Consider the following 54,711-nt stretch of genomic DNA (forward strand, 5'->3'; position numbering starts at 1 on the left):
GCCAAGATAACCTCCGCAAAAGCTATCTTGAATCACATCTCGCAGCGATTGTGAATCCAGTTTGTCAACAGGGCCTAGTTACGACAAGCTCCTAAGAAAGGTTGTGGGTGGCTACTTCGCAGATTTTGACGAAAACCAAAAAAGCTTCATGCCAGCCTTTCTGTTCAACGACATACTTCGGATGTGGAGAACCTTTTGCGTCAATTATGAGTATTTTCGGAAAAAGGGTGGTGGAGATTGGCGGATCAAAAATCTCAAACTAAAATACTTTCGTATTTTGACTTGCTTCTCCGCTATTGCGCATATTTTAGCCAAGTTCAGCGAGTATAAAACTGTATCTCCCGACGATGTGGTTGAGACTTCTCGTTTGACGCCGGTCCAGCGCCTTACCGATCTTCGAGATGGCAAGACCTTCTCGACGGCGCTAAACTTGGCGCAAATCACAGACCAAGCGGGTGCGTTGCTTGAAGACTACTCGGCGTTTCTTGAATTGAATCATAAAGATAAGGCTACGGCGCTGATGGATTTTGAGGCCAATGAGGATCAGTGGCGCCGAAAGTCGCATGAGTTTGGAGCACGGTTCGCTGCGCTGCTCGAACTCATTGCTGGAAAGGAACCGCTACAAAATCCACTCTACCGGTCAATCGTCGTTTAGCCGCCGTTGACGAAACGATCATGACCTTCGGCGTTTTTATGCACAAAGATGGGTCGATCTACGACGACATCCCCGAGGTGCATTACCAGTTTCCGAAAAGCTATCTCAGTCGCGCCGAGCAGATGGTCGGGGACTGGATCGTCTATCGCGAGCCAGTCAAAATTCCGAACTCTAAAGGTTTCTTTGCAGTGGCGAAGGTCGGGGAAATCATACCCGACCCAACAGAGCCTGACCGCTACCGCGCGATCATCGAGAAAGGTAGCTATCTGCCTTTCGAGCCGACCGTGCCGCATATTGTGAATGGCGAGCAGGTTGAGCGCGGTGTTCTCAATGACGAAGGCAAAGTATCTGGCCGCGCCCAAGCCGCCGTCCGCCCGCTTTCGCAATCCGACTTTGCACGGATTATTTCGCTCGGCCTGCCGGATGAGGACTTTTTGCCTCGCAGCGATGACGAAGTGGTCGACGATAACCGTGTTCGCGAACATCAAACACCGTTCGAAATCGAGCGGCCCATTGTCCAGTCACTCGTCTCCAAGCCGTTCCGCGACCGCGCTTTCCGCCGTGCGGTGATGCACGCCTATGATGGCCGTTGTGCGGTGACAGGCTGGAAGCTGGTCAATGGCGGTGGCCGGTTGGAAGCGCAGGCCGCACATATCCGCCCGGTCGAGCATGGCGGCCCTGACAGCGTGCGTAACGGCCTTGCTTTATCTGGCACCGCGCATTGGATGTTCGACCGAGGATTGATCGGTTTCAGGGATGATCTTGAGATTATCGTGCATCGAAAGGTCAATGACCGTGAGGGTGTCGAGGCGATCATCAATTCGACGGGCAAGCTAAAGGCGCCGGAGATTGAGTCCTATCGACCGCACCCGAAGTTCTTGTCGTGGCACCGCGGGTTCCACGGCTTCTAGCACTAAATATGTTGGCACGGAGCCGGTTCGATGAGCGACGAGAATGAGATGTTTGACTATCACCGTGAAATGACTGGGGCGGTGTCGGGAATTTCCGGCGAAGCCGATGAATGGGTCTGGGTGATGAATGAGGAACATCGTCGACGGTATCGCTACTTTCTCGAACATGTGATGGGTCTGTACCCGGACGATAGCGAAAGTTTCGGGATCGGAATTATGACCGGTGAGCCTTCGAACGGCCAACCATTTGAGCTTATTCGGAAGCACTGGGAGGGTTACGACTGAAGCTTATCGCCTGCGCCGTCACGCGCCGTTCCACGATTGCTAACTAAAGAGTAGGTTCTTTGTTTACGCCCTCAAACGCCGGGCGCGATGCATCCGCATCGCTTGGCTTCCTCGCATAAGCTCGGGCGGCCGGTCGGCCTTGCGGTCCGCTGATCGCGGACCGGACTAGTGCACAACGGAAGTCGCGTCACTGCTTCCTCACCCCCTCCCCGGATTGGCCCGCCAGTGGTCTTCATCCTCGTTCCACTCTTCCAGTTCGTCCTCGACCTCGATCAGGTCTTCCAGCTCGCCCATTGCTTTCCAGTCCTTCCCGTGGCCGAGCTGGAGGAAGGACGCATCCTCATTATGCTCGGGCGAGCCGTCTGCCTCGGCGCGCTTGCGCTGCGCGATCTCGGCGAGCTGGGTCTGCATGGCCTCGATCTCGTCCAGGCTCATGTCCACCGGATCGAAATGTTCGACGATCGCGGCGTTCATGTCGTCCTTCTCGGCCCGGGTGAGGGCGGGAGTAGTGAATGAGGCGGGGTGGTTTGTTTGTGAGTCGAAGTAACTCGCGGAGAGGCGTTTGCCGCGTTCGTCGCGGGCGTTCATCCGCAGGCAGAACATCAGCAGCCGGTCGTTGCGGATGCGGCGGAAGCCTTTCAGCTTGCCGCCGATGAAGACGGGGCTGAGCTGGCCCTCGATCGCGCGTTCGAAGGCGATGTCCTTCAGCCGCTGCACGCCGAGGTCCAGCGCGGCCTCCCACGCGCGGCGGAAGCTTTCGGAGCCCGGGCGGCGGCGCAGGTAATAGGCGCCCTCGGGGCTCATGTTCACATAACGCGCGGCGCGGGTGACGCAGCCCGTATCGGCAAGCGCTCCGATAAAGGCGCGCTGGCGGGCGTCCACCCGTCGTGCCGGTATTTGACGGGGACGGTGTCGAACGAAGGGAGGTCCTCTGCGGCGACGGGGGTGCGGGTTTCGGCGGGGTCCTTGCGGCGGGTCATGCGGGCGCTCCTGTAGGAAAAGCGCCGAAATGGGCGGTGCGGCAGCGCGTAGGAAAGCGGAATAGGATCGCCCGCAGGCGAAACCCTACAGCCCCGCGCTCAGGCAGCGGGGCCGTAGCGCGTTATGGACGCGTCTGGCCCTGGCCGTGGACGAGGTATTTGAAGCTGCACAGCTGCTCCAGCCCGACCGGGCCGCGGGCGTGCATCTTGCCGGTGGCGATGCCGATTTCCGCGCCCATGCCGAATTCGCCGCCATCGGCGAACTGCGTGCTGGCGTTGCGCATGACAATGGCGCTGTCGATGCTGGTCATGAAACGGCGTGCCGCCTCGTCATCCTCGGTCATGATTGCGTCGGTGTGATGGGAAGAGTGAGTGTCGACCCAATCGATCGCTTCGTCGAGTCCGCCGACCACCTTCACCGAGGCGATGGGATCGAGATATTCGGTGTTCCAGTCGGCCTCGGTTGCGGGCTTGATGCTGGAATCGATGGCAACGGCTTCCTCGTCGCCCCGCAATTCGCAATCGCCGCCCATGATCTTGGTGAGCCGCGGGATGAAGTCCTTCGCCACCGAACGGTCGACCACGATGCTCTCCGTGGCCCCGCACACGCCGGTGCGGCGCAGCTTGGCATTGCGGATGACTTCGGCTGCCTTGTCGAGATCGGCCGCCTCGTGGACATAGCTGTGGCAATTGCCGTCGAGGTGGAGGAGGGTGGGGACGCTGGCCTGGTCGCGCACCAGTTCGACAAGGCCCCGGCCACCGCGCGGGATGACGAGATCGATGAATTCATCTGCCTTGAGCAACTCGGCAACGGCGGCGCGGTCGGTCGTGCCGACCGTTTGGACGGCGTCCTCGGGCAGGCTTGCGGCTTTGAGTCCCTTGCGCATGCACTCCACGATCACGCGGGTGGAGTGACGGCTTTCGCTGCCGCCCCGCAGGATTACGGCGTTACCGCTCTTGAGGCACAGCGCGCTGGCATCGGCGCCCACGTTGGGGCGGCTTTCGTAGATCATGCCGATCACGCCGATGGGCACCGCCACCCGCTGGATAGAAAGGCCGTTGGGCCGCTCGAAGGTAGCCAGTTCGCGGCCGACGGGATCGGGCAGTTCGGCGATTTCTTCCAGCGCCGAGGCCATGCCTTCGATGCGGTCTTCGGTCAGCTTGAGGCGGTCGATGAAGCTGTCGGGTTTCTTGTCTTCGACGCTCTTCACGTCTTCGGCATTGGCTTCGAGCAGTTCGGGCGTTGCCGCACGCAATGCCTTGGCCGCTTCGCGCAGAGCGGTGTTCTTGGCCTCGGTGCTGGCGGAAAGCAGGCCGCGCGCCGCCTTGCGTGCGTTCTGGCCGAGCGTGGTAATGTGGATCTGCGGGTCTAGGGTCTGGTCGTTCATGGGTTCTCTCTTCGTCTCGTGGTGGGCTGGAGGCGCTTCGGTTTCAGCGCAACTCGACTGCCCGGTCGTAGGCTGCCTGCAGTGTAGCATGCAGGCGGTCGGATAGGCCATTGTCGCCGTTTAGCGCATTCAGGCCGGCAGCTGTGGTGCCACCCTTGCTGGTCACCGAATTGCGCAGATCCTCGAGGCTTGCTGCACCGGGTTCGCTGGCCATGGCAATCGCGCCGCCGATGGTGCCGAGCACCATTTCGCGTGCTTCTTCCTCGTCGAACCCCTGCGCCATCGCAGCTTCCGCATAGGCACGTGCGATTTCGAATACATAGCCGGGGCCCGAGCCTGCGACTGCGGTAACACGGTCGAGCTTCTCTTCGCTGTCGACGGTTATGGTAGTGCCCGCACGGCCCATGAATTCTTGCGCGTGCTTCATGTGATCGTCCGTCGCATGGGGGCCGGGGCAGAGGCCGCTCACGCCGCGGCCGATCGCAGCGGGAAGATTGGGCATTGTCCGGACCACGGGGGCATCGCCCATCAGTTTCGACAGGCGAGATGCGGAATAACCCGCCGCTATGGACAGGACATACCCGCCTTCCGCCAGGTTTTCGGCATAGTCGGGCAATACTTCGTCAATCAGCTGCGGCTTGACGGCGGCGACAATGCAGTCGAAACTTTCGGACGAGATTTCGCTGCGTTCGCGGACGAGTTTAACGCCGTCCGGAAGGTCGCCCGCCATGGGGTCGACGACGGTAATGGACTCGTCCCCGTGGACCCATTGCGAAAGTAAAGCGGAGCCCATTTTTCCGCAGCCGATAATAAGAATAGAGTTTACGATTTTAGAATTCCGTTTCCGCGCTCCGGGCGCTTTGTGTAATTCTTGCTTTTGGTTCAATCTACAATAAAGAACGTTGAAGTCTTAAACGTTTCTTGGCTCATTTCTATAAAGTTCTTGCGAGTTCGATAATTTGAAAAATCCGGTTGTGCACTGCACCATCTCTATCTACGTAGTATAGCAGAAATTTCAAGGTAGGCACATTTTCATTATATGACCCAGAAACGTAATATTGTTGTCAAAATCGGTTCGGCGCTCCTCGCCAACCAGGAAATGCTGACTCCGCGTTACGGTTTCCTCCAGCGCCTCCTCGAAGACGTTGCGAATTTGCGCGCGCAGGGAAATGACGTGATCCTGTGTTCGTCCGGATCGGTCGCGCTCGGCCTGCGCATTATCGGGGAAACGCCCGAAAGCGCAGGAATATCCGACAAGCAGGCGGCCGCTGCCTGCGGGATGCCGCTGTTGCTCAATGCTTACAAGCAGGTAGGCCACGAATTCGGCTTCGAAATTGCGCAGGTCTTGCTGACCCTCGGCGATTTCGAGGATCACCGCCGCTTCCTCAACACGCGCAACACCGTTCACCGTCTGCTCGAAGCCAACGTGATGCCGATCGTGAACGAAAACGATACGATTACAACGGAGGAAATCCGCGTCGGCGATAACGATCGACTGGCTGCCAAAGTCGCCCAGATGGTCGGCGCGACGGACCTCATCATCCTGACCGGCGTCGACGGCCTTTACGACCGCAATCCCGATGACCCCGAAGCCAAGTTCATCCCCGAAGTGACCGAGGTGGCCCCCTTTATGGCGGCGACCAAGGGCAAGAGCACGCTGGGCACGGGCGGGATGGAAACCAAGCTTCAGGCCGCCAACATGGCGCAGGAAGCCGGCGTCACCACCTGGATCGCGCAGGGGGAGGTCGATCGTCCGCTATCGACCGTGCTTGATGGAAGCCGCCGGGCCACCAAGGTCCTGCCACATCCCAATCCCCTATCGGGCTGGGACAGCTGGATTGCCAACCGCCTGCAAATGGCAGGCAGCCTTGTCGTCGCGGAAGCGGTGGCGGACGCCCTCGCCGAGGGCAAGCGGCCGATCCGGCGGGGCGACATAATTTCGATGGATGGGGATTTCACCCGCGGTGATGTCCTCCACATTTACGACAGCAAGGGGATCGAGCGCGCTCGCGGCCTGTCCGATTTCACCTCTGAAGAACTGCGCGTCCTGACCCATAATCCGGATACGGAAGCGGAGCAGTTGCTTGGCTACAAGACCCGTGGGGAAATCGTCCGCAGCAACAATCTCGTCCTGCTGGAGACGCGTCATCTCCTGTGGGACGCCCCCGAGACGATCAACGAGTTATGAACCGGCGGGGAAAGCGGGCACAACTTCACTTGGCGTTCAGCGGAGCCGTGGCTATAGGCTCGGCCCTATGACGACCCATTCGCGTATCAGCCGCACGCTCGCCCTCGGTGCACTCGCCGCAGCCACTGCATTCACTGCCGCTTGCGGCGGCGGGACCAATCAGCCGGAAGATACCGCCTATGTCGCGCGCGATGTGGAAACGCTGTATTCGGAAGCGAAGCGGCAACTGGATCGCGGAAGGCCGCAACTGGCGGCTGCCCTGTTCGACGAAGTCGAGCGTCAGCATCCCTATTCGCCCTGGGCGCGCCGCGCGCAGCTGATGAGCGCATTCAGCTATTATGTCGCCGCCGATTACAACAAGGCGACCGCTTCGGCGCAGCGTTTCCTCTCGATCCATCCCGGCAACCAGGACGCGCCTTACGCCTATTACCTTATCGCGCTCAGCTATTACGAGCAGATCAGCGACGTCCATCGCGACCAGAAAGTGACCGAGCAGGCGCTGACTGCACTGCGTGAAGTCAATCGCCGTTTCCCGCAGACCGAATATGCTTCGGATGCCCGCCTCAAGATCGATCTCGTCGAAGATCACCTCGCGGGCAAGGAAATGGAGATCGGGCGTTACTACCAGCGGTCGGGCAAGTGGATTGCCGCGCAGATCCGTTTCCAGAACGTGATCGATACATACCAGACGACCAGCCATGCGCCCGAGGCTCTTTATCGCCTCGTGGAAAGCAGCCTGGCGCTGGGTATCCGCCCCGAAGCCGTGAAATACGCTGCCGTGTTGGGCGCAAACTATCCCGGCAACGAATGGTACGAGAAAGCTTACGAACTGATCGAGGACCACGCTGCTGGCGTGGCAGCAAGCTAGGTCACGTAGGGCGGTCCCGCCGTCAAAAAATTCCTCGCCAAGACTTGAAACCGGAGTGATCCTGGCGCATTTAGGAAATGCGGACCGGGCCCCTCTGGCGTGCGCTTTCCAGCTCACGTGATGTCGGACCGCATCGGACAACCGATGCGTGCTGGCAGGCCCCTCTTCCTCCCCTCCCAGCCTGATGGCCCATCGGTTGTCCGATCGATTTCATCTCGATCATGGAGACCGAAAATGACGGCCCGAACCTTCAGACTGACGCAGATTCACCAGCGGATCGACGAGCGGCTGCGCATGGAATTGCGCAAGATGCTGCCCGATCCCGGCGAGATATCCCGCCTGAAACACATGAAGCTGCGTGTCAAAGAAGCGCTTCATCGACTTGCGAAACACGGCAAACCTGCCTGACACGGCAGGCCACGGGGGCCGTCGCCGCGCAAGTTCCCCATAGCGCAGGCGGCGGCTGCCCATCGCCGTATTTCCAATCAAGGATCGGGGTGGTCGATGCCGCCTGCCGGAATTGTCTTTTCCGGGTGCACCATGCTGCCGCTCGATACCAGCTTCCAAGGGTAATGTAGTATGATCGAATTCCTCACGCAGGACTGGCTCGGGACCCCCGTGTGGTTCTGGGCCGCCTTCCTGGCCATCGTCATCATCCTGACCGCGTTCGATCTCGGCGTGCTCCACAAGGAGGACAAGGAACTCGGCATATCCGAGAGCCTCAAGCTGTCGGCCTTTTATATCGGCGTCGCCATGCTGTTCGGCGCGTGGGTCTGGTTTGAGCGAGGGCCGGATGCCGGGATGCAATATTACACCGGCTTCTTCATCGAAAAGGCGCTGTCGATCGACAATGTCTTCGTGATCAGCCTGATCTTCACCTATTTCGCCATCCCCGCCAAATATCAGTACCGCGCGCTGCTGTGGGGTATCATGGCGGTGATCGTTCTGCGCGGACTGATGATCGCGGGCGGCGCGGCATTGCTGGCCGAGGCCTATTGGGTGCTCTACCTCTTTGCCGCCTTCCTGATCGTGACCGGGATCAAGATGTTCTTCGCCGGAGACGAGCCGATGGATGTCGGCAACAACCCTGCGGTGCGGTGGATCAGCAATCACATGCGCGTGACGAAGGAACTGCATGCACAGCATTTCTTCGTGAAGGTCCCGGATGAGAAGACCGGCAAGATGGTGCGCGCGGCAACTCCGCTGTTCCTGGCGCTGGTGGTCATCAATCTCGCCGACCTCGTTTTCGCGGTCGACAGCGTGCCGGCGATCTTCGCCATCACGACCGATACCTTCATCGTCTATACTTCGAACATCTTCGCCATCCTCGGCCTGCGCGCGCTCTACTTTGCGCTCGCTGCGATGGTGCACCGGTTCCACTACCTCAAATATGCGCTGGCAGCGGTGCTGGTATTCATCGGGTCCAAAATCTTTGTCGCCGACTTCCTGCTGGGCGGCGAGAAATTCCCGGCGTGGATCAGCCTTGGTGTCACTTTTGCGCTGATTGCTGCGGGCGTTCTTTACTCTTTGTGGAAGACAGGGACCGGGGAAGAGAAAGACTGGCCTGCCGAACCGGCGGAAGGGGTAGAGCGCCCGCCTGTTTGAAACTGCACGGGAAAGGATGACGGGCGGGTGCGGCTAGGCTAGGAAATGCCGGAAATGCTGACCCGCCTCTCCATCCGCAATATCGTGTTGATCGAGGCGCTCGATCTCGATTTCGGGCGCGGGCTTGGGGTGCTGACCGGCGAAACCGGGGCGGGCAAGTCGATCCTGCTCGATTCGCTGGGTCTGGTGCTGGGCAACCGCGCCGATAGCGGGCTGGTCCGCGCGGGCGAGGACAAGGCGAGCGTTTCGGCCAGTTTCGAATTCGCTGCCTTGCCCGATGCCATCGCAGAAACGCTCGACGATGCAGATATCGAGATCGAAAAGGGCGAACCGCTGATCATCCGGCGCCAGCTGAAGGCGGATGGAGGCAGCAAGGCTTTCATCAACGACCAGAGCGTGGGCGTGGCCCTGCTGCGCGACATCGCCGGTGCTCTGGTGGAACTCCACGGACAGCATGACGATCGCGGGCTGGTCAATCCGCGCGGCCACCGTGCCTTGCTCGACCGGTTTGCCGGGGCGGAAACGGCGCGCGTGGAGCAGGCGTGGTCGAAATGGCGCGCCACCGAAAGCCAGCTTGCCGAAGCTCGCGGGGCGCTGGAACAGGCCAAGCTCGACCAGGATCTGCTGCTGGCGCATCTGGCCGAACTGACCACGCTCGAGCCGCAGGCCGGCGAGGAGGCGCGCCTCGCCGAAACGCGTGCTGATATGCAGAAGGGCGAGCGGCTGGCCGGCGATCTCGAGGAGCTTCGGCATCTTTGGGAAGGTTCGGAATCGCCGCTTGCGTCACTGCGGGTAGCGGCGCGCAAACTTGACCGGATAGCGCCCGAACACGCTCTGCTTGCCGAGGCGCTCGGCGCGCTCGACCGTGCCGTGATCGAGGCGGGCGAGGCAGAAGAAAAGCTGCAAGCCGCGGCCGAAGCGCTGGTGCATGATCCAGCGGCGCTGGAGGAGGCCGAGACCCGCCTGTTCGAACTGCGCGCATTGGCCCGCAAGCACCGCTGCGAAGTGGACGAACTGCCCGAAGTCATGCGCAGGATGCGCGGCCAGCTCGATTCCATCGAAAGCGGGGAAGCCGAGCTTGATGCGCTGGAAGCAGCGGCGGCGGAGGCGGGCAAGCGCTATCGCACAGAGGCCCAGGCCCTCCATGCGAACCGCGTGGCGGCGGCATTACGGCTCGACGAAGCGGTGGCGCGCGAACTTGCCCCGCTCAAGCTCGATGCGGCACGCTTTAGGACGGCGGTGGCCGAACTGCCCGAAGAACGCTGGGGGCCGCAGGGCATGGACAGCGTGGAATTTCTCATCGCCACCAACCCCGGGGCGGATTTTGCGCCGCTCAACAAGATCGCCAGCGGCGGCGAACTTTCGCGCTTCATCCTCGCACTGAAAGTCGCGCTTGCAGAGCAGGGCGGGGCGGCGACGGTGATCTTCGACGAGATCGACCGCGGCGTGGGTGGTGCGGTGGCGAGCGCCATCGGCGAGCGGCTCGCAAGACTGGCCTCGGGTGGTCAACTGCTCGCCGTGACGCACAGCCCGCAGGTTGCCGCGCGCGGCCGCACGCATTACATGATTGCCAAGACCTCCGACGGTACCGTCACGCGCACAAGCGTTGCGTTGCTGGATGATGCGGGGCGCCAGGAAGAGATCGCGCGTATGCTGAGCGGCGCAGAAGTTACGCCAGAGGCGAGGGCGCAGGCTGATCGGTTGCTGGAGGGGGTTTAGGTCGCGCTCTCCCTCTGCCCGACATATAGCAGCACCAGCAATGCCCAGACGCTGAATTTGAAGGCATCGCCCATTGAGCCTGCACCGATTTCGTGTTGCCACATCTGGTAGCCAGCACCGCCAAAGGTGCCGAAAAGGCCGAACCAGGTGACCACTCCAAGGCCGAGCCCCAGTTTCGCCATGCCTTTGGCGCCTTCGAATCCTTCCGCGTCGCTGCCGCGTGCGCTCCAGAGTTTCCATGCGCCCCACAGGCAAATCAGGCCGGTCGCGATCTCGAACAGGAAGATGATCCAGGCGAAGATTGGAACAGCGCCCGTGTCGATTGCGGGCAGAAGGCTGTTCGTGAAAACGGCGTTGTTCTCAAGTCCGAGGACATAGCCGACGGCGCCGTAGGCAGCGTCGAGATTGATGATGTTATGGATCACGTATAGCAGTGCCATCAGGCCGAAAATGGCGACAAACAGCGGTTTTAATGCACGGTCGATCATGGTTTCCCCCACCGGTTGAACTACGACCCGTTTGCGGCACTTTTCCCGTTGCGCTGGCTCATGCATAGCGAGGGAAAGGGGAATCGACCAAATGCCCGCGAGCAAGCCTGTGGACATCACCGAAGCCGATGCAGCCAATGAGCTGATGCGGCTCGCGCGTGAGATCGCGAAGCACAACAAGCTTTATCACGCCAAGGACGCGCCCGAGATCACCGACCCCGAGTTCGACGCTCTGGTGCGGCGCAATGCGGAGCTGGAGGCGGCTTTCCCGCATCTGGTTCGCGCGGATTCGCCTTCGAAAGTGGTGGGGCACGAAATCGCCGCCTCGCCGCTGTCCAAGGTTCGCCACGAGGTTCGCATGATGAGCCTCGACAATGCCTTCTCTGCGGAGGAGGTCGAGGAATGGGTGGCGCGCGTGCGGCGGTTTCTTGCGCTGGATGACAGCGAGCGGGTGGCGATCACCGCCGAGGACAAGATCGACGGGCTATCCTGCTCGCTCCGCTACGAGGGCGGCAGGCTGGTCCGTGCAGCCACGCGCGGGGATGGGCAGGTCGGCGAGGATGTAACGCCCAATGTCGCGCATATTGCCGACATTCCGCAGCAGCTCGACGGCGATGTGCCGGATGTCTTCGAGATCCGCGGCGAGGTCTATATGTCCAAGGCGGACTTTCTCGCGCTTAATGCTGCGCAGGAGGAGGCGGGAGGCAAGCTCTTTGCCAATCCCCGTAACGCCGCCGCAGGCTCGCTGCGCCAGAAGGATGCCAGCGTGACGGCAAAGCGTCCGCTCAAATTCTGGGCGCATGGCTGGGGTGCTGCAAGCGAGGTGCCAGGGGCGACACAGGAAGAAATGGTGCGCAGGATTGAAAGCTGGGGCGTTCCGGTGTCGCCGCTGTTCGCGCGCGTGCATGACATCGACGGAATGCTCGCCCATTACGATAAGATTGCGGCAGAACGACCTGATCTTCCGTATGAAATCGACGGTGTCGTCTACAAGGTTGACCGGCTCGACTGGCAGCAGCGCCTCGGCTTCGTCGCCAAGGCGCCGCGCTGGGCGCTGGCGCACAAGTTTCCCGCGGAGCAGGCCGAGACGACGCTGGAGGCGATCGATATCCAGGTCGGGCGGACAGGCAAGCTCACCCCGGTGGGGCGTCTGGCGCCTGTGCTGGTGGGCGGGGTGACTGTGACCAATGTCACGCTACACAATCGTGACGAGATCGCGCGGCTCGGCGTGCGCCCGGGCGACCGGGTGGTGGTCCAGCGTGCGGGTGACGTTATTCCACAGCTTGTGGATAACCTCACTCGCGAGGCCGAAAGAGAGCCGTTCAACTTCCCCGATCATTGCCCGGAATGCGGCAGCGAGGCCGTGGCGGAAGAGGGCGAGGTCGATGTGCGCTGCACAGGCGGTCTCATATGTCCTGCTCAACGTACGGAAAGGCTTAAACATTTCGTCAGTCGCGGTGCGCTCGATATAGACGGCCTGGGCGAGAAGACGATCGACCAGTTTTTCGCGCTCGGATGGCTGGAAAGCCCTGCCGATATCTTCCGCCTCCACCAGCGCCGTGACGCCATTCTGGCACTCGACGGGTGGAAGGAGCGGTCTGTGGACAACCTTGTGGATAGCATAGAAGCGCGGCGTGAGCCCGATGCTGCGCGGTTGCTCTTCGGCCTCGGCATTCGCCACGTCGGTACAGTAACCGCACGGGACCTCATGAAGAACTTCCATACGCTGCCGGCCTTGCGCGAAGCCGCGGAAGCGGCGCGGGCGGGTGACGAGGAGGCTGCGGCGTCACTGATCTCGATCGACGGCATCGGCGGCGCAGTCGTCGAGGCGCTGGGTGATTTCTTCCACGAAGATCACAACAAGCAGGTGTGGGACGATATCCTCTCCGAAGTCTCGCCCCCGCCATATGTGGTGGAGACAAGGGAAAGCCCCGTCAGCGGCAAAACGGTGGTGTTCACCGGCAAGCTGGAGACCATGAGCCGTGACGAAGCTAAGGCGCAGGCCGAACGACTGGGCGCCAAGGCCAGCGGCTCTGTCAGTGCGAAGACCGACCTGCTCGTCGCGGGGCCGGGCGCGGGTAGCAAGCTCAAGAAGGCGGCAGAGCTTGGCATCGAAGTGATCGACGAGGCGGGCTGGGCGGAAATCGTGGCCGCGGCGGGGTGACAGGATGAACGCACAAGGTATCTCACTTGGGCTTGTCTTCGGTGTGATGTTCTGGGTGGTTTTCGATTCGATTGCCCTCGGCATGGCGCTGGGTGTCGCCTTGGGTGCGGCTTTCAGTGTCACTGCTTCCCGGAGCGGCGACGACGAAGACGAGGGCTCCGAGCCCGACAGCAAGGACTAGAATAATTTGTCGGAAACCATTGTTTTACTGGTCGTTGGGGCCTTGTGAGGCGCTCTCCTGTCCTAGTCTTTACCGTCCTGATCGTGGGTGCGTTTCTCGCGCTGGCGACAGCCGTCAGCACGCCGGGTGAATCGCCGCAGGACTATCAGAAGCGCGTGTTGCTCGCCGAACAGAAGGAGACGCCTCCCCCCGAGCCGGAATTGACTGCCGCGCAGAAGCAGCTCGAAGCCGAACTTCGCGCGATTGGCGAAAGCTTCGCAGGAAAGGTCGGCATTGCCGTGAGCGAGGCCGACAGTCTTGCAACCATGTCCTTTAAAGGGAAAACACCCTTTCCGCAGCAGAGTGTCAGCAAGCTATGGGTTACGCTGACCGCCCTGGATCTGGCGGATCAAGGCGCGCTCGACCTTACCGAGTCCGTCACGCTCCGTGCCGGGGATCTGACGGTCTTCCACCAGCCCATCCGCAATATCGTCAGGGCGCGCGGTTCATTTACAACCGATTACGCGGACCTGATCCACCGCGCGATCACCGAAAGCGACAACACGGCTAATGACCGTATCCTGCGCCGTATAGGCGGGCCGCCAGCGGTCGAGGCATTCCTGCGCCGCAACCGGATCCATGGAGTGCAATTCGGAACCGACGAACGCACCAAGCAAAGCAAGATTGCCGGGCTTGAATGGAACCAGGCCTATGCCATCGACCGAGCCTTTTACGATGCGCGTGATGCTGTGCCCGAACAGGATCGCAGGCGCGCCTTCGAAGCCTATCTTGCCGATCCCATGGATGGAGCAAGCGCCGGTGGCATAGCCAGAGCGCTGGCCCGCTTGGCACGTGGCGACCTGCTTTCCGCGAAATCGACCGGGCTGGTCTATTCCACCATGCAGGAAACCCGCAGCGGGCCGCGCCGTTTGAAGGGCGGAGTTCCGGGCGGTTGGACATTCGGCCACAAGACCGGGACCGGCCAGTTTTTCGACGGCGTGCAATCGGGTTACAACGATGTCGGCATACTGACTGCCCCTGACGGAACGCAATATTCGCTGGTCGTGCTGATCGGTCAGACGCGCGCGTCCTATGCGGAACGGATGGCGATGATGCAGGAAGTCACGCGCGCGGTCGTGCGCCATCATGAAGCGCGCTCGATAACCGAAGCCTAATTCGCGAGCGGCTTTTCGATCCATTTCATCACGCCGCCGGGTAGCGGTGTCCACCAGCCGGTTTTCACTCCCGCTTCGGCCAAAACATTGCTCACCCACTGGTTGCAGGTGTTTCCCAGATGATAGGTCCCAGGAGCGTCGTAGAAGACATCGTAGCTGGCATAGCCGCGATATACCTCGCGGGTCGGGGACACGGGTATCTGCCGCTCGATTGCTGCCACGAGACGCGCATACTCCGTCTCGGTAATTCGCAAGGGGCGGTTCGAAGCGCCGGGGGCGGGGCGCACATAATGGGCAGCATGGAGCAGGCCGTCTCCGCCGGTAGCCGCATTGAGCGCGGTGGGAAGACTGAGGTCGCCCCAGGTGGGGGTATTCAGAAACACTTCGCGCTCGCCCCAGCTAACCGCGACATGGGTGTAGGGCCGTGAGGGATCGGGTAGGTCGCTGGCCGGAAAGGCCGTGCGCCAATCCTTCACTTGCGAGACCAGCGGCATCACGATTTCGGTGTGGATGCCGTTGTCGCCGACCATGATTTCGATGCCCTGCTCGGGCTCGGTCCAATCGGCATTGCGCGGGATGGAACTGCCGATCCAGGCGGAGAGGAAGAACAGCGCGGCAATGGCAAACAGGCTGGCGAGAATGCCTCCTATCCACCGGAAAGCACGCCGGTGCTTCACCGTATGCGGCTCTTGCGCAGCCACAGGATCGACCAGTCGCCGTTGGTGATCTGCCGCGCAAGACGGAAACCCTGTTGCCGATAGGCCGCGCGAACTTCCACCTCCTGCTTTTCGAGCAGTCCCGCGAGCAGCAGGCTGCCGCCGGGAATCACAACTTCAGCAAAATCGGGTGCCAGCTCCACAAGCGGACCGGCAAGAATATTGGCGATGAGAAGGTCGTAAGGGCCGCGGGCCCCGATCAGCGGGTGGTCTGTTCCCGGAGCGATTATCATCGTGAGTGCGCCAGGCCCTGATCCCGAGGGAATAGCATTGAGCGCACTGTTGTCCTCGACAACCCCGGCGCAGACAGCGTCGATATCGGTCGCGGTGGCCTTCGCATGCGGCCAGAGATGCATGGCGGCAAAGGAGAGCAGGCCGGTGCCGGTGCCGATGTCGGCGTGATTTCGAACGACGAGTCCGTCGCGCTTCATCCGGTCGAGCATGGCGAGGCAGGCCGCGGTCGTTTCATGTTGGCCGGTCCCGAAGGCCTGACTGGCGGGAATGACGAAATCGGTGAGGCTGTCGTCTGCCGGATATGCAGGTGTGCGGACGTGGAAGCGGCCTGCACGGATCGGCTCGATACCGTGCTGGCTCAGCGTTACCCAGTCTTCATCCGGCAATTTCTCTGCTCGGAACTGGGGTGTCCCATCTGCAAAAAGCGCTGCGACGGCGTTCCTGTCGGCCGCCGTCGGCTTGTGATCCAGCCATACTTCCAGAATCCACTCTTCCGGTCTGTCCTCGGCAATCTCGCGCCCCGAAACCACAAGCTCTTCGGGAAAATCCCATGCCTCGTCATGCGCAAGCAAGGCGGAATGAATGACCTGCTTCGTGCCCTGGACCGACAGCTTCCATGCGCTCATCAGGGGTTTTCTTTCGCAAGCCGTTCGTCAAGCCGCGTGCCGATCGAAGCAGCGTAATCTGCGCAGGAAGGGCCTCCGACAAGCGATCCAGAGGCCGCGCGTCGCACCATTTCGCTGGCGGACGGGTGAGGCGTGAGAAGAATGTCGCACGGTGTCGTCGCCAGTCTGTCCAACCCTTCGCGAAATGCGTCCAGATAGGCAGGGTGATCAGAAAAACGGTAATCGTCGCTGGAAATGGGCGAAAGCGAGTCTGCATAGACGATCTGCCGGCAGTCCCCCGAGGTTTCGCAGGACTGCCATGTCCAGCTGAGGGCGCCCGGCGAATGGCCGGGGGTGGATATCGCGGTCACGGTTGCGGTTTCGGTCTGTACCGTGCCGCCATTCCCGACAATCACGTCGACCTGGACCGGGGCCATCGGCTCGTGCAGACCGAATTGCGGATCTTGGGGATGATCTTCTCCGGTTCGCAAGACATCGACCGCTTCGCGCGATGCAACGACATGCGCGCCGCTTGCCTGCCTGAGCTTGGCATGGCCCCCGACATGATCGAAATGTTCGTGACTGTGGAGGATGCTGGCAATCTCGTTCAGCCGGAATCCCAGCTTCTGGACATTGTCCATGACGACCTCGGCTCCGGCTTCAGTTCCGCTGTCGATGAGAATATGCCCTGCGTCCCCGGTAATCAGTATCGCCGAAATCCCACAGGTCCCGACGTAGTAGGTCGATCCGTGGATACGATACGGCGGGGCAGGCTTGTCCCAATCGTCCCATTCCGAACAGCTTGCTGCCCATTGTTGCGGGGTAACCTGTTCCTGTGGCGGGAGGGGATCGGGTATCTGTATCGGCGGAGCGCAGTTCGTAAGTACAAGCGCTGCGGCGGCGAGGGAAATCGTTCTAACGGACATAGCTGGCTCCATTGGCGTCGATGGTGGTGCCGGTCATGCTCGGCGGTGCGTCGAGCGCGCAGAATTCGACGATGCGGGCAATTTCTTCGGGCTCGGCAACACGGCCGAGCGGAATATCGGCGAGCAATCCCGGCCCGCCGCGGCTATCGAGGTAATCGCCCGCCATTGCCGTGTCGGTGAAGCCGGGCGTGATCGCGAAGCTGTAGATATTCTCGCCCGCATAGGCGCGCGCAATGCTCTTGTGCATGGCCAGCATCCCTCCCTTGCTCGCAGCATAGTGCCAGTGCGCCGGCGAGTCGCCGCGATGCCCGGCACGACTCGCCACGTGGACGATGCGTCCGGAACGGCCGGTTTCGCGCCAATGGTTGACGGCATAGCGGCTGAGCTGGGCGGATGCGGTCAGGTTGATCCGCATTGTATCCTCCCAAGCATCGAGCCATTCGATGTCCGAGCGCTCTATGGGGTTGGGATTAAACAACCCCGCGTTGTTCACCAGTACGTCGATCTTGCCCCCGGCCTGGTTGAGCGCAGAATCCCATAAAGCCCGCGGTGCCTGGGGATCGCGAAAATCGGCAGGAAGGAGTCCAGAGCCTTCGCCCGAGGTGGATTGCCCGATAACCTTGGCGCCGCGCGCTTCCAGTGCTGTGCGCGTTGCTGCGCCAATCCCGCGCGATGCGCCGGTAAGTAGAATGCATGTCATGCATCATGCTATTCGAAACTTTGCGGCAAATGTCGAGGCCGCGCGCCTTGCCTGTGGCGACAGCTTCGCTAAGGAGGCGCAACGAAATTTACGCAACGGACGCAATATCCATGGCAAACCGCCCGCTTTCACCGCACCTGCAAATCTGGAAATGGGGCCCGCACATGGCTGCATCCATTCTCCACCGTGTAACCGGAGACGGCTTGGCATTGGTCGGCCTTGCGGTACTGCTCTGGTGGCTTGGCGCAATGGCAGGCGGAGCGGAAAGCTACGCCACCTTCGTCGAGATAATGGGCTCTCCCATCGGCATGATCGTGCTGGTCGGGCTTAGCTGGGCGTTCTTCAGCCATATGATGACCGGGCTGCGCCACTTCGTGATGGACATCGGCGCCGGTTACGAACTGACCACCAACAAGACCTTTTCGGTCGTTGCGCCGGTCCTCGGCATTCTTCTAACCGCCGCCTTCTGGGCGGTGATCCTTCTCAAGTGAGTTCATCCATGAGTGACGGAACCCCCATCGGACGCGTGCGCGGGCTTGGCCCGGCGCATGAAGGCGTGCATCACTGGCTGGTGCAGCGTTTCACTGCCGTCGGCAATCTCGTGCTGATGCTGTTTCTCGCGGTCAGCCTCGCGCTCTTGCCTTCTTACGATTACGGTACGGTCAGCGGCTGGGCCTCGCAGACGCTCCCGGCGACCGCACTGGCGCTGTTGATCGTAAGCGTGTTCTGGCACGCGCGTCTTGGCCTGCAGGTGCTGATCGAGGATTATGTCCACGATTCCGGCACGAGGTTCGGCACGCTCGCCCTTCTCAATCTTGCAACCATCGGCGGCGCGGCTTTCGGACTTGTCTCCATCGCCCGTATCGCCCTCGGAGGAGCCGCCTGATGGCCCGCACCGACACTTTCGAAATCGGCGGTCGCAGCTACCCTATCGTCGACCATACCTATGACACCGTCGTGGTGGGCGCGGGCGGTTCCGGCCTGCGCGCGACTATGGGCAGCGCGGAAGCGGGCCTCAAGACTGCCTGCATCACCAAGGTCTTCCCGACCCGGTCGCACACGGTTGCGGCTCAGGGCGGCATCGCGGCCAGCTTGGGCAACAACACGCCCGACCACTGGTCTTGGCACATGTACGATACCGTGAAGGGCTCCGACTGGCTCGGTGACCAGGACGCGATCGAATACATGGTGCGCGAGGCACCGCAGGCGGTTTACGAGCTGGAACACGCCGGCGTGCCGTTCAGCCGCAATGACAACGGCACAATCTACCAGCGCCCGTTCGGCGGGCACATGCAGAACATGGGTGAAGGCCCGCCGGTGCAACGCACCTGCGCCGCGGCCGACCGTACCGGTCATGCGATGCTCCACGCGCTCTACCAGCAGAGCCTGAAGTATGCCGCAGACTTCTTCATCGAATATTTCGCGCTCGACCTCATCATGGAAGATGGCCCGAACGGCAAGGTATGCCGCGGCGTCATGGCGATGTGCCTCGACGACGGGACGATCCACCGCTTCCGCGCCAAAGCCGTGGTACTTGCGACCGGTGGCTACGGCCGCTGCTATTTCACGGCGACCAGTGCCCACACCTGCACCGGCGACGGTGGCGGTATGGTGCTGCGTGCTGGCCTGCCGCTGCAGGACATGGAATTCGTCCAGTTCCACCCGACCGGTATCTATGGCGCGGGCGTGCTCATTACCGAAGGCGCGCGCGGCGAGGGTGGTTACTTGACCAATTCCGAAGGCGAGCGGTTCATGGAACGCTATGCGCCTTCCGCGAAGGACCTGGCCAGCCGCGATGTCGTAAGCCGCTCGATGGCGCTCGAAATGCGCGAAGGCCGCGGTGTCGGTCCGGATGGAGACCACATCTATCTCCACCTCGACCATATCGATCCGAAGGTGCTGGGAGAACGTCTCCCGGGCATCACCGAAAGCGGCAAGATCTTTGCCGGTGTCGACCTGACGAAGCAGCCACTGCCGGTGACCCCGACAGTGCATTACAACATGGGCGGCATCCCCTGTAACTTCCATGGCGAAGTCATGGCGGGCGACCCGAGCGATCCGGAAAAGGTCGTCCCCGGCCTGTTCGCCGTGGGCGAAGCGGCCTGCGTTTCGGTCCACGGTGCAAACCGCCTGGGCTCAAACTCGCTGATCGATCTCGTGGTGTTCGGCCGCGCTACGGGTCACCGCCTGAAGGAACTGATCACGCCCGGCACAAGCCACGACGAATTGCCGAAGGGCAGCGAGGAAATGGCGCTCTCGCGTCTCGACCATTTCCGCTACGCCGACGGCGACTCGCCCACGGCAGAGGTTCGCGCCGAAATGCAGAAAGGCATGCAGAAGCACGCCGCTGTCTTCCGTGACAGCAAGCTGCTTTCCGAAGGCGTCGAAGTGCTGAAGAACGTCAACAAGCGGATGGAGGACATCAAGGTCTTCGACCGCTCGCTGATCTGGAACAGCGACCTCATCGAAACTCTCGAGCTCGACAACCTCATGGCGCAAGCCAACGTCACCATCGCCTCGGCTGAAAACCGCAAGGAAAGCCGCGGCGCGCACGCGCACGAAGACTTCCCCGATCGCAACGACGCCGAATGGATGAAGCACACCATCGCCTGGTTCGATGGCTGGGGCGGCAATGGTGGCGATGTGAAAATCGACTATCGCCCGGTGCACGAGTACACGTTGACCGACGATGTGAAGTACATCGAGCCGAAGAAGCGGGTGTATTGACGCGAACGTCCGCTTTGCCGAAAATTCGCGGACTGGATTTCGCGCTTTGCGGCAAGGAGGGGTAAGTGTCGGTCGAACGATATCCGGACGGATCGTTGCGATTTAATGCCCACGTCCCGCTATGGACAAGCCTAGTCGTTATGGCGCTGTTTTTCGCATTCGCTGGCGTATTCAGCTACAGCGCGCTGTTCGATGTAGCCGGTAGCGTGCGGTACCGCGGAATGGGTCTGGATGTTTCGGTCGATCCGTGGGTCTGGCAGTTGCTCTTCCTGCTCGGCGCAATCGGAATGCTTGCGCCGGGCGTTTTCATTCTGCTCGGATTGTTGCGCGGCGGCACTCCGAATGTGATGTTGGACGACACCACCATAAGACTTTCCGGACGCCCCATGGCAAGCGACGTCACGCTGCGCTGGGATAATATAGTTTCGGTTCAGCGCTATCGTATTCAGGGATTTCCAGCCATTCGCCTGAAAACGCAGACGGACAAAGACATTCAACTGACAGCGCATATTTTCCCGGAAAAGGGAGACTTCGAGGCACTATGCCGGGAGATTGAGTTTCGGACAGTGCGGAAGGGGAAACCGACTGGATGACCGCACAGGCCAATTTGTGGGGCATCGCGGTTCGATCACTCGGTGCGGCGGCGGCTATGGTGCTTTCCGCATGCACAATAACTCCTGTCCGCCCGCCCGCGACTCTCGCTGCAGAACCGTATTACCAGAAATATGTGTCTGCTCGCGGGATCCCGATCCTTTCCTCGGATCGCGTGCCTGACGAAGCGCTGCTTGCAGCGCGCGATATGGCCTCGGGCATGCTGGCCCACCGGCCCGCTTTCGCCGAATGGCTTGCCGCCAACGACTACCGCGTTGCGATTATCGCTGAGGAGGAGGCGCTGCTCGACCTGCCGGACAAGGCGCACTGGACCAAGCCGTCGCGCGGCGATCCGCGGCTGACGCGGTGCGAACGCAAGCATTACGACGTTCGTATCGGTGCGCTGACCGACCGCGCCTATTGGGATGCACGGGCAAGGGGGATCGGTGGAGAGCGGACGGTCGGGTCCGAAGAGGATGTGCTGGGCCTACCCACTACGCGATATTGGGGCGAGACGATCTTCGTCCACGAGATGGCACACAATATCCTCTTCGCGATCGAGGCGGTCGATCCCGCGCTCTATGCCGAGGTCGAAGCGGCCTACGCCAATGCATTGGCGAATGATCTGTGGCTCAATGAATACGCCACGACGACGATTCAGGAATATTGGGCCGAAGGCACGCAAATCTGGTTCAATTCCAACCGGCTAGTGGTGGTGGATGGGCGGCGGATACTCAACCACCTGGATCTCGAAAAATATGATCCCAGGCTCTATACCGCTCTCGGAAAGGCCTATGGTGACAACCACAGGCTTAAATCCGATCCCTTCCACATGAGTGACGCGCGCGTGCCTCCGGGCCCCATACCCGAAAACACCGCGGAGGTGTGCTAGTCGGCGACGTCCGGTTCTACCCGCCGGATATCGACAATGGTCACCGGTTCGGCCAGCATCTGCCCCTTCATCCAGCCTTCACCCTTGTCGGGGTCACGCGGCATGGCGTGGATCGCGTGCACCACATCCATTCCATCGACCACATAGCCGAAGACCGCGTAGCCTGCAGCAGTGTCCGGGTTATCGGCATCGGGCTGTGCATCGAGACCCGTCTGATCCTTGATCATGATCGAGAAGTCGCCTGTCGCTGTCCCCGGCTCCAGCCGCGCCATCGAGAGAGCGCCATCTGTGTGGCTCAGGCCGGTCTCATCGGTCGGCTCGTGCTCGACGCCGTCCAATATGCGTTCCGGGTCGTTCTGCGTGCCGCCCTGGATAAGGCCATTGGGGGGGGCGCCCCAGTCGAGATGCATCGCGCGGTAGAAAACGGTGCCGTCGAAGCGGTCTTCATCGACATAGCGAAGGAAGTTTGCAGCCGTGGCCGGCGCGCGTTCGGTTTCGAGCGCGACAGTTATGTCGCCTGCCGTGGTTTCGAGAACGATCAAGGTGGTGTCAGCCGTGTCCTTCGCCGCATCTTCCTGAGCGGAGAGCGGGCTGGAGACGAGAGCGAGGGCAGGCAGGATTCGCAGTAGCATTTCGGGAGAATAGCTCCTTCGTAAATCAGATGATATTCGCAATCAGGGCCCGGTTCCGGGCGTCCTCGCCCGAGATATACCAGTTCTCAGGCGCTTTCTCATATATCTTTGCGATCGTTGTCGCCCATCGGCTCTTACTAATGCTTTCATCGAAGTTCCCTTGCAGTGCTCAGGAATCCTGCTGTTCCTGAACAATTATTCATCCCGGCTTAATGTTTACAAACGTAGTCGTTTTATCTACAGGCGTAATCGAATTAGCAGAGCCAGCCAGGGAGCGAGTCGAAAATGGCGCAGAGAAAGCAGGGACCCGGCGACCGGATCAGCGAAGCCGAACACTCGGTGATGGAGGCGCTGTGGGAGGAAAGTCCCTTGGCCGCCGCCGAGGTATGTGAGCGAGTTTGCACAGCTAACGACTGGTCGATCGCGACCGTGAAAACCCTTCTTAGCCGCCTTGTGGCCAAGGGGGCAGTGGGTACAGAGCCGGATGGCCGCAAGTTTTTGTATCGCCCGCTTGTCGAGCGCGACGAATATATCGGCGGGGAAAGCCGCCGCCTTGTCGACCGGCTGTTCGGCGGAAGGGCAGCGCCATTGTTTGCCCACCTTGCCGAGAGCGAAGCGCTGACCGAAGATGACCTCGAGGAAATCGAAGCGCTCTTGAGGGAGATGCGCAAATGATCGATCTGTTGCGGCAAGCGTGGGACGTGTTCCTGTTCGACACCCTGTTGTGGACCGGCGCATTGATCGCCTTGGTAATGGTCTTGCGGCGACCGGTGGCCCACCATTTCGGGGCCGGGACTGCCTATGCGCTCTGGTTTCTTCCGCTGGCCCGATTGGTTGTTCCCCCGTTCATCCTGCCAAGCTGGATGCGTCCCGAGGAGCAGGGGGCCTCGGTAGCCGACCCTGCATTTGAGCCGGTGTTGGATGCGACCTCGGCTCCCGCTGCGGAGCCCGGTTTGGCCGAACCTGTCGTCCTGATGGCAAGCGAGCAGCCGGTAGATTTTCTTACCCCGTTGCTTGTGCTTTGGCTGGGCGGAGCGATAGTCATGCTGGTCCGTCGCTTCTGGCTCTATTTCGAGCTTCGCCGCGAACTGCTCCTGGATGCGCGGCCGGTTGGCGAAGTCGGCTCGATCCGGCTTATCGAAACACCTGCGATTTCCGGTCCGATGGCCTTCGGGGTAATCGACCGTGTCGTCGCCTTGCCCGATGGCTTCATGGCAGGCCGCGAGCGTTGTCGGCGGGATCTCGCGATCGAGCATGAGCTTGCCCATCACCGCGGGGGTGATCTTCTGGTAAACATGGCGGTGCAACCGCTTTTCGCGATCCACTGGTTCAACCCGCTGGGCTGGGTGGGATGGCATGCGCTGCGGCGCGACCAGGAAGCCTATTGCGATGCCCGTGTCGTGGCTGCTCGCCCACGGGAAGAACGCGCTGCCTATGCAGGTGTTATAGCAGATTTCGCTCGCCGTCCTGCGATTGCGCCGCGCCCCGCTCTGGCCGCGCCGATGGCCTGCCCGGTTCTGGGGGACAAGTCGATAATCCACCGTTTGAGGAGTTTATCCATGTCCGATATTTCACCGCGCCGTCGCCTTGCCGGTCGCGTCGCGATTACCAGTGCCTTCCTCGCCGTGCCGCTCACCGCTTCCATTGTATATGCCGAGGGGGCGCCGCGCGTCCTTGCGGCGGCAGCTCAGGCCGCAGAAGTAGAGGAATGGACCGCTTCGGAAGTCCGCCAGCAGCAGGCTGAGCCGGAAGTCGATGTCGAGCGGCAGTTCGATCAGGCCGAGCGGGATTTGGCCGATGCGGAACGCGGTCTCGACAAAGCCGAGCGCGAGATCATCGAAATCGAGCGTGAGATCGAAGCCAGTAAGGATCGCAAGAAAGTCAAGCGCAAGATCCGCTACAAAGGCAAGGATTGGAGCGAGATGAGCGAGGCCGACCGCACCAAGCTTCGCGAGGAAATGGCCGGGCTTCGCGAGAAATTCGGCGAAAATGGCGAATTGCGTGAAGAGATGCGCGAACTTCGCCGCGAGTTAGGTGAAAATGGCGAAATGCGCCGCGATATCCGGCTCGCCGTGGCCGAGGCACAAGCCGGTGCAACACATGCAAGTGCCATGGCTCCCCAAGTCGTCGTGGCCTGCAAAGACGAATACTCACCCGTCACTTCGGAAACGGACGGGCAGGGAAGGACAACGCTGTTCGTATGCGAAACGGCGGGTGACAAGATCGCGCTGCGTGCCATCAAGCAAGCGCGCGCGCGCATCGCGAGCGAGCGATCACTTTCGGCCGAAGAGCGCGCCGAGGCGCTACGATCTCTTGATGAAGAGATTGCCGAGATGGAACGGGCAAGCTGACGCGGCACTCCTAGGCTGCGCCACCGAGGGCGGGCTTCCCCAAAGGGAAGCCCGCCTTTCTCAACTCAGGTTGGTGTATTCATCGCAAACCCTGTCGTCTCCGCGAAGTCCTGCCTGCAGAGCCTGGCTACGCTGGGCGCTGGTGCCGTGCGTGAAGTTTTCTGCCGATACGCGGCCCTGGGTCAGGCGATCGTCGCCGATCGCAGACGCTGCCTGCATACCTTCCTCGATATCGCCGGGTTCGATGAGGTTGCGGTTCCTGCCCGCCCAGACGCCGGCATAGCAATCGGCCTGAAGCTCCATACGCACCTGTAGCTGGTTGCCCTGCGTACGGCCGACCTGTCCCTGAACGCTGCGGATCTGGTCCGAGACGCCGGTAATGGTCTGGATATGATGGCCATATTCATGTGCAAGGACATAATAGCGCGCGAAATCGCCGCTATTGCCCGACATGCGTGCCAACTGGTCGTAGAAGCTGGTGTCGATATAGATCGTCTGGTCGCCCGGGCAGTAGAACGGTCCCATGGAAGAACTGCCCGATCCGCAGGCGGTGCGCACTGCGCCGCTATACAGGTGCAGCGTCGGCCTTTGGAAGCGGTCGCCGAATCCTTGTTCCTCGAAGACCCGGCCCCACGTCTGATCCAGCGAGAGCAGGCCGTCGCATGCCTCACGGGCATAGGGACCTGTCGTACAGACCTCATTCTGGTCCGTACTGATCTCGCCTTGCGCTTGCGTACCCTGCTGGACACTTTCGACAGTCGCTGCCGTCTGGAACGGATCGAGGCCGAAAACGAAATAGCCCAGAGCAGCTATCACGATTGTGCCACACCCCAGGCCGCCGGCCTTGCCCACGCCTCCTCCGCTGCTGCCGCGAACGTTGATATTGCCGGTATTGAACGGATTGAGACGCATCCTACTCCCCTTTGGATTGGCCGCTTTACACTGCGCTCCCTGTGCGCAATGGCGACTTGGATAGTAGCCGAAACGCTCGGAGGGCCAAATGTTTCTTGAAGGTAAGCGCGCACTTGTCACCGGATCCACCAGCGGCATCGGCCTCGCCATTGCGCGGGCCCTGAATGCGGAAGGTGCCGAGGTAATCCTCAACGGTTTCGGCGACGAGGAGGAGATTACCCGGCTCTGCGAGGAACTCGGCGGCAGCCATTCGGGTGCAGACCTGACCGACACAGCGCAGATCGAAGCGATGATGGCCGATGCTGGGGAAGTGGACATCCTCGTGAACAACGCGGGCATGCAGCACGTTTCGCCGGTCGAAGATTTCCCGGTCGAGAAATGGGATACGATCATCGCGCTCAACCTTACTGCCGCGTTCCACACCACGCGGCTTGCCGTTCCGGGGATGAAGGCAAGGGGCTGGGGGCGTATCATCAACACCGCCAGCGCGCATTCCAAGGTCGCGAGTCCTTTCAAGAGCGCCTATAATTCGGCCAAGCACGGGCTCGACGGCTTCACCAAAACCATCGCGCTGGAACTGGCCGAACACGGTATTACCGCCAATTGCATCAGTCCCGGCTATGTCTGGACTCCCTTGGTCGAGAACCAGATCCCCGACACGATGAAGGCGAGGGGGCTCACCCGCGAACAGGTCATCAACGACGTCCTGCTGGCGAAGCAGCCGACCAAGAAATTCGTCCAGCCGGAGGAACTTGGAGCGCTGGCGGTGTTCCTCTGCCGCAAGGAAGCGCAGAACGTGAACGGCGCAAACTGGAGCGTCGACGGCGGGTGGACCGCGGATTGAGAATGTCTCCTGCGGTTTTTGGGCGGGCTAAATGATATTGAGGAGGGGCACTAGCTAGATTCGCAATCCGTCGTTACATGGGCCGCCACTCAACCCCCGGCAGGCGATTCTCATAGTGGCACATCTCGACATCCCCCTCGGCCTTACTTTCGACGACGTTTTGCTGCGTCCGGCCGAGAGCGATATCCTGCCTTCTATGGCGAACACGTCCACGCGGCTGACGCGCGATATCCAGCTGCACATCCCGGTCGTCTCTTCGGCAATGGATACCGTGACCGAGGCGGATATGGCCATCGCCATGGCGCAGCTTGGCGGGATCGGCGTATTGCACCGCAATTTCGAAGTCGAGGATCAAGCCGCTGCCGTCCGGGCGGTGAAGCGCTATGAAAGCGGTATGGTGGTCAATCCGATCACTGTCCATCCCGATGCCACACTGGGCGATGCACAGCAGATCATGACCGCCAATCGCATCAGCGGCATTCCCGTGACGGACCGCGGCGGCAAGCTGGTCGGCATCCTCACCAACCGCGACGTTCGTTTTGCGGAAAATCCGCGCCAGCCTGTAAGCGAGCTGATGACGACCGATAACCTCGCCACTGTGCCGCTAGGCACCGGGCAGGAAGAGGCCCGCCGGATGCTCCACCAGCGGCGGATCGAGAAGCTGCTCGTTGTCGATGACGACGGGCGCTGCGTCGGCCTGATTACGGTCAAGGACATCGAAAAGGCGGTTGCCTATCCCAGTGCGACCAAGGATGCGACCGGGCGGCTGCGCGTTGCCGCCGCCACGACCGTGGGCGACAAGGGGTTCGAGCGTACCGAGGCCCTGATCGATGCCGAAGTCGATGTGATCGTGATCGACACTGCGCATGGCCACAATAAGGAAGTCGCCAAGGCGGTCGAGCGGGTGAAGAAGCTTTCCAACAGCGTGCAGGTCATCGCTGGCAATGTCGCGACGGGCGAAGCGACAAAGGCACTGTGCGGTGCAGGCGCTGACGCCGTGAAGGTCGGCATCGGTCCGGGCTCCATCTGCACCACACGCGTGGTCGCGGGCGTTGGTGTGCCGCAGCTGACCGCAATCATGGACAGCGTCGAGGAGGCCGAGAAGGCGGGTGTGCCGGTGATCGGGGACGGCGGCCTGCGCACCAGCGGAGATGCCGCGAAGGCGCTGGCGGCAGGTGCTTCGACCATTATGGTCGGCTCGATGCTCGCCGGGACCGAGGAAGCACCGGGGGAAACCTTCATCTACCAGGGCCGCAGCTACAAGGCCTATCGCGGCATGGGCAGCGTGGGCGCGATGGCCCGCGGTTCTGCGGATCGCTATTTCCAGGCCGATGTCTCGCAGCAGAAGCTGGTGCCCGAAGGGATCGAGGGGCAGGTGCCGTTCAAGGGCCCGGCCAGTGCGGTGATTCATCAACTCGTGGGCGGGATCAAGGCGGCCATGGGCTATACCGGCAGTGCCACGATCGAGGAATTGCGCAAGAACGCGAAATTCGTGCGCATCACCAATGCCGGCCTCACCGAAAGCCACGTCCACGATGTCGCGATCACGCGCGAGGCACCGAACTATCCGACACGCTGAGCCATGACGCCCGCCGCGCGCGTCCAGACATCGATCGAACTGCTCGATGCGATAATCGCCTCGGCATTGGCGAAAGGCGCGCCTGCCGATCGCATCCTCGCCGAGTGGTTTCGCAACAATCGCTTCGCGGGTTCGAAGGATCGCCGCGCAATCCGCGAACTGGTTTACGCAGCCATTCGTGCGTGCGGTCCCATCCCTCGGACCGGGCGGAGTGCCATGCTGCGGTTGGCTCAGGCAGACGCGAATATCGCGCCATTGTTCGATGGTTCCAACTATGGACCCGCCCGGATCGCGGAAGGCGAGGAGCCTGCTGAAGGCGGCGTCGCTCCCGATTGGCTCGTGCAGAAGCTTGCCAGTTCGGACATCACATGTCCCGAAGCTGACGCCCTCTTGAGCCGCGCGCCTCTGGACCTCCGCGTCAATACGCTCAAGGCCCAACGCGCCACTCTTTCACTGCCTGTAGAACCGGCTCATACCGCTGCGCCGCACGGATTGAGGCTGGAGCCGGGCACACAGGTCGAGCAATGGGCCGAATGGCGTGAAGGCAAAGTGGAAGTCCAGGATACCGGCTCCCAGCTGGCCTGCCTCGCGGTCGCCGCGCAGCCTGGCGAGACGGTAATCGATCTGTGCGCCGGGGGAGGGGGCAAAACCCTCGCATTGGCGGCGGCGATGGACAATCTCGGGCGGCTGATAGCTTCGGATACCGACCGCAGCCGCCTCTCCCGCCTTGGCCCGCGCGCCGAGCGAGCTGGTGCGACGAGCATCGAGACGCGCTTGCTCGACCCGAAGCGGGAATTCGAGATATTGGCAGATCTTGAGGGGCAGGCCGATGCGGTCATGGTCGATGCCCCCTGTTCGGGGACGGGGACATGGCGGCGTAATCCAGAGGCCCGCTGGCGATTGGACGAAGGCGAACTGGCCAGGTTGACGGCTCTGCAGTCAGACTTGTTTGACCTCGCGGCAAGGCTCGTGAAGCCCGGCGGAAGGCTGATTTACGTCACCTGCTCGCTCCTGGACGAGGAAGGAGCGGGGCAATTCGAATCCTTCCTTGGCAGGAATAAGGCATTCTCTGCGCAGGACATTTCCCTGCCAGCCGGCCGTAAACGCGGGAACGGCATTCGTCTCACTCCGTATCATGAGGGTACGGACGGATTTTTCATCGCTCGTGCAGCCAGATCGTGTTAGCTTCGGGATTATGGCTAACATCCAGCCTTCCGCGACACGTTCCCTCACGGAGACCATAATGCGTTTTGCCCCCGCCGCCGCCGCCTTGTCGCTGGCGCTTGTCATGACTTCCAGCGTTAGTGTGGGCCAGGAACGCGATCCCGACCCCCGCGCGGGCATGCTGATCGCCGAAGGGCAGGCGGCCATGCGCGCCGGAGATACACAGGCCGCAATCGATGCCTATGAGGCCGCGCTCGCTGTGGACCCGGGTTACACGCCGATCTTCCTCCATCTGGCCGAAGCTGCGCGCGCCGACGAACTCCAGGGGAAGGCTATCCGCTATTACCGCGAGGCACTGGAACGCGATCCCAACAACCTTTCCGCGATTGCTGGCGAGGGAGAGGCGCTGGCAGAGAAGGGCGCGATCGAAAGGGCTCGCCTCAACCTCGCCAAGGTTCAGTCGCTTTGCGGCGATAGCTGCCCTGAAACACGCGAACTGGCCGCAGCTATTGCAGCAGCCCCGCACAAGCCGGTGATGACCGCCGAGGCGAGTGTCGAGCCGCAGCCACAAGCGAACTGAAGTTCAGACGAGCTCGCGAAACTCTTCAAGAACAGCGCGATAAACGCGTTTCTTGAAGGGAACGATGAGGTCCGGCAACTGCTCCGGGTTCACCCATTTCCAGTCGCAGAACTCGGGCGGATCGTGCGCCTCGAGATCGATATCCTCGTCTGCGCCGGAAAAGCGCGCGAGGAACCAGATTTGCTCCTGCCCGCGGTACTTGCCGCCCCATAGCTTGCCCATCAGTTCTTCGGGTAAATCGTAACGGATCGGCTCATTCGACTGCTGGATGAGAGTGACGTGTTCTGCCTTCGCACCCGTTTCCTCGGCCAGTTCGCGCAAGGCGGCTTCTTTCAGGTCTTCGCCCTCATCGACGCCGCCCTGGGGCATCTGCCACCAGTCGCCTTCCTTGTTGTCGATCCGCCGACCGACGAAGACGCGCCCTTCGGCATTGACCAGCATCACACCGACACAGGGCCGGTATCCCAATTCATTCACCTGTAACGCTCCACCATGAGTTCGACCGCATCGAGAAAGGCGTCGAGATCCTTTTGCCCGCTTGGCATCGCCTTCCTAAGCGTCGTAAAGCCGTGAATGATCCCGGGAAATTCCAGATAGACCACCTCGGTGCCCTGCTGGATGAGATGGGCAGCATACTCGCGGCCGGAATCACGCAAGGGATCGAGCCCGGCGGTGCATACCACTGTTGGCGGGGTGTTCGAGCAATCGCCAACCATAGGCGTGTGGCGCGGATCGCTGGCATCGCCCGCATACTGGTCGGTGAACCAGGCCATGCTCGCCGCAGTCAGAAGAAAACCCTCGGCAAAGCTGCGGAAGCTGGAATGCTGCGTCACATCGCTGGCGACCGGATAGATCGGCGCCTGCACGATCACCGGCACGTCGGCGGGCTTGTTCACGAGCTGATTGGTCGTCACGATGGTGAGATTGCCGCCAGCGCTATCTCCGGTGATGACAAGCCCTGTAATTTCGCGTCCCAGCGCTTCGGGCGAGGATGCAATCCAGCGCGCCGCGGCCTCGCAATCGTCGGGCGCGGCGGGGAAGGGGTGTTCGGGTGCAAGTCGGTATTCGACCGAGACCACCGGAAGGTCGAGCCGATGCGCAATCTCGGTGCACAGCGAATTGTAAACTTCGATATCGCCGATCACGAAACCGCCGCCGTGGATGAAGACGACGCACGGGCCGGCCTCGCGGTTTTCCTTCGTGTCATAGAGCCGCAGCGGAATCTCGCCTGCGGGACCGGGGCAGGTCAGATCCTTCTTGACCGGCAGATCGCGTGGAGGCGCCTCCGCAAGCGTCCCCAGCGTTCTCATTTGCATGCGACCTTCGACCGCACCGACTTCCTCTACACCTTTGCCGCCCATCTGTTCGAGCATGTCGAGAAAATTGCGCACATCGTCGCGCACGAAATATTCGGTATCGGTCATCGTTCTCTCCCTTGCGTTGCAAAAAGGGACTTAGCGTGTTCGCATCGCTTTTCCACTGCGCTTTTTCCGGCTAGCAGAGAAACTTCATTGCGAGAGGATGGAGCGACTCCTAGGTCGCCATTCCGATGAAACAGCGCCATTGCGCGGCGCGCGACAAGGAATTTGACCGGATGGCAACAGCCTCCACCACGCCGCAGGACGGCATTCCCGCCAGCCCAGAAGCCATCGTCGTGCGGTTTGCCGGCGACTCGGGCGACGGTATGCAGCTCACCGGGGGGCAGTTCACGCTCTCCACCGCACTCGCGGGCAACGATCTGGCGACCTTCCCGGATTTCCCTGCGGAAATTCGTGCGCCGCAGGGGACTTTGTTCGGCGTTTCGGCCTTCCAGATCAATTTTGGCAGCCGCGAGATCAACACGGCCGGCGATGCGCCCGATGTGCTGGTGGCGATGAACCCGGCTGCGCTCAAGGTGAACCTTGCCGCGTTGAAGCCGGGCGGCCTCATCATCGCGGACACGGGCGCCTTCACCAAGCGCAACCTCGACAAGGCGCATTACGATGCCAACCCGCTGGAGGATGGCAGCCTCGCCAAGTTCGATGTGCTCGCCTTCGATATCAGCGAGAAGACGATCGAGGCGGTCAAGCCCTACGGCCTCGGCAACAAAGACGCGCTCCGGTCCAAGAACATGTGGACGCTGGGCCTTGCGCTGTGGATGTTCGATCGTCCGCGCGAACCGATCCACGACTGGCTGAAGGCCAAGTTCAGGTCGAAGCCCGATATTGCCGATGCAAATATCGCGGCGCTCGATGCGGGCCATGCCTATGGCGAAACGGCGGAACTCGCCGGGCCGCTGAAGCAGGTCCATGTCGATCCGGTGCCAAGCGAACCGGGTCTTTACCGCACGGTCACGGGAGCGGAGGCTGTCAGCCTCGGTCTCGTCGCCGGGGCGCAACTGGCGGAGCTGCCGATGTTCTTCGGCGGCTATCCGATCACGCCTGCCAGCGCGATCCTCCACCACCTCGCGCGGCTCAAGGAATTCGGCGTCACCACTTTCCAGGCGGAAGACGAGATCGCCGCGATCTGCGCCGCCATCGGTGCTAGCTACGCTGGGCAGCTGGGTATTACCAGCTCGTCCGGCCCAGGTATCGCGCTCAAGACAGAGGCCATGGGGCTTGCCATCATGACCGAGCTGCCGCTGGTGATCGTCAATTCGCAGCGCGGCGGCCCGTCCACCGGCCTGCCGACCAAGACCGAGCAGAGCGACCTTTACCAGGCGGTTTATGGCCGCAACGGCGATGCGCCCATGCCGGTGATCGCTGCACGTAGCCCCTCGGACGCTTTCGAGGTCGCCATCGAGGCTTGCCGTATCGCCACGCAATACATGACTCCGGTGATGCTGCTGACCGATGGCTATATCGCCAATGCGGCCGAACCGTGGAAGGTGCCCGATCCGGACGATTTCGAGCCGTTTCCTGCCAAGTTTCTCGAAGTGCCCAACGATGGCGAGAACTTCCTGCCATACAAGCGGGACGAAAAAGGCGCGCGGCCTTGGGTAAAACCCGGAACGCCGGGAATGATGCACCGCATCGGCGGGATCGAGAAGCACGAGCTCACCGGCAATATCGATTATTCGCCCGACAACCACCAGCGCATGACCAATGCGCGCAAGAACAAGGTGGAGGGCATTGTCGTGCCCGATCAGGAAGTCTGCCTTGGCGAGACTTCGGGCAAGCTCGCCGTGGTTGGCTGGGGTTCGACCTATGGTCCGATCCACCGCGCGGTCGACAATTGCCGCCGCAAGGGCATGGATGTCAGCCAGATTCACGTGCGCCATATCTGGCCGATGCCGAAGAACATGGGCGAACTGCTGCGCGGTTACGACTATGTGCTGGTGCCGGAGATGAACACCGGACAGTTCAAGACAGTGCTGCGCGACCAGTTCCTCGTCGACGCTCAGCCGCTCACCAAGACCAGCGGCCAGCCTTTCCAGATCGCGGAGTTGGAAGAGGAAATCGGCAAGTTCTTTGACGGTATCGCTGGCAACGAGGGTGGGCAGGTTCCTGCTAACGACCAGCAGCTTCCGAGTACCGATGGGGGTGCAAAGTGATAACGCTTACTCCTCATCCGTTCGCCCTGAGCTTGTCGAAGGGCCGTATTTCACTTTTGGCGCTGCACTCGAGAGAAAGTGCGGGGGTTGGCGGTTCGCGCCAGCTACGCTTCCGACAAGCTCAGCCCGAACGGGTTGAGGAGATCGCACCATGAATGAAATGACCAAGATCGAAACCACGCTCAAGGACTGGGAAACCGACCAGGAGGTTCGCTGGTGCCCGGGATGCGGCGACTACGCGATCCTTAAGGCCGTGCAGCGCACGCTGCCTCAGCTTGGTTCAGACCCGGCGAAGACCGTGTTCATTTCTGGCATCGGCTGTTCGAGCCGGTTCCCGTACTACATCGAGAGTTACGGCTTCCACACGATCCACGGCCGTGCACCTGCCTTTGCGACCGGTGTGAAGCTCGCCAATCCGGAACTGGACATCTGGTTGGTGACCGGGGACGGCGATGGCCTCTCCATCGGCGGCAACCATCTGATGCATGTGCTGCGCCGCAACGTGAACATGCAGATCATGCTGTTCAACAACGAGATCTATGGTCTCACGAAGGGACAAGCGTCGCCGACCAGTCGTGAGGGCACCAAGTCCCCGTCGACGCCCATCGGCAGCTACGACCATCCTGCACGGCCCGCCGCTTTTGCGCTGGGCAGCGGTGCGCGCTTCATCGGGCGCGGCTTCGACGTGTCGAAGCATTTGCCCGACGTTCTCAAGGCCGCCCATGCCCACAAGGGTGCGGCCTTCATCGAAATCTTCCAGAACTGCATCGTCTATAACAAGGACGTGTTCGACGATTTTGCTGCACCGAAAGGTGCGGAGGATCGCCAGCTCTGGCTCGAAAACGGCAAGCCCATGCTGTTCGCCGGTGATAGCAAGGGAATCGCGCTCAATCGCGATAGCCTGAGCCTGGAGGTGGTCGATGTGACCGATGGTGATTGGGAAAGCGCGGGCGTGATCGTGCACGACGTTACCAACCGTTCGGTGGCCCACATGCTGATCGAGATGCCCTTCGGTGTGTTCCCCATGGCGCTTGGCGTGCTCTATGACGATCCCCGCCCGACCTTCGAGGATGCGGTGATACAGGAGCGCAAGATGGCCAGCGAAGGCAAGGAAGCCAATCTCGCCAAGCTGCTCGGCAAGGGGCAGACATGGACCGTCAGCGGCACCGCGCAGGATCCGGTCTAGTTCGACGCTTTCCTACGCAAGGGCCGCAGCCTATTCCACGGCAGATGAGACCGATTTTCCCTTCGCTGACCGCAGTTCTGCGCCGCTTTGCACCGTGCGATTTTTTGGGCACTGGACAGTGTAACACCCGGTCCATGTCTCGGCGGATTGTAGGACGGGCCTCGTGGACAATCTGACCCACAGCCTCGTCGGCGCGCTGATCGGGCAGGCGGGACTGAAGAAGAACACCGGGCTCGCCATGCCCGCGCTGATCATCGGGGCGAACCTGCCCGATGTGGATGCGGCATGCTTTTTCTGGCTGGAAGGGGTTGAGCATCTCGGCTTTCGCCGCGGTATTACCCACGGACCGCCTGCAATGGTGCTCTTGCCCCTGATACTCGCGGGTCTGCTCTACGGTTTCGACCGCTGGCAGATGCGCCGCGGGAAGCGACCCGAGGGCCGGCTTCCGGTCAGTTTCAAATGGCTGTTCTTGCTGAGCTTCATCGGCTGCCTGACCCATCCGGCGCTCGACTGGCTTAACGTTTACGGCATCCGCCTTCTCGAGCCGTTCTCGAGCCAGTGGTTCTACGGCGACACGCTGTTCATCATCGACGTATGGCTCTGGGCGCTGATGGGCTTCGCGACTTGGTTCTCGCTGCGGCGGGAGAGGCGGGGCGGGGAGTGGATGCGGCCAGCACGCGTGGCGATTGCGGTGTCGCTGGCGTATATTGGCATGAATGCGGGCATCACGGCCATGTTCGAGCGCGATCATAAACACCCGGATTCAGTAATCGCTTCGCCCTTACCGCTTGCATTTTGGTCTCGTGAAATGATCGACGGTGAAGAAGGGCTTTGGTGGATTTCGTCGAGGTCCTTAATTTCCGGCAAGAGCAAAAGAGTAGAACTCGGACAGCCATGCTACTACAACCCCACCGCTAAGGAAGTTGACGTATTCGACGCTGATACTCGCGCCTTCCTGTTCTGGTCCCGCACTCCCTTCGCCGAGCGCGCACCCGATGGTTCGGTCCTCCTCCGCGATGCGCGCTTTTACGACCCTCGTGCCCGCGACCGCTTCACCGTGGCGCTGCCCGATGTGGAGTGCGAGGAACTTCCGGTCGAGTGATGCTGTTTTGACTACAACCCGTTCGTCCTGAGCCTGTCGAAGGACCGCTCTTCTTCGAGTGCTGCGCGGGAAGTGAAGGACGGGGCTTCGACAGGCTCAGCCCGAACGGAGGTTGGTTTGAGTTCTCCCCAGATCGTCTGGCTGAGGCGCGATCTGCGCATGGCCGACCAGCCCGCCCTACATGCTGCCGCAAAAGCAGGTCCCGTCATCCCGGTCTATGTGCTCGATGACGAGCGTGCGGGCGACCATGCCTATGGCGGTGCTTCCCGGGTATGGCTGCACCACTCGCTGGACAGCCTCGGCAGTTCGCTCGGCAGCCGCCGTTCGCGGATCGTATTGCGCAAAGGCGATGCGCCGCAGGTGCTTGCAGCCCTTGCTCACGAGGTTGGGGCTGATCGCATCCATGCTATCCGCCACTACGAACCCTGGTGGAAGGAAGCCGAAGACGAATTGAAGGATGCGTTGGGCGATGCGCGCAAGCTGTGCCTATACGACGGCAATTACTTGCTGCCCCCCGGCTCGGTGACCACGGGATCAGGAGATCCCTACAAAATATACACCCCTTTTTCGAAGGCGATGCTGGAGGCGATGCCGCCCCGCGAAGTCCTGGGCGAACCGGAGACGATCTCTTCGCCCGATAGCTGGCCCGAAAGCGATGAGCTTTCGGACTGGAACCTGCTCCCGACCAAGCCGGATTGGGCAGGCGGTATCCGTGACTTCTGGCAGTTTGGTGAGGCCGCTGCGCATGAGCGTCTGCAATGGTGGGCAGACGAAGTTGCGGACTACGACGAGGGGCGCAATCTCCCGTCACAGGACATCACCTCGCGCCTGTCACCCCATCTTCACTGGGGCGAAATCAGCCCCGCACAAGTATGGCACAAGCTCAAGGACAAGAGCTCGCAAGGTTGGCAGACCTTCGCCAAGGAAATTATCTGGCGCGACTATGCGCAGAATGTGATCGACCAGTTCCCAGACTATCCGCGTGAAAGTTACCGCGATTACGATGAACGGACCTTGTGGCGTAACCCGAATGCCGGACATCTGATCGAGCAAGATCTGAAATGTTGGCAACGCGGAACGACCGGCTATCCGATCGTCGATGCGGGGATGCGGCAGCTCTGGCAGACGGGATGGATGCACAACCGTGTCCGGATGATCTGCGCCAGCTTTCTCGTTAAGCACCTCCTGATCGACTGGCGCTTTGGCGAGCAGTGGTATTGGGACTGCCTTGTCGACGCCGATTACGGCAATAACGGCGTCAACTGGCAATGGATTTCCGGCACCGGGGTCGACAGCAACATGTTCAGCCGGATCATGGCTCCGCTAAGCCAGAGCGAGAAGTTCGACGCAGCGGACTATATCCGCACCTATGTTCCCGAGCTTGCCGACATGGACGACGACTGCATTCACGATCCGCCCGATGCGCAGCGCGGCGAATATCCGGCCAAGATGATCGGGCACAGGGAAGCGCGTGAACGGGCGCTCGAAGCATATAGGGCAAGTAAGCCGTAGCGGACTTGTCGCCTCGCGCACAGCGCGGCATAGCGCGCCGCATGGACATGCAGGCCAGCCAGCGCGGACGCGATCTCGTCGAAGGTTCGAAACCCTTCGCGCGCAAGCCCGGTTGGCTCGCACGGCTGATCGCGCCCGGTTTCCGCAAGATCCTTGGGAAAATCGATGCTGCACTGACCAGCGGTACGATCCACGGCACCTTGCCCGATGGAAACCCCTGCGTGCTTGGCGGCCGGGAGCCGGGCTTCGAATGCATCGTCGAACTGCGCAACTACAACGCGCTCGTCCGTCTGGCGAGCAATGGTTCTGTCGGGTGGTATCAAGCATGGGAGGCGGGCGAGTGGTGGAGTCCCGATCCGGTGCCGCTCTTTGCCTTGTTCATGCAGCATGCCGAGCGTCTAGGGGATACGGCGCGTGCCAAGGGTCCCTTTCGTCAGGGGCTGAAACTTGCGCATCTCGTCAATCGCAACACCCACAAGGGCGCTCAGAAGAATATCTCCGCGCATTACGACCTCGGTAACGATTTCTACGAAGCATGGCTCGATCCGACGATGAGCTATTCCTCGGCGCTGGCAGTTTCAGGCGAGGACCTTGAGGCTGCACAAAGGAGCAAATGGGCCGCATTGCGCGACCGGATCGGCGATGTGGATACGGTTCTGGAAATCGGCTGCGGCTGGGGTGCCCTTGCGGATTACCTTCAGAGGCAGGGTAGCCATGTTACGGCAATCAGCCTGTCGGAAGAGCAATTGGCATGGGCGAGGGCGCATCATTCGAGCGACATAGACTTCCGCAAGCAGGACTATCGCGACACCGCAGGCCAGTATGACGCGATCGTCAGCGTCGAGATGGTCGAGGCGCTGGGCCGCGAATACTGGCCGACATATATGGATTGCATCGCGCGAAATCTCAAAGCGGGCGGACGTGCCGCGATCCAGTATATCTCGATGCGCGACGAATTGTTCGACGATTATGCCAAGAGCGCCGACTTCATCCAGGCCTATATCTTTCCGGGCGGTCTGCTGATCCGCACCAGCGAATTCCGCCGCCTAGCCGAAGAACGCGGCCTCCATTGGCAGGACCAGACCGATTTCGGACTCGATTATGCCGGAACGCTGTGGCTGTGGCGGCAACGCTTCGAACGTGCTGTGAAAGAAGGCCGCCTGCCGCCGGGTTTCGACAACCGGTTTTGCGACTTGTGGCGCTATTATCTCATGTACTGCGAAGGAGGTTTTCGCGGCGGTGGGATCAATGTGCACCAGGTAACCCTGGTGAAGGAGGGAGAATGAAGATGCGAGCGATACTGGCTTCCGGCTTGGTACTGGCACTCACCGGCTGCATGAATGTCGTCGAGGTGCCTCCGGCGCCGACTGCCGTACCAATGGTGACGCAATCGACACCTGCAGAGATTGCGAGCCTGGATCCCTCCGATTCTATCCTTTTCTGGAGTGACGAGCGCCGCTCCGCAGCCTTCCGGGATATGGAAGGGCTATTTCCCGGTTTGGAGGTTGCGCCTGCTCCGGCCCCGCGTGAATTGCCTGCCGGTAGCCCGCTCGACAATGCCACGGTTGCCCGCGCCCGCCAGTTCATCGCCGATACTTCGGCAGCCGGGCTGATGGTATTGAAGGATGGCGAAATCGTCTTCGAGGAATACGGTCTCGGTTTTCAGCCCGAAGAGCGATGGACCAGTTTCTCTGTGGCCAAGAGCTTCACTTCGACACTTCTTGGTGCGGCTATCGAGGATGGAGATATCGAAAGCCTCGATACGCCCGTTACCGATGTGATCCCGGCACTCGCAGGTACGGCGTATGAGGGCGTGACCGTTGGCCAGATTGCGGCAATGACTTCGGGCGTGGCGTGGAACGAGGATTATACCGACCCGGACAGCGATGTGGCCAAAATGCTGGCAGTCACACCCGTAGAAGGTGAATCGCAGGCCGTAACCTACGCACGCACGTTGCAGCGAGAGGCTCCAGCAGGGGAGAAGTGGGTCTACAAGACACTGGAAACCAATCTGCTCGGTCTTATCGTGGAAGAGGCGACGGGGAAGTCGCTGGCTGCATATGCTGCGGAGAAGATCGTCGCACCTGCCGGCTTCGAAGGTTCACTGTTCTGGATGCAGGACCTCACCGGCGGCAATATCGGCGGTTGCTGCTTGTCGCTGCGACTATCCGATTATGCGCGGTTCGGGCAATTCGTGCTGGAAGGCGGAAACGGTGTAGTCCCGCAAGGTTGGTTTGACAGGGCTGGCGCACCGGTGGTGGAGTTCGGGCCACAGGCACCCGGCTTCGGATACGGCTACCAATGGTGGGCCTTTCCAGGCGGCAATTACGGCGCTCAGGGTATCTTCGGGCAGGCGATAACAATCGTGCCGAGCCGGAATATCGTTGTGGCGGTAGTCAGCAACTGGCCTACCGCGACGAGTTCGGATAACCGTGCGAAGTTTCGTGAACTGGTAAGCCTCATTTCGTCAAACGCTGAATAGGGCAGGCACCCGATACGAGTGGTGGCGGTGACTGTCACAGCACACCGCCACCGACGACGATCCATCCGGACACGGTTCAGGCCAGGCCCTTCAGGCCGCCGCCAATTTTGTCGGCATTCTCGCCGTGCCCGTGAAAGTCAGTAGGGGCGGTAGGCACCCTGGCCGCTGTAGCGGGCGAGGATATTGTCGTGCACGATCGGCGAAAGCAGCTCGTTGAAGGCGCAACCGACCATGCAGTTTTCCCACCATACGACCTGTGCCTGAAGCGATTCCAGTCCGGGGAGGGTAAGCCAGCACATCTGCCCTTCGTGCATGCGGTTGATCGCAGCCGCCGAGAAACCCGAAATCGATAGATCATGCACCACGGTCTGGAAGGCACGTCCTCCGCTGGCACGAAGCTGGCCGGGAATGGTCAGCTTGGTCCGCGGCGCGCAGCGATCTTCCTGAGCGACCATCGTATAGCGATCTTGCGTCTGGTAGGTCATGAGCGGCGATCCCTTGCCCTGAGTTCGAGTACCGAAGACGCGCACATGAAGCGCGCGCGATATTTATATTTATCGGAGTGTCGCTGAGCGAGATTAAGGAATGGTCATGGCGTAGGGTTAACGCGCTAGCCCACCCGCTCCCTGTGCCGGGTCGGGAAGTCGTTAACCAACAGGTCGACAATCCGGGCCGCAACCTCTTCCGGCGGCTTTACCGTTTGCGGATCTTCGCCCGGGTATGCTTTCGCGCGCATCGCCGTCCGGGTCGCGCCCGGATCGAGAGTGGCCACCCGTACATTGCCGATTTTCTCGACCTCCTGCGCATAGGAGTCGAGCAGATTGTCGAAGGCGGCCTTGGTCGCTCCGTAGGCCGACCAATAGGCGCGAGGTTCTTTCCCGACGCTGCTGGTCAGGCCGATGACGCGGGCCGCTTCAGCGCGCTTCAGCAAGGGATCGAAATTGGCCAGAAGCGCCTGCGTTGCGAGCAGGTTTGTCGTCACCGCCTGACTGAACTGTTTTCCGTCGATCTGGGTGACAGGCGAAAGCGTTGGCAGATATGCGGCTGAGATAATCAGGAAATCCAGCTTATCCCATCGACTGGCGATCGCCGAGGCGAGCCGGGCGATGCCGTCGCTTTCGGCAAGGTCAACTGGTGCGATGGTGGACATGCCGCCGGTTTTGTGGACAAGGTCCTCGACAGCCTCCAAAGTGCGGACATCGCGTGCGGTAAGTATCACATGCGCGCCCGCTTCTGCGAGCGCGATGGCCGTCGCTGCGCCGATACCATTGCTGGCACCCGTGACGAGGGCGAGCTTTCCTTCAAGAGGTTTGGTCATGCTATGCGACCTTGCCTACCGGGAAAGCGAGCTGTTGCTGCTTGTCCTCGCGCTTGGCCAGATCGGTCAACGACGTTGGGTAATCCCCTGTGAAGCACGCATCGCAGAACTGCGGGCATTCCTTGACGCGCGGCTTTTCGCCCACGGCCCGATAAAGCCCGTCGATCGACACGAATGCAAGGCTGTCTGCCTTGATGAATTCGCGCATGGGTTCGACATCCATTCGCGCGGCGAGCAGCTTGCTCCGCTCCGGGGTATCGACGCCGTAAAAGCAGCTGTGCGCGGTTGGTGGGCTGGCGACGCGGAAATGAACTTCCTTCGCCCCGGCATCGCGCATCATCTCGACGATCTGGAGCGATGTCGTGCCGCGAACGATTGAGTCGTCGATCAGTACGATGCGCTTGCCTGCCACGAGGTTGCGATTGGCATTGTGCTTACGCTTCACGCCAGCATGGCGGGCGCCGTCCGAGGGCTGGATAAAGGTACGACCGACATAGTGCGAGCGAATAATGCCAAGCTCGAAAGGGATGCCGGCTTCCTGAGCATAGCCAATGGCCGCCGGAACGCCGCTATCCGGCACAGGAACGACGAGGTCTGCTTCGACCGGACTTTCCTTGGCGAGTTCCGCGCCGATTGCCTTGCGAGCCTCATAGACGCTTCGCCCCGCGAAGAAGCTGTCGGGTCGGCTGAAATACACATGCTCGAAGATGCAGGGCCGGGGTTTGTGCGATCCAAACGGGTGAAGCGAATCTACGTTGCCGTCGAAATCCACTTTGATCAGTTCACCAGGTTCGACTTCCCGGATCATTTCCGCTCCGACCACGTCGAAGGCCACGCTTTCGCTGGCAAAGACCGTTGCATCGCCCATTTTGCCCATCACCAGCGGCCTGATCCCAAGCGGATCGCGGCAGGCGATCATGCCTTCGGGCGTCATGACGACCAGTGCATAGGCGCCTTCCAGCAGGCGCAAAGCATCCACCAGACGGTCGACCATGGTCGGATAACGCGATGTCGCGACAAGGTGAATGATCACTTCGGTATCCGACGTCGACTGGAAAATAGCACCGCGTTGAACGAGCTCTTCGCGCAAGGTGCCCGCGTTCGAAATGTTTCCATTATGTGCGACCGCAAAACCACCGCTTGCCAGATCGGCATAGAGCGGCTGCACGTTGCGCAAGCCCGATCCGCCGGTGGTGGAATACCGGACATGGCCCGCCGCCATGTGACCGGGGAGTTCAGCAATCGCTTCGTGCGACGAGAAGTTATCCGCTACGTGACCAAGGCCGCGTCTGACGCGAAATTCGGCGCCATCCCAGGCGACGATGCCGGCTGCTTCCTGGCCGCGATGCTGCAGGGCGTGGAGGCCAAGCGCAGTCACAGCCGTGGCATCGGCAGCGTTGATCGCGCCGAAAACGCCGCACTCTTCGCGCAACTTATCGCCATCCGCATCGACGAAGGGGTGGGTGCAAATCATGGTGCTGTCCGCGCTGCCATTCGAATGCCGCTCCAATGGCGATGTTACGGCCCGATTACAAGGCTAGTGAGTTGGGAGGATGTGCCTCGCTCGACCGTGTTCATTGCGCTTGCATGAAACTCTGCCTAAACGCGCTTGCCAACGGACAACTATTATCTAGGGCCGCCTTGCTGCTTTCACCATTCGAACGGACAATCGCCAAACGTTACCTGCTGCCGGGCAGGAGCGAGGCATTTATCGCGCTGGTCGCGGGGATCTCGATCACCGTGGTCATGCTCTCGGTCGCCATGCTGGTGATCGTGATGAGCGTGATGAACGGATTCCGCGCAGAATTGCTGGACAAGATTGTCGGGCTTAACGGCCATGCCATCGTCCAGGCATACGGGGGCCGGCTCGACGATTGGGAACAGGTTCTGCAGGAAGTCGAACAGACACCCGGCGTCGTGGAAGCTTCACCGCTTATCGAACAGCCACTGCTGACTACGTTCAACGGCCGGGTAGAGGCCATCCTCCTGCGCGGCAACACGCAGAAGGACATTCGCGAACTCGGCGAAAAGGTCATTAGCGGCAATATGGGCGCGCTGCAGTCGGGGGCCAGCAAGGTTGCGATTGGCGTCCGGCTCGCGGAGAATATCGGCGCTCGCGTGGGTGACACGATAACGATCATCAACCCTCAGGGCAGGTCGACACCGTTCGGAACCGTGCCGCGCCAGGTGGGCTACGAGGTCGCGGCCATCTTCGAGGTCGGTGTTTACGACTACGACGGCGCCTTCGTGGTGATGCCCATGCAGGATGCGCAGACCCTGCTATTAACCGGCGATACGATCGGCATGATTGAGGTCCAGGTGACCGACCCGGACGAAGTTGGCGAGATTCTTGCTCCGGTAGAGCAGGCATTGGCGGGTCGGGCCGTGGTGCGTGACTGGAAAACGATCAATTCGACCCTGTTCGAAGCCTTGCAGGTCGAACGGGCGGCAATGGCTTTTGCCTTGAGCTTCATGGTCCTGGTGGCGGCCTTCAATATCTTGTCAAGCCTGGTCATGCTGGTTCGTGCGAAGACACGCGACATTGCGATTATGCGAACCATGGGGGCTACGCGCCGCAGCCTGACGAAGATTTTCGTGACCACCGGCTTTACCGTGGGGGCTATCGGCACGATCGCAGGCCTGATCCTCGGCGCGCTGGTGCTCGGTTTCCGCGAGCAGATTGTGGGAGGAATCAGCTGGCTCACGGGCGCCGATTTGTGGGATCCTCAGGTACGCTTCCTCAGTACAATTCCGTCCAAACCCGATCCGGTCGAGATCGCGATGATTGTCGGCCTTGCCCTCGTCATGAGCTTTCTGGCGACGCTTTATCCCGCGCTGAAAGCGGCGAGCACCGATCCCGTACAGGTCCTGCGTTATGAATGATCGTCAGATGCGCCCCGTGGTCGAACTTCGCGGTCTCACTCGCAGCTTCGAGCAAGGTGGCGTGCGCATCGATGTCCTGCGCGGAGTGAATCTCGATGTGATGCCGGGGGAGATCGTAGCGCTGCTCGGCCCGTCAGGCTCGGGTAAATCTACCTTGCTTCAGGCGGTCGGTCTGCTGGAAGGCGGATTTGGCGGTGAAATCCTGATCGGCGGCCATTCTGCGGAAAAGAGCGATGCCAATGCGCGGACGACCTTGCGCCGCGACCATCTCGGCTTCGTCTACCAGTTTCACCATTTGCTGCCCGATTTCGATGCGAGGGAGAACGTGGTTCTACCGCAGCTTGTAGCGGGGAAATCGCGCAAGGATGCGGAAGTGCGGGCGGAAGAGCTGCTCACTGCCCTTGGGCTCGAGCATCGGCTCGATCATCGACCCAGCCAGCTTTCCGGCGGCGAACAACAGCGTGTCGCGGTTGCGCGCGGCCTTGCCAACCGGCCTGACCTTGTGCTCGCAGACGAACCTACGGGGAATCTCGACGAAGCGACTTCGGATCGCGTACTCGAACAATTTCTTTCGCTTGTACGAGGTGAGGGGAGTGCCGCACTGATAGCTACGCATAACGAGCGGCTTGCCGCAAGAATGGACAGAGTGGTGCGTTTGCACGAAGGCGTGCTGGAATAGCGGACCCCAAGCGGGGTTCGGCCGTTTGTTCATGCAAAGGAGTATTTGCATGACAGACCATCCCAGCACCTACAAAGCCGACGACACACATCGTCAGGGCGTCCAGTGGGACGACCGCGCCGAGCTTCATCTTGCGGACGATGGACAAGGAGTTTTCGACGGCGGCAAAGGCCTCCGCGGAGGTACTCTTGCTGAAATGGTGGACCAGTTCATGGCCTATCCGGCGGAAGATCGAGACAAGTATGTGATACAGAAGGCTGGCGACCATAAGTTGACTCGCACCGAGATAGAGTCGTTGGCTGCACGTGAGGATTTTCCAGGGGCCTGATTATCGTCCGGACCCTGCTGCAAGGACAGAATTCTGATGACCACGATTGGCGATTTTACCGTCGCAACCAACAAGGGTGAGCAACTCGATCTCAGCGGCAAGCTTGGTAGCGTGCTCCTGGTCGTCAATACTGCGAGCAAATGCGGCTTTACTCCCCAATACGAGGGTCTGGAGAAGCTTTATCAGGACTATGCCGACCAGAGCTTCGAAGTTCTGGCCTTTCCCTGCGACCAGTTCGGCAATCAGGAGCCCGGGGATGCCAGCGAGATCGAGCAGTTCTGCAAGGTCAACTTCGGCCTGACTTTTCCGTTGATGGAGAAGATCGACGTGAACGGCGAGAATGCCAGCCCACTGTTTGACTGGATGAAAGCCGAAGCGCCGGGTTTGATGGGTTCGAAGGCGATAAAATGGAACTTCACCAAGTTCCTGATTGACCGGGAAGGCAACGTCGTGAAGCGCTATGGTCCGGCCGATGCGCCGGCTGCCATCGCCAAGGATATCGAAAAGCTGCTCTGAACAGCCATGCTTGCTGAAATCAACCTGTGGTTCCTCTCGCTTGGCGAGCACTACGGCGTGAACCCGTTTGTCTTCGGGGCTATTTACGTGGGTGCAATTCCGTTCTTCCTCGCGTCGATTGCGTGGGTGGTGAAGCGTGCAAGGGCGGGACGCTCTACCGTTCTTCCCACGATGCTTGCTGGGTTTTTCTTTGTGTCCGCCTACCTTTATCTGGCCGTTGTAGGACGTAACATACCTTTGTGGGTGTGGATATTTCTCGCTGTGCTGATCGTTTATGGAGCATGGTCGACGATCCGCGACACACGCCGCAAAATTGCGGCGGTGCGCGAACCGTGATTTTCTCCACCGGTTGTGGAGAATAACCGGATTCGCGCGCTTTGAGTTCGGCGCGTGAAATCCTACCTTGGCGGAATGCCCTACAAGCCCTTTGTCCCCCTTCGCGTATTGTCGGCCTATTCGATGCTCGAAGGGGCGATCGATCCGAAAGCGATGGCAAAGCTGGCCAAGGAGCGCGGCTTTCCCGCGATAGCCATGGCGGACCGTAACGGCCTCTATGGCGCGGTAATGTTTGCCAATGCCTGCAAGGCCGAAGGCGTTCAACCGATCACCGGCACCCTTCTGGGAGTGGCGCGTGACGAGGAAGGGCGGGTGGTCGATTACCTTCCGCTCTATGCGCAAAGCGAAGCGGGATATGACAATCTCTGCCACCTCGTTTCTAAAGCGCATCTCGAACGTCCGCTGGAATTCGAACCCCATATCCGGATGGAAAATCTGGAGGGCCGAACCGAAGGCCTGATCGCGCTTACCGGTGCCAGCGAGGGCGGGGTGACGAAGCTGCTCGCCGAAGGTCAGACGAGCCATGCGATCGCAATACTCGGCAAGCTTCAGGCGCTATTCCCTGGGCGCCTCTATGTCGAACTTGCTCGGCGCGGAAACCCGGTTGAGGAAGCTGCCGAGGCGGCGCTGATCGACCTCGCTTATGAGCGTGACCTCCCTCTCGTCGCGACCAATCCTGCGAACTTCGCAGAGCCTCATATGTACAAGACGCATGACGCCATGTTGTGCATCGCAAACTCGACTCACATCGATGCAGACGAACGGCCAAAATCGAACCCCGAAAGCTACGTAAAAACTGCTCACATGATGGAAGAGGCCTTCGAAGATTTGCCGGAGGCCACGGCCAATACACTCGTGATTGCCCAGCGCTGCGCATATGCGCCGCCCTATCGGGATCCGATCCTGCCCAGCCTTGCAGGTGACATGGAGGGCGAGGCACGAATGCTCGAGGAGGATGCCCGGCGAGGCCTTGAAAAGCGGCTCGAGCCTTATGGCGAGATGACCGAGGACGAGCGCAAGGTCTATTTCGACCGGCTCGATTACGAGGTCGGCATCATCAATCAGATGGGCTTTCCCGGGTACTTCCTGATCGTCGCCGACTTCATTAAATGGGCCAAGGATCAGGACATTCCGGTGGGCCCGGGCCGTGGTTCAGGTGCAGGCAGTCTCGTTGCCTGGGTGCTTACCATCACGGACCTCGATCCGATCAAGCTGGGCCTGCTCTTCGAACGCTTCCTCAATCCCGAACGCGTGTCCATGCCGGACTTCGATATCGACTTCTGCGAAACCCGCCGCGGAGAGGTGATACGTTATGTGCAGGCGAAATACGGCCACGATCACGTCGCGCAGATCATCACCTTCGGAAAGCTGAAAGCACGTGCCGTCCTGCGCGATACCGGCCGCATCCTCCAGATGAGCTATGGACATGTCGACCGGATATGCAAAATGGTGCCAAACCATCCGACCGATCCGTGGACTCTGCCCCGCGCGCTCAACGGCGCGGCCGATTTCAAGGCCGAGTACGATAACGATAACGAGGTCAAGCGGCTGATCGATCTCGCGATGCAGCTTGAAGGTTTCCCTCGCAACAGCTCGACTCACGCGGCGGGCGTTGTGATCGGCGACCGGCCGTTGGAACAGCTGGTGCCGCTCTATCGCGATCCCCGTTCGGACATGCCGGTCACGCAATACGACATGAAGAATGTCGAGAGCAGCGGCCTCGTCAAATTCGACTTTCTCGGCCTGAAAACCCTGTCGGTGCTCAAGAAAGCGACCGACTTGCTCAAGAAACGGGATATCGAGATCGATCTTTCGAAGCTCGAACTGGACGATCCGGCGGTCTACGAACTGATGAAGGCAGGCAACACCGTCGGCGTGTTCCAGCTGGAATCGGAGGGCATGCGGCGCACTCTTACGGCAGTGAAGCCGACCAATTTCGGCGACATCATCGCGCTCGTCTCGCTCTATCGCCCCGGTCCGATGGACAACATACCCCTGTTCGGAAAGCGCAAGGCGGGTGAGGTCCCGATCGAGTATCCGCATGAGAAACTCGAAGGCATACTTGCCGAAACCTACGGCATCTTCGTCTACCAGGAACAGGTGATGCAGGCCGCGCAGATCCTCGCCGGATATTCGCTGGGCGACGCCGATCTGCTGCGCCGCGCGATGGGCAAGAAGGTCCAGTCCGAGATGGATGCGCAGCGCGAACGTTTCGTCGCGGGCTGCAAGGAAGTCTCCGGGATCGAGAAAGCCAAGGCCAACGAATTGTTCGACTTGATCGACAAATTCGCAGGGTATGGCTTCAACAAGTCGCACGCCGCCGCCTATGCTCTGCTCGCCTATCAGACCGCCTGGTTGAAAGCGCACTATCCGGAAGAATTCTTTGCCGCTTCGATGTGCTTCGACATGCATCAATCGGAAAAGCTGACGATCTTCGTCGATGATGCGCGGCGGCAAGGGATTGCGGTCGAGCCACCCTGCATCAATCGCTCTGAAGCCGAATTCACCGTCGAACAGACCGACGATGGGTATGCGGTACGATATGCACTCGCGGGCATTCGCAACGTGGGCGAGCGGGCCATGGAAACGATCGTTGCGGAGCGTGAGTCTTCCGGCAAGTTCGAAACCTTGCAGGACCTTTTCGAACGCATTCCGAAGGGTTCGATGAATTCGCGCCAGCTCGAAGCGCTTGCCTGCTCCGGGGCACTCGACTGTCTTGAGCCTAACCGCGCGAAGGTTTTCGCAAATGCGGATATGTTGTTGGCGGTGGCCGATGCAGCCGACCGCGAGCGCAGCAGCGGGCAGGCAGGTCTGTTTGGCGGTGAAACCGCCCAGGGCGAAACTCTGCGTCTTCGCGAGGTCGAGGACTGGCCACGGGCCGAGCGAATGGCCAGAGAGCGCGAGAATTTCGGATTCTATTTCTCCGCCCACCCGGTCGCAGCGTGGAAAGACATCGCTTCGGCCAATGGAGCGCGTACCTACGCCTCGTTGATGGCAGGCGGAGCACCCGTCGGTGGTCGCTCCAATGCGGTTATGGCGGCCATGGTCGAAAAGGTGAACAAGGGCACCACCCGCCGTGGCAAGCCCTTCATTCGCGCCGATTTCTCCGATTCGACCGGCCAGTTCAGTGCGGCCTGTTTTGAAGAAAGCATGGTCGAGCGCTTCCTCAAATGGGCGGAGGAGCAGACTTGCGTGCTGCTTCAGGTCGAGCTCGATTCGTCCAGTCCCGATGAACCTCCCCGCATTACCGTGCGCGGGGGTACCCCGCTGGCGGAGGTGAAAGGTTCGACACCCATGATCTTGACGCTCGAGATCAACGACATCGCTGCGGTGGAAATTCTTCAGCGTGAATTGTCCGAACTTTCAACCGGCAATGACGAAGTCGCTGTAACGCTACGGATTGGCGGGGATCATGAACCGGTGATGCGCCTGGGCCGTACATTCGCCCTGGACGGAGAGCTTGCTGAGCGCTTGGCAAGCGTTCCCGGCCTTGCCAAGGTGCAGCTCGACAAGCGGCGCGGCGGCACGCACCTTCGCCTCGTCGCCTGAAGGGTGGCCCCATAAAGGGGTATCAAGCGAGGAGAGAGACTGGAATGCTTGGAGCGATGCAGGACTGGAACATGCGTGTGACGCATGTGATCGATCACGCGGCCCGTGAGGCGCCAGATCGCGAGATCGTGACCCGCTGGGCGGATGGAAGTGAAACCCGCACCGATTGGGCCGGTATTCGCCGCGATGCGCTCAAAATGGCACAGGCTCTTCAAAAGCTTGGGATCAAGCCGGGCGACAAGGTGGCCAGCATCGCGATGAACCATTCGCGTCACCTCGTCAGCTGGTACGGCGTTGCGGGCATGGGCGGGGTTCTGCACACCGTGAATCCGCGTCTTTTCGAGGATCAGCTCGAATATATCGTCAACCACGCGGATGACCGGGTCGTGCTTTACGATGCGATGTTCCAGCCGATAGTCGACAAGATGCGTGATCGCTGGCCGCAGGTAGAGCACTATATCTGTTTCGACAGCGGCGAGCAGACAACCGCCTTCGAGGACTGGATCGGTTCCGAGGACGGCAACTTCGAGTGGGTGCAGGGCGACGAGCGCGATCCGTGCATGATCTGCTATACCAGCGGCACCACCGGGAATCCCAAGGGCGTGCAATATGAGCATCGCAGCACGCTGATGCATGCGATGGCCGGCCTCCAGCCATCGGCATTCAATTTCAGCGCGGCCAGCGTGATGCTGCCGGTCGTGCCGATGTTCCACGCGGCGAGCTGGGGCCTGCCTTATGCGGGTGCGATGGCCGGGATCAAATTCGTTTTCAGTGCGGTGAACGACCCTGCGGTGCTGCACGAAATGATGATCAAGGAAGGCGTAACCGACAGCGCGGGCGTGCCCACGGTCTGGCTCGCCCATTTCCAGTATTGCGACAAGGAAGGCATCGACCTGCCTCCGTTGAAGGCTGCGACTATCGGCGGGTCCGCGGCACCCAAGTTCATGATCGAGCGATTGATGAAGAACGGCACGCGCGTCCAGCACGCATGGGGCATGACCGAGACGAGCCCCATCGGCACAGTGGGCGGCCCAACGCAGGATTGGGACCAGCTCAGTTTCGACGAGAAAGTCGCCAAGACGATGAAGCAGGGACGCCCGATTTTCGGCGTCGAGCTGCGCACTGTCGACCTGGACGATTTCACCAAGGTATTGCCGCGGGATGGCGAGACCTCTGGCGCGCTTCAGATCCGTGGTCCGTGGATCATCAAGCGCTATTTCAAGGCAGACGAAGATGCAGTCACCGAAGATGGCTGGTTCAACACCGGGGACGTTGGCATCCTGCACCCAGACGGCACCCTTCAGCTGACTGACCGCACCAAGGACGTCATCAAGTCCGGCGGCGAATGGATTTCCTCGGTCGAGCTGGAAAATGCGGCCGTGGGACATCCGGCGGTGGCCGAGGCAGCCTGTGTCGGTATGCCGCACCCGAAATGGGACGAGCGGCCCGTATTGTTCGTAGTGAAGAAAGAAGGCGCCGAATGCGACGCGGACAGCGTGGTGGCATTTCTATCGGATAAGGTCGCCAAGTGGTGGCTGCCCGACGCGATCGAATTCGTCGACGACATTCCCCACACCGCGACCGGCAAGATCAGCAAGAAGGATCTGCGTGAGCGCTTCAGCGACTACAAATTGCCTGAAGCGCGTTAGGGCGTGAGCCTGCTGATACTGCTCAACAAACCCTATGGCGTACTCTCGCAGTTCACCGGGGGGCAGGAGGGGGTAGAGGACACGCTGGCCCATCTGGTCGACGTGCCGGATGTCTATCCTGCCGGCAGGCTCGACAAGGACAGCGAAGGTCTGTTGCTCCTGACCGACGATGGTCGCCTGCAATCGCGCATAGCCGAACCGCGCTACAAGATGGCGAAGACCTATCTCGTGCAGGTAGAAGGCGAAGCGGATGACGATGCGCTTCAGCGGCTGGCGAGCGGGGTCGAACTCAAGGATGGTCTGACCGCACCTGCGCGAGCCAGAAGGATCGATCCGCCGCCTGTCTGGGACCGCGAACCGCCGGTGCGGTATCGCAAGACCGTGCCCGACAGCTGGATCGCACTCGAGATCACCGAGGGGCGCAATCGCCAGGTCCGGCGCATGACTGCCGTGGTGGGCCTGCCCACGCTGCGACTGATCCGGTGGCGCATCGGCGATTGGAGCGTGGAGGGCATTGCGCCGGGCACATATCGTGAGATTCAAGTTTGAGGAGAACGCAGTGACCAAGACCTATATCGACCCCAGCCGCGCGAACTTCGAGGCATTCAAGGACCTCCCTCGCGATGAACCGATCCACATGCTCAACCTGCTCCTCTACCGCGACGAAGCGGAATATCCCGAGGGCCACGAACACGCCGACAAGGGCTGGAGCGGTCGCCGGGCCTATGAGGAATACGGCAAGACCAGCGGCCCCATCTTCCGCCGCGTTGGCGGCGAGATCGTGTGGCGCGGGGCGTTCCAGACGGTGGTGACCGGCCCGGAAGAAATGCGCTGGCACGATGGCTTCGTTGCGCAATATCCCAACGCGGGCGCATTCTTCGAGATGATCAAGGATCCAGATTATCAAAGAGCAGTGGTGAACCGGACGGCGGCGTTGGCGGACAGCAGGCTGGTGCGGTTCAAGCCGGGTGCAGCGGGCGAGGGTTTTTAACCGGATGAAATTTTTCGTGTTTCGGGTCGAAGGAATTGATCTGGCTGCAGGGGCGGACCGGCGCGGCTTTTTCACTACTCGTCGCGCTTTCGGTACCACGAAGGAATGGGCGCGACAGAGATTGCTCAAAAAATTGCGAAGGGAGTTCACCATGGGCATTTCTTCGGTCTTCATGGGTGGAAACGACTTCGATCTTCGCGTTGAAGAGGGTTGGGAGATTGGCTTTATGGAATATTGGCGCTCTCCTAGCCGAGGAAGCACGTTGTATGACGAGGGCGACGCGTTCTGATTTTCATAACAACCGCAACTGCCCGCCCATCGCTGGCGGCCTGAACTTGGTGCAGTCCAGTTCGAACTTTGCCTTGCCCAATCCCGCGCGCTTGCAGGCTAGGCGGAACCTTGCGCGGAACAGGTCTGCCCAGACGCCGGTCGGTTTCATGCGCGAGAAGAAGTTCGGGTCATTGTCCTTGCCGCCGCGGATGGATCGGACGATGCTCATCACCTTGTCGCCCCGCTCGGGATAGTGGACCGAGAGCCAATCGCGGAACAGCGGAGCGACTTCGTGCGGCAGGCGCAGGGGTATCCAGCCGACGCTACCCACTCCGATGGCCGCGGCGCGCTCGACGATTTCTTCCATGAACTCGTCGGTGATCGCCGGGATCACCGGCGCGACCGAGCAATGGGTCGGGACGCCTGCCGCGACGAGTTTTTCCAATGCCGCGAGACGCTTGGCTGGCGCAGCTGCACGCGGTTCGAGCTTTCCCGACAGCTTCGGATCGAGGCTGGTCACCGAAATAGCAACCGCCACCAGCCGCCGCTGCGCCATCTCTGAAAGAAGGTCCAGATCGTCGAGCACACGGTCGGACTTGGTGGTGATCGTCACCGGATGGCGCGCATCAAGGCAGACTTCCAGCACCTGCCGCGTGATGCGGTACTGCCGCTCTATCGGCTGATAGGGATCGGTATTGGTCCCCATCGCAATCGGCCTGGGCCGATAATTCCGTTTTGCCAGCGTGGCGCATAGCAATTCGGCAGCATTCGGCTTGGCGAAGAGCTGTGTCTCGAAATCGAGGCCGGGCGACAGGTCGTGATAGGCGTGGGTAGGGCGGGCAAAGCAATAGACGCAGCCGTGCTCGCAGCCGCGATAGGCGTTAATCGAACGGTCGAAACCTATGTCTGGCGACTGGTTGAAGCTGATGATCGTCTTGGGATGCTCTTCCGTCACATGGGTGCGGAGTTTTACGGGCGGACCGCCCTCGATCGCGGCGAGGGATTCCATGTGATCGCGCCAGTCGCCATCCACCTCCCGAGTCGCGAGGCCGAAGCGCGTCGGAACGTCGGCGTTCTGGGCCCCGCGGCCGGGAATGGCTGGTTCGAAGCGACGTTCCATTTCCGAGAACATAAACGGAACAAATGATTTCCGCCAGTCCAATCTTGCTATGGGTGCGGCACAGATCTCGGAGCATCGAACGGAGATCGCGGGTTCATGGAATACCCCGCTGGCGGCCCCGCAATAGCGCGGGTCAGGGCTGAAGTTGACACAGTTGACACTGTCCAGGGAGCTGCAGAAGCTAGGTTCAATGATCGCTGCGAACCCGTGTTGCGGGGAGGCGATGCTACACGCGTTTTCATTACTTCGGCCGGGCTTCCTGATGCGGCATCGGTGCGTTTCTTGCAGGGCGGATCGAATGCAGTGTCCCGAAGCCGCTCCAGCCTGTCCCATCTTTCCGCAGCCTCGCGGCGGGCCTCTTCTTCCGCTTCCTGCTCGGCCTCTTCCATATCGGCCCGTACAGCTTCGGCATCGGAGCCGAAAAAGTGGTCGATGTCCCGTTCGGGCACCTCGATCGTCTCGCCCGGGTGGCCGTCTTCCTCGTCCAGTTCCACGGTAAGCTGGGTGCGGCGTGCTGCTTTGGAGGCCCGATCAACTTCCCGCTGGATGTAGCGCGTGCGATCGGGCACGCCTTCGGCGCTGTCGCCGCTGCCGATACGGGTCAGCAGATCCTCGAAGATTGCCGCGTCCCCGGCTGCCTCCTCGCTGGCGAGATTGTCCAGCCGGGCCAGATGCGCAAGTAGCAGGCGGCTATCGTAGCGGCGGCGCGTACCGACCACTTCGCCGCGATGCCACACGTCCTCTTCGATCCCGTCGACCGCCCGGTCGGCCAGCACCTGCTGGCTGGCATCGCGGCCCAGCAGTACCGCCGCCGCCCAAGCGCGGACGAAAAGCGGATCCTTGCGCCGTTGGCGATAGGCGGATTCCGCTGACAGACCGACACGGCGGCAGGCTGCGCGGGCATTCCCGCTGACCGCAAGGCGATCGAGGAAAAGCATCTTACGCTCGGGCGTCCAGCCACGAGCGGGAAGTTCGGTGATGGGCTCGGCATTATCGGTCATGATCCGCGTCTCCATGATATGGGAAAACAAGGCGAATCTGCGCTATTATGCACGAGGGACGCTGTAGGACAGGTGGATTGTGGAGCGCGCCGGGTGTCCGCTCTGGATTTAAGGAGCGAAAAAGCTGCCATTCCGCTTACAACGCCTGTGTGGACGGCTCTCCGTTGGCAAGGGATAATTTGAACTGAGCTTAGCTTGTTGAGGCGCCCATGTGTCCG

At 60.9% G+C, this 54,711-nt stretch carries 55 protein-coding genes; 38 read left to right on the forward strand and 17 right to left on the reverse strand.

What is annotated here, in order from left to right; genetic code table 11:
* Positions 1-103: 103 nt before the first annotated feature.
* Genes K3180_RS11835 through K3180_RS11845 form a run of 3 tightly spaced genes read left to right on the forward strand, consistent with a single transcriptional unit; the run spans position 104 to position 1,851 of the window.
* Positions 104-655, forward strand: coding sequence for a hypothetical protein (locus K3180_RS11835; protein WP_221541153.1), 552 nt, complete (start codon positions 104-106; stop codon positions 653-655).
* A gap of 20 nt (positions 656-675) precedes the next feature.
* On the forward strand, positions 676-1,566 hold the full coding sequence (locus tag K3180_RS11840) for an HNH endonuclease (RefSeq protein WP_221541155.1): 891 nt from the start codon (positions 676-678) through the stop codon (positions 1,564-1,566).
* Between the two features lie 30 nt (positions 1,567-1,596).
* Complete coding sequence (locus K3180_RS11845; RefSeq protein WP_221541157.1) at positions 1,597-1,851, forward strand: hypothetical protein; 255 nt, start codon at positions 1,597-1,599, stop codon at positions 1,849-1,851.
* 198 nt (positions 1,852-2,049) lie between these two features.
* Here the strand turns inward: K3180_RS11845 and K3180_RS11850 are convergent, their stop codons facing one another.
* From K3180_RS11850 to K3180_RS11860, 3 genes are all read right to left on the reverse strand, one after another.
* Positions 2,050-2,733, reverse strand: coding sequence for a hypothetical protein (locus K3180_RS11850; RefSeq protein WP_221541159.1), 684 nt, complete (start codon positions 2,731-2,733; stop codon positions 2,050-2,052).
* Between the two features lie 220 nt (positions 2,734-2,953).
* A complete protein-coding gene (locus K3180_RS11855) occupies positions 2,954-4,219 on the reverse strand; it encodes a glutamate-5-semialdehyde dehydrogenase (RefSeq protein WP_221541161.1) in 1,266 nt (421 codons plus the stop codon).
* 43 nt (positions 4,220-4,262) lie between these two features.
* Positions 4,263-5,105 (reverse strand): pyrroline-5-carboxylate reductase family protein, encoded by an 843-nt coding sequence (locus K3180_RS11860; protein WP_282098564.1) that lies wholly within the window; start codon positions 5,103-5,105, stop codon positions 4,263-4,265.
* Between the two features lie 153 nt (positions 5,106-5,258).
* On the opposite strand from K3180_RS11860, the gene proB reads away from it, so the two are divergent.
* From proB to recN, 5 genes are all read left to right on the forward strand, one after another.
* Positions 5,259-6,407 (forward strand): glutamate 5-kinase, encoded by a 1,149-nt coding sequence (gene proB, locus K3180_RS11865; protein WP_221541163.1) that lies wholly within the window; start codon positions 5,259-5,261, stop codon positions 6,405-6,407.
* A 67-nt stretch (positions 6,408-6,474) separates the two neighbouring features.
* Positions 6,475-7,275, forward strand: a complete 801-nt coding sequence (locus K3180_RS11870; RefSeq protein WP_221541164.1) for an outer membrane protein assembly factor BamD — start codon at positions 6,475-6,477, stop codon at positions 7,273-7,275.
* A 234-nt stretch (positions 7,276-7,509) separates the two neighbouring features.
* The gene (locus K3180_RS11875) at positions 7,510-7,683 is read left to right on the forward strand and encodes a DUF465 domain-containing protein (protein ID WP_221541165.1); all 174 of its coding nucleotides are present in this window, start codon (positions 7,510-7,512) and stop codon (positions 7,681-7,683) included.
* A 174-nt stretch (positions 7,684-7,857) separates the two neighbouring features.
* Positions 7,858-8,880, forward strand: coding sequence for a TerC/Alx family metal homeostasis membrane protein (locus K3180_RS11880; protein ID WP_221541204.1), 1,023 nt, complete (start codon positions 7,858-7,860; stop codon positions 8,878-8,880).
* Between the two features lie 54 nt (positions 8,881-8,934).
* A complete protein-coding gene (recN, locus tag K3180_RS11885) occupies positions 8,935-10,599 on the forward strand; it encodes a DNA repair protein RecN (RefSeq protein WP_221541166.1) in 1,665 nt (554 codons plus the stop codon).
* Here recN and K3180_RS11890 read toward each other — a convergent pair.
* The gene (locus K3180_RS11890; protein ID WP_221541167.1) at positions 10,596-11,087 is read right to left on the reverse strand and encodes a DUF2165 domain-containing protein; all 492 of its coding nucleotides are present in this window, start codon (positions 11,085-11,087) and stop codon (positions 10,596-10,598) included. The two genes, recN and K3180_RS11890, sit on opposite strands and share 4 nt — an antisense overlap.
* Positions 11,088-11,178: 91 nt before the next feature.
* Here K3180_RS11890 and ligA point away from each other — a divergent pair, with 91 nt between their 5' ends.
* Genes ligA through K3180_RS11905 form a run of 3 tightly spaced genes read left to right on the forward strand, consistent with a single transcriptional unit; the run spans position 11,179 to position 14,586 of the window.
* The gene (gene ligA, locus K3180_RS11895) at positions 11,179-13,251 is read left to right on the forward strand and encodes an NAD-dependent DNA ligase LigA (protein ID WP_221541168.1); all 2,073 of its coding nucleotides are present in this window, start codon (positions 11,179-11,181) and stop codon (positions 13,249-13,251) included.
* 4 nt (positions 13,252-13,255) lie between these two features.
* Positions 13,256-13,432, forward strand: a complete 177-nt coding sequence (locus K3180_RS11900) for a glycine zipper domain-containing protein (RefSeq protein ID WP_221541169.1) — start codon at positions 13,256-13,258, stop codon at positions 13,430-13,432.
* A gap of 44 nt (positions 13,433-13,476) precedes the next feature.
* The gene (locus K3180_RS11905) at positions 13,477-14,586 is read left to right on the forward strand and encodes a serine hydrolase (protein WP_221541170.1); all 1,110 of its coding nucleotides are present in this window, start codon (positions 13,477-13,479) and stop codon (positions 14,584-14,586) included.
* Here K3180_RS11905 and K3180_RS11910 read toward each other — a convergent pair.
* Genes K3180_RS11910 through K3180_RS11925 form a run of 4 tightly spaced genes read right to left on the reverse strand, consistent with a single transcriptional unit; the run spans position 14,583 to position 17,767 of the window.
* Complete coding sequence (locus tag K3180_RS11910; protein WP_345719481.1) at positions 14,583-15,287, reverse strand: DUF2459 domain-containing protein; 705 nt, start codon at positions 15,285-15,287, stop codon at positions 14,583-14,585. The genes K3180_RS11905 and K3180_RS11910 overlap by 4 nt on opposite strands.
* Positions 15,260-16,162 carry a 50S ribosomal protein L11 methyltransferase gene (locus K3180_RS11915; protein ID WP_221541171.1) on the reverse strand — a complete coding sequence of 301 codons (903 nt, stop codon included), beginning with the start codon at positions 16,160-16,162 and terminating at the stop codon, positions 15,260-15,262. Before K3180_RS11915 ends, K3180_RS11910 begins: the two co-directional genes overlap by 28 nt.
* Entirely contained in the window at positions 16,162-17,067 is a 906-nt protein-coding gene (bla, locus tag K3180_RS11920) for a subclass B3 metallo-beta-lactamase (protein WP_221541172.1), read from the reverse strand. The genes K3180_RS11915 and bla overlap by 1 nt, the downstream gene beginning before the upstream one ends.
* Entirely contained in the window at positions 17,057-17,767 is a 711-nt protein-coding gene (locus K3180_RS11925; RefSeq protein WP_221541173.1) for an SDR family NAD(P)-dependent oxidoreductase, read from the reverse strand. Before K3180_RS11925 ends, bla begins: the two co-directional genes overlap by 11 nt.
* Positions 17,768-17,877: 110 nt before the next feature.
* On the opposite strand from K3180_RS11925, the gene sdhC reads away from it, so the two are divergent.
* From sdhC to K3180_RS11950, 5 genes are all read left to right on the forward strand, one after another.
* A complete protein-coding gene (sdhC, locus tag K3180_RS11930; protein ID WP_160726327.1) occupies positions 17,878-18,258 on the forward strand; it encodes a succinate dehydrogenase, cytochrome b556 subunit in 381 nt (126 codons plus the stop codon).
* Positions 18,259-18,266: 8 nt separating this feature from the next.
* A complete protein-coding gene (sdhD, locus tag K3180_RS11935) occupies positions 18,267-18,653 on the forward strand; it encodes a succinate dehydrogenase, hydrophobic membrane anchor protein (protein ID WP_221541174.1) in 387 nt (128 codons plus the stop codon).
* A complete protein-coding gene (sdhA, locus tag K3180_RS11940) occupies positions 18,653-20,494 on the forward strand; it encodes a succinate dehydrogenase flavoprotein subunit (RefSeq protein WP_221541175.1) in 1,842 nt (613 codons plus the stop codon). Before sdhD ends, sdhA begins: the two co-directional genes overlap by 1 nt.
* 140 nt (positions 20,495-20,634) lie before the next feature.
* Positions 20,635-21,087, forward strand: coding sequence for a hypothetical protein (locus K3180_RS11945; RefSeq protein WP_221541176.1), 453 nt, complete (start codon positions 20,635-20,637; stop codon positions 21,085-21,087).
* A complete protein-coding gene (locus K3180_RS11950; RefSeq protein ID WP_247710525.1) occupies positions 21,084-21,977 on the forward strand; it encodes a glycoside hydrolase in 894 nt (297 codons plus the stop codon). The genes K3180_RS11945 and K3180_RS11950 overlap by 4 nt, the downstream gene beginning before the upstream one ends.
* Here the strand turns inward: K3180_RS11950 and K3180_RS11955 are convergent.
* Positions 21,974-22,609, reverse strand: a complete 636-nt coding sequence (locus tag K3180_RS11955) for a peptidylprolyl isomerase (protein WP_221541177.1) — start codon at positions 22,607-22,609, stop codon at positions 21,974-21,976. The genes K3180_RS11950 and K3180_RS11955 overlap by 4 nt on opposite strands.
* A 285-nt stretch (positions 22,610-22,894) precedes the next feature.
* On the opposite strand from K3180_RS11955, the gene K3180_RS11960 reads away from it, so the two are divergent.
* Both K3180_RS11960 and K3180_RS11965 read left to right on the forward strand, forming a co-directional pair.
* Complete coding sequence (locus K3180_RS11960; protein WP_221541178.1) at positions 22,895-23,284, forward strand: BlaI/MecI/CopY family transcriptional regulator; 390 nt, start codon at positions 22,895-22,897, stop codon at positions 23,282-23,284.
* Positions 23,281-24,960, forward strand: a complete 1,680-nt coding sequence (locus tag K3180_RS11965) for a M56 family metallopeptidase (RefSeq protein WP_221541179.1) — start codon at positions 23,281-23,283, stop codon at positions 24,958-24,960. The genes K3180_RS11960 and K3180_RS11965 overlap by 4 nt, the downstream gene beginning before the upstream one ends.
* Before the next feature lie 60 nt (positions 24,961-25,020).
* Here the strand turns inward: K3180_RS11965 and ypfJ are convergent, their stop codons facing one another.
* The gene (ypfJ, locus tag K3180_RS11970; RefSeq protein ID WP_221541180.1) at positions 25,021-25,872 is read right to left on the reverse strand and encodes a KPN_02809 family neutral zinc metallopeptidase; all 852 of its coding nucleotides are present in this window, start codon (positions 25,870-25,872) and stop codon (positions 25,021-25,023) included.
* An 88-nt stretch (positions 25,873-25,960) separates the two neighbouring features.
* Here ypfJ and K3180_RS11975 point away from each other — a divergent pair, with 88 nt between their 5' ends.
* The 4 genes from K3180_RS11975 to K3180_RS11990 all read left to right on the forward strand — a co-directional run bounded on the left by K3180_RS11975 (position 25,961) and on the right by K3180_RS11990 (position 30,039).
* Complete coding sequence (locus K3180_RS11975) at positions 25,961-26,716, forward strand: 3-hydroxybutyrate dehydrogenase (protein WP_221541181.1); 756 nt, start codon at positions 25,961-25,963, stop codon at positions 26,714-26,716.
* A gap of 115 nt (positions 26,717-26,831) precedes the next feature.
* A complete protein-coding gene (gene guaB / locus K3180_RS11980) occupies positions 26,832-28,295 on the forward strand; it encodes an IMP dehydrogenase (protein ID WP_221541182.1) in 1,464 nt (487 codons plus the stop codon).
* Between the two features lie 3 nt (positions 28,296-28,298).
* Complete coding sequence (locus K3180_RS11985; protein ID WP_221541183.1) at positions 28,299-29,480, forward strand: RsmB/NOP family class I SAM-dependent RNA methyltransferase; 1,182 nt, start codon at positions 28,299-28,301, stop codon at positions 29,478-29,480.
* A 58-nt stretch (positions 29,481-29,538) separates the two neighbouring features.
* Positions 29,539-30,039, forward strand: coding sequence for a tetratricopeptide repeat protein (locus K3180_RS11990; protein WP_221541184.1), 501 nt, complete (start codon positions 29,539-29,541; stop codon positions 30,037-30,039).
* A gap of 3 nt (positions 30,040-30,042) precedes the next feature.
* Here K3180_RS11990 and K3180_RS11995 read toward each other — a convergent pair whose 3' ends face one another.
* Together K3180_RS11995 and K3180_RS12000 are read right to left on the reverse strand one after the other, a co-directional pair.
* Entirely contained in the window at positions 30,043-30,480 is a 438-nt protein-coding gene (locus K3180_RS11995; protein ID WP_247710529.1) for an RNA pyrophosphohydrolase, read from the reverse strand.
* A 32-nt stretch (positions 30,481-30,512) separates the two neighbouring features.
* A complete protein-coding gene (locus tag K3180_RS12000) occupies positions 30,513-31,463 on the reverse strand; it encodes an alpha/beta hydrolase (protein ID WP_221541186.1) in 951 nt (316 codons plus the stop codon).
* Positions 31,464-31,633: 170 nt separating this feature from the next.
* On the opposite strand from K3180_RS12000, the gene K3180_RS12005 reads away from it, so the two are divergent.
* The 6 genes from K3180_RS12005 (at position 31,634) to K3180_RS12030 (ending at position 39,853) form a co-directional block, all read left to right on the forward strand.
* Positions 31,634-33,571: a 2-oxoacid:acceptor oxidoreductase subunit alpha gene (locus K3180_RS12005; RefSeq protein WP_221541207.1), complete on the forward strand. Its 1,938-nt coding sequence runs from the start codon at positions 31,634-31,636 to the stop codon at positions 33,569-33,571.
* 151 nt (positions 33,572-33,722) lie between these two features.
* Positions 33,723-34,757 carry a 2-oxoacid:ferredoxin oxidoreductase subunit beta gene (locus K3180_RS12010; RefSeq protein WP_221541187.1) on the forward strand — a complete coding sequence of 345 codons (1,035 nt, stop codon included), beginning with the start codon at positions 33,723-33,725 and terminating at the stop codon, positions 34,755-34,757.
* A gap of 163 nt (positions 34,758-34,920) precedes the next feature.
* On the forward strand, positions 34,921-35,859 hold the full coding sequence (locus K3180_RS12015) for a metal-dependent hydrolase (RefSeq protein ID WP_221541188.1): 939 nt from the start codon (positions 34,921-34,923) through the stop codon (positions 35,857-35,859).
* Between the two features lie 117 nt (positions 35,860-35,976).
* On the forward strand, positions 35,977-37,371 hold the full coding sequence (locus K3180_RS12020) for a cryptochrome/photolyase family protein (protein ID WP_221541189.1): 1,395 nt from the start codon (positions 35,977-35,979) through the stop codon (positions 37,369-37,371).
* Positions 37,372-37,412: 41 nt separating this feature from the next.
* Positions 37,413-38,657, forward strand: coding sequence for an SAM-dependent methyltransferase (locus K3180_RS12025; protein ID WP_221541190.1), 1,245 nt, complete (start codon positions 37,413-37,415; stop codon positions 38,655-38,657).
* The gene (locus K3180_RS12030) at positions 38,654-39,853 is read left to right on the forward strand and encodes a serine hydrolase (protein WP_345719483.1); all 1,200 of its coding nucleotides are present in this window, start codon (positions 38,654-38,656) and stop codon (positions 39,851-39,853) included. The genes K3180_RS12025 and K3180_RS12030 overlap by 4 nt, the downstream gene beginning before the upstream one ends.
* Positions 39,854-39,990: 137 nt before the next feature.
* On the opposite strand, the gene K3180_RS12035 is transcribed toward K3180_RS12030, so the two are convergent.
* The 3 genes from K3180_RS12035 to purF all read right to left on the reverse strand — a co-directional run bounded on the left by K3180_RS12035 (position 39,991) and on the right by purF (position 42,645).
* Positions 39,991-40,338 (reverse strand): PilZ domain-containing protein, encoded by a 348-nt coding sequence (locus K3180_RS12035; RefSeq protein ID WP_221541191.1) that lies wholly within the window; start codon positions 40,336-40,338, stop codon positions 39,991-39,993.
* A 125-nt stretch (positions 40,339-40,463) separates the two neighbouring features.
* Positions 40,464-41,171, reverse strand: a complete 708-nt coding sequence (locus K3180_RS12040; protein WP_221541192.1) for an SDR family NAD(P)-dependent oxidoreductase — start codon at positions 41,169-41,171, stop codon at positions 40,464-40,466.
* 1 nt (position 41,172) lies between these two features.
* Entirely contained in the window at positions 41,173-42,645 is a 1,473-nt protein-coding gene (purF, locus tag K3180_RS12045; protein WP_221541193.1) for an amidophosphoribosyltransferase, read from the reverse strand.
* A 167-nt stretch (positions 42,646-42,812) separates the two neighbouring features.
* Between purF and K3180_RS12050 the strand changes: the two genes are divergently transcribed.
* The 10 genes from K3180_RS12050 to K3180_RS12095 all read left to right on the forward strand — a co-directional run bounded on the left by K3180_RS12050 (position 42,813) and on the right by K3180_RS12095 (position 52,391).
* Positions 42,813-44,054 carry a lipoprotein-releasing ABC transporter permease subunit gene (locus tag K3180_RS12050; RefSeq protein ID WP_221541194.1) on the forward strand — a complete coding sequence of 414 codons (1,242 nt, stop codon included), beginning with the start codon at positions 42,813-42,815 and terminating at the stop codon, positions 44,052-44,054.
* Complete coding sequence (locus tag K3180_RS12055; protein WP_221541195.1) at positions 44,047-44,733, forward strand: ABC transporter ATP-binding protein; 687 nt, start codon at positions 44,047-44,049, stop codon at positions 44,731-44,733. Before K3180_RS12050 ends, K3180_RS12055 begins: the two co-directional genes overlap by 8 nt.
* Before the next feature lie 49 nt (positions 44,734-44,782).
* Positions 44,783-45,061, forward strand: a complete 279-nt coding sequence (locus K3180_RS12060) for a hypothetical protein (RefSeq protein ID WP_221541196.1) — start codon at positions 44,783-44,785, stop codon at positions 45,059-45,061.
* A 36-nt stretch (positions 45,062-45,097) separates the two neighbouring features.
* Positions 45,098-45,577, forward strand: a complete 480-nt coding sequence (locus K3180_RS12065) for a glutathione peroxidase (protein WP_221541197.1) — start codon at positions 45,098-45,100, stop codon at positions 45,575-45,577.
* Positions 45,578-45,583: 6 nt separating this feature from the next.
* Positions 45,584-45,913 carry a hypothetical protein gene (locus K3180_RS12070; protein ID WP_221541198.1) on the forward strand — a complete coding sequence of 110 codons (330 nt, stop codon included), beginning with the start codon at positions 45,584-45,586 and terminating at the stop codon, positions 45,911-45,913.
* Positions 45,914-45,988: 75 nt separating this feature from the next.
* On the forward strand, positions 45,989-49,462 hold the full coding sequence (dnaE, locus tag K3180_RS12075) for a DNA polymerase III subunit alpha (RefSeq protein ID WP_221541209.1): 3,474 nt from the start codon (positions 45,989-45,991) through the stop codon (positions 49,460-49,462).
* A 44-nt stretch (positions 49,463-49,506) separates the two neighbouring features.
* Positions 49,507-51,111, forward strand: coding sequence for a long-chain fatty acid--CoA ligase (locus tag K3180_RS12080; protein WP_221541199.1), 1,605 nt, complete (start codon positions 49,507-49,509; stop codon positions 51,109-51,111).
* Positions 51,112-51,114: 3 nt separating this feature from the next.
* On the forward strand, positions 51,115-51,660 hold the full coding sequence (locus K3180_RS12085) for a pseudouridine synthase (RefSeq protein WP_221541200.1): 546 nt from the start codon (positions 51,115-51,117) through the stop codon (positions 51,658-51,660).
* Positions 51,661-51,670: 10 nt separating this feature from the next.
* On the forward strand, positions 51,671-52,102 hold the full coding sequence (locus K3180_RS12090; protein WP_221541210.1) for a DUF1330 domain-containing protein: 432 nt from the start codon (positions 51,671-51,673) through the stop codon (positions 52,100-52,102).
* Between the two features lie 4 nt (positions 52,103-52,106).
* A complete protein-coding gene (locus K3180_RS12095) occupies positions 52,107-52,391 on the forward strand; it encodes a hypothetical protein (RefSeq protein WP_221541201.1) in 285 nt (94 codons plus the stop codon).
* A 3-nt stretch (positions 52,392-52,394) separates the two neighbouring features.
* On the opposite strand, the gene K3180_RS12100 is transcribed toward K3180_RS12095, so the two are convergent.
* Positions 52,395-53,492, reverse strand: coding sequence for a PA0069 family radical SAM protein (locus K3180_RS12100; protein WP_221541202.1), 1,098 nt, complete (start codon positions 53,490-53,492; stop codon positions 52,395-52,397).
* 47 nt (positions 53,493-53,539) lie between these two features.
* Positions 53,540-54,493, reverse strand: coding sequence for a hypothetical protein (locus K3180_RS12105; RefSeq protein WP_221541203.1), 954 nt, complete (start codon positions 54,491-54,493; stop codon positions 53,540-53,542).
* Between the last annotated feature and the right edge of the window lie 218 nt (positions 54,494-54,711).

The organism is Qipengyuania huizhouensis (assembly GCF_019711635.1).
Classification (GTDB): domain Bacteria; phylum Pseudomonadota; class Alphaproteobacteria; order Sphingomonadales; family Sphingomonadaceae; genus Qipengyuania; species Qipengyuania huizhouensis.

Excerpts from the sequence above, each read along its gene's own strand:
- K3180_RS11845 (WP_221541157.1), top strand. The coding sequence starts at position 1,597 with ATGAGCGACGAGAATGAGATGTTTGACTATCACCGTGAAATGACTGGG.
- K3180_RS11945 (WP_221541176.1), top strand. The coding sequence starts at position 20,635 with ATGGCGCTGTTTTTCGCATTCGCTGGCGTATTCAGCTACAGCGCGCTG.
- bla (WP_221541172.1), bottom strand. The coding sequence starts at position 17,067 with ATGTCCGTTAGAACGATTTCCCTCGCCGCCGCAGCGCTTGTACTTACG.
- K3180_RS12025 (WP_221541190.1), top strand. The coding sequence starts at position 37,413 with ATGGACATGCAGGCCAGCCAGCGCGGACGCGATCTCGTCGAAGGTTCG.
- K3180_RS11990 (WP_221541184.1), top strand. The coding sequence starts at position 29,539 with ATGCGTTTTGCCCCCGCCGCCGCCGCCTTGTCGCTGGCGCTTGTCATG.
- K3180_RS12030 (WP_345719483.1), top strand. The coding sequence starts at position 38,654 with ATGAAGATGCGAGCGATACTGGCTTCCGGCTTGGTACTGGCACTCACC.
- ypfJ (WP_221541180.1), bottom strand. The coding sequence starts at position 25,872 with ATGCGTCTCAATCCGTTCAATACCGGCAATATCAACGTTCGCGGCAGC.
- K3180_RS11955 (WP_221541177.1), bottom strand. The coding sequence starts at position 22,609 with ATGCTACTGCGAATCCTGCCTGCCCTCGCTCTCGTCTCCAGCCCGCTC.
- K3180_RS12040 (WP_221541192.1), bottom strand. The coding sequence starts at position 41,171 with ATGACCAAACCTCTTGAAGGAAAGCTCGCCCTCGTCACGGGTGCCAGC.
- K3180_RS12000 (WP_221541186.1), bottom strand. The coding sequence starts at position 31,463 with ATGACCGATACCGAATATTTCGTGCGCGACGATGTGCGCAATTTTCTC.
- recN (WP_221541166.1), top strand. The coding sequence starts at position 8,935 with ATGCTGACCCGCCTCTCCATCCGCAATATCGTGTTGATCGAGGCGCTC.
- K3180_RS12035 (WP_221541191.1), bottom strand. The coding sequence starts at position 40,338 with ATGACCTACCAGACGCAAGATCGCTATACGATGGTCGCTCAGGAAGAT.
- K3180_RS12080 (WP_221541199.1), top strand. The coding sequence starts at position 49,507 with ATGCTTGGAGCGATGCAGGACTGGAACATGCGTGTGACGCATGTGATC.
- K3180_RS11965 (WP_221541179.1), top strand. The coding sequence starts at position 23,281 with ATGATCGATCTGTTGCGGCAAGCGTGGGACGTGTTCCTGTTCGACACC.
- K3180_RS12100 (WP_221541202.1), bottom strand. The coding sequence starts at position 53,492 with ATGGAACGTCGCTTCGAACCAGCCATTCCCGGCCGCGGGGCCCAGAAC.
- K3180_RS11960 (WP_221541178.1), top strand. The coding sequence starts at position 22,895 with ATGGCGCAGAGAAAGCAGGGACCCGGCGACCGGATCAGCGAAGCCGAA.
- sdhA (WP_221541175.1), top strand. The coding sequence starts at position 18,653 with ATGGCCCGCACCGACACTTTCGAAATCGGCGGTCGCAGCTACCCTATC.
- K3180_RS12070 (WP_221541198.1), top strand. The coding sequence starts at position 45,584 with ATGCTTGCTGAAATCAACCTGTGGTTCCTCTCGCTTGGCGAGCACTAC.
- K3180_RS11840 (WP_221541155.1), top strand. The coding sequence starts at position 676 with ATGACCTTCGGCGTTTTTATGCACAAAGATGGGTCGATCTACGACGAC.
- K3180_RS12005 (WP_221541207.1), top strand. The coding sequence starts at position 31,634 with ATGGCAACAGCCTCCACCACGCCGCAGGACGGCATTCCCGCCAGCCCA.
- sdhC (WP_160726327.1), top strand. The coding sequence starts at position 17,878 with ATGGCAAACCGCCCGCTTTCACCGCACCTGCAAATCTGGAAATGGGGC.
- purF (WP_221541193.1), bottom strand. The coding sequence starts at position 42,645 with ATGATTTGCACCCACCCCTTCGTCGATGCGGATGGCGATAAGTTGCGC.
- K3180_RS11975 (WP_221541181.1), top strand. The coding sequence starts at position 25,961 with ATGTTTCTTGAAGGTAAGCGCGCACTTGTCACCGGATCCACCAGCGGC.
- K3180_RS11925 (WP_221541173.1), bottom strand. The coding sequence starts at position 17,767 with ATGACATGCATTCTACTTACCGGCGCATCGCGCGGGATTGGCGCAGCA.
- K3180_RS11900 (WP_221541169.1), top strand. The coding sequence starts at position 13,256 with ATGAACGCACAAGGTATCTCACTTGGGCTTGTCTTCGGTGTGATGTTC.
- K3180_RS12065 (WP_221541197.1), top strand. The coding sequence starts at position 45,098 with ATGACCACGATTGGCGATTTTACCGTCGCAACCAACAAGGGTGAGCAA.
- K3180_RS11855 (WP_221541161.1), bottom strand. The coding sequence starts at position 4,219 with ATGAACGACCAGACCCTAGACCCGCAGATCCACATTACCACGCTCGGC.
- K3180_RS11985 (WP_221541183.1), top strand. The coding sequence starts at position 28,299 with ATGACGCCCGCCGCGCGCGTCCAGACATCGATCGAACTGCTCGATGCG.
- sdhD (WP_221541174.1), top strand. The coding sequence starts at position 18,267 with ATGAGTGACGGAACCCCCATCGGACGCGTGCGCGGGCTTGGCCCGGCG.
- ligA (WP_221541168.1), top strand. The coding sequence starts at position 11,179 with ATGCCCGCGAGCAAGCCTGTGGACATCACCGAAGCCGATGCAGCCAAT.
- K3180_RS11890 (WP_221541167.1), bottom strand. The coding sequence starts at position 11,087 with ATGATCGACCGTGCATTAAAACCGCTGTTTGTCGCCATTTTCGGCCTG.
- proB (WP_221541163.1), top strand. The coding sequence starts at position 5,259 with ATGACCCAGAAACGTAATATTGTTGTCAAAATCGGTTCGGCGCTCCTC.
- K3180_RS12095 (WP_221541201.1), top strand. The coding sequence starts at position 52,107 with ATGAAATTTTTCGTGTTTCGGGTCGAAGGAATTGATCTGGCTGCAGGG.
- K3180_RS11995 (WP_247710529.1), bottom strand. The coding sequence starts at position 30,480 with ATGCTGGTCAATGCCGAAGGGCGCGTCTTCGTCGGTCGGCGGATCGAC.
- K3180_RS12060 (WP_221541196.1), top strand. The coding sequence starts at position 44,783 with ATGACAGACCATCCCAGCACCTACAAAGCCGACGACACACATCGTCAG.
- K3180_RS12055 (WP_221541195.1), top strand. The coding sequence starts at position 44,047 with ATGAATGATCGTCAGATGCGCCCCGTGGTCGAACTTCGCGGTCTCACT.
- K3180_RS11870 (WP_221541164.1), top strand. The coding sequence starts at position 6,475 with ATGACGACCCATTCGCGTATCAGCCGCACGCTCGCCCTCGGTGCACTC.
- K3180_RS11875 (WP_221541165.1), top strand. The coding sequence starts at position 7,510 with ATGACGGCCCGAACCTTCAGACTGACGCAGATTCACCAGCGGATCGAC.
- K3180_RS12105 (WP_221541203.1), bottom strand. The coding sequence starts at position 54,493 with ATGACCGATAATGCCGAGCCCATCACCGAACTTCCCGCTCGTGGCTGG.
- K3180_RS11950 (WP_247710525.1), top strand. The coding sequence starts at position 21,084 with ATGACCGCACAGGCCAATTTGTGGGGCATCGCGGTTCGATCACTCGGT.
- dnaE (WP_221541209.1), top strand. The coding sequence starts at position 45,989 with ATGCCCTACAAGCCCTTTGTCCCCCTTCGCGTATTGTCGGCCTATTCG.
- K3180_RS11915 (WP_221541171.1), bottom strand. The coding sequence starts at position 16,162 with ATGAGCGCATGGAAGCTGTCGGTCCAGGGCACGAAGCAGGTCATTCAT.
- K3180_RS12010 (WP_221541187.1), top strand. The coding sequence starts at position 33,723 with ATGAATGAAATGACCAAGATCGAAACCACGCTCAAGGACTGGGAAACC.